At 33.8% G+C, this 57671-nt stretch carries 57 protein-coding genes (2 of these 57 running past the window's edge); 25 read left to right on the plus strand and 32 right to left on the minus strand.

What is annotated here, in order from left to right; all coding sequences use genetic code 11:
* From J3495_RS05420 to trmD, 6 genes are all read right to left on the minus strand, one after another.
* Positions 1–444, minus strand: partial view of a GyrI-like domain-containing protein gene (locus tag J3495_RS05420; protein ID WP_210665554.1) — the 5' portion only. The gene continues 39 nt to the left of window position 1, outside the view; only the first 444 of its 483 coding nucleotides appear in the window; it begins with the start codon at positions 442–444; its stop codon lies off the left edge, out of view.
* A gap of 10 nt (positions 445–454) precedes the next feature.
* A complete protein-coding gene (locus J3495_RS05425) occupies positions 455–1276 on the minus strand; it encodes a DUF4249 domain-containing protein (protein WP_210665555.1) in 822 nt (273 codons plus the stop codon).
* Positions 1277–1316: 40 nt separating this feature from the next.
* Positions 1317–3698, minus strand: a complete 2382-nt coding sequence (locus J3495_RS05430) for a TonB-dependent receptor (protein ID WP_210665556.1) — start codon at positions 3696–3698, stop codon at positions 1317–1319.
* Between the two features lie 139 nt (positions 3699–3837).
* Positions 3838–6060, minus strand: a complete 2223-nt coding sequence (locus J3495_RS05435) for an NADP-dependent isocitrate dehydrogenase (protein WP_210665557.1) — start codon at positions 6058–6060, stop codon at positions 3838–3840.
* 282 nt (positions 6061–6342) lie between these two features.
* Positions 6343–6693 (minus strand): 50S ribosomal protein L19, encoded by a 351-nt coding sequence (gene rplS / locus J3495_RS05440; RefSeq protein ID WP_055098496.1) that lies wholly within the window; start codon positions 6691–6693, stop codon positions 6343–6345.
* 145 nt (positions 6694–6838) lie between these two features.
* A complete protein-coding gene (gene trmD / locus J3495_RS05445; protein WP_210665558.1) occupies positions 6839–7519 on the minus strand; it encodes a tRNA (guanosine(37)-N1)-methyltransferase TrmD in 681 nt (226 codons plus the stop codon).
* A gap of 290 nt (positions 7520–7809) precedes the next feature.
* On the opposite strand from trmD, the gene J3495_RS05450 reads away from it, so the two are divergent.
* The 6 genes from J3495_RS05450 (at position 7810) to J3495_RS05475 (ending at position 12476) form a co-directional block, all read left to right on the plus strand.
* Positions 7810–8175 (plus strand): hypothetical protein, encoded by a 366-nt coding sequence (locus tag J3495_RS05450; protein WP_210665559.1) that lies wholly within the window; start codon positions 7810–7812, stop codon positions 8173–8175.
* A 358-nt stretch (positions 8176–8533) separates the two neighbouring features.
* Positions 8534–9406 (plus strand): sugar phosphate isomerase/epimerase family protein, encoded by an 873-nt coding sequence (locus tag J3495_RS05455; protein ID WP_210665560.1) that lies wholly within the window; start codon positions 8534–8536, stop codon positions 9404–9406.
* A gap of 56 nt (positions 9407–9462) precedes the next feature.
* Positions 9463–9822 (plus strand): cupin domain-containing protein, encoded by a 360-nt coding sequence (locus J3495_RS05460; protein WP_210665561.1) that lies wholly within the window; start codon positions 9463–9465, stop codon positions 9820–9822.
* A 112-nt stretch (positions 9823–9934) separates the two neighbouring features.
* Positions 9935–11086: an MFS transporter gene (locus J3495_RS05465; RefSeq protein WP_236025400.1), complete on the plus strand. Its 1152-nt coding sequence runs from the start codon at positions 9935–9937 to the stop codon at positions 11084–11086.
* Between the two features lie 48 nt (positions 11087–11134).
* The gene (locus J3495_RS05470) at positions 11135–12067 is read left to right on the plus strand and encodes a peptidylprolyl isomerase (RefSeq protein ID WP_210665563.1); all 933 of its coding nucleotides are present in this window, start codon (positions 11135–11137) and stop codon (positions 12065–12067) included.
* 103 nt (positions 12068–12170) lie between these two features.
* A complete protein-coding gene (locus tag J3495_RS05475; protein ID WP_210665564.1) occupies positions 12171–12476 on the plus strand; it encodes a cytochrome c in 306 nt (101 codons plus the stop codon).
* A gap of 38 nt (positions 12477–12514) precedes the next feature.
* On the opposite strand, the gene J3495_RS05480 is transcribed toward J3495_RS05475, so the two are convergent.
* The gene (locus tag J3495_RS05480) at positions 12515–13069 is read right to left on the minus strand and encodes a thioredoxin family protein (protein WP_210665565.1); all 555 of its coding nucleotides are present in this window, start codon (positions 13067–13069) and stop codon (positions 12515–12517) included.
* 133 nt (positions 13070–13202) lie between these two features.
* Positions 13203–14096 (minus strand): alpha/beta fold hydrolase, encoded by an 894-nt coding sequence (locus tag J3495_RS05485; protein WP_210665566.1) that lies wholly within the window; start codon positions 14094–14096, stop codon positions 13203–13205.
* A 136-nt stretch (positions 14097–14232) separates the two neighbouring features.
* On the opposite strand from J3495_RS05485, the gene J3495_RS05490 reads away from it, so the two are divergent.
* Positions 14233–14568, plus strand: coding sequence for a tRNA-binding protein (locus J3495_RS05490; protein WP_210665567.1), 336 nt, complete (start codon positions 14233–14235; stop codon positions 14566–14568).
* 37 nt (positions 14569–14605) lie between these two features.
* On the opposite strand, the gene J3495_RS05495 is transcribed toward J3495_RS05490, so the two are convergent.
* The 4 genes from J3495_RS05495 to J3495_RS05510 all read right to left on the minus strand — a co-directional run bounded on the left by J3495_RS05495 (position 14606) and on the right by J3495_RS05510 (position 18333).
* Entirely contained in the window at positions 14606–15163 is a 558-nt protein-coding gene (locus J3495_RS05495; RefSeq protein WP_210665568.1) for an RBBP9/YdeN family alpha/beta hydrolase, read from the minus strand.
* Positions 15164–15185: 22 nt separating this feature from the next.
* A complete protein-coding gene (locus J3495_RS05500) occupies positions 15186–16016 on the minus strand; it encodes an alpha/beta hydrolase (protein WP_210665569.1) in 831 nt (276 codons plus the stop codon).
* Positions 16017–16108: 92 nt separating this feature from the next.
* The gene (locus tag J3495_RS05505) at positions 16109–16486 is read right to left on the minus strand and encodes a PUR family DNA/RNA-binding protein (protein WP_210665614.1); all 378 of its coding nucleotides are present in this window, start codon (positions 16484–16486) and stop codon (positions 16109–16111) included.
* Positions 16487–16554: 68 nt separating this feature from the next.
* The gene (locus J3495_RS05510; protein ID WP_210665570.1) at positions 16555–18333 is read right to left on the minus strand and encodes an ABC transporter ATP-binding protein; all 1779 of its coding nucleotides are present in this window, start codon (positions 18331–18333) and stop codon (positions 16555–16557) included.
* Positions 18334–18536: 203 nt separating this feature from the next.
* Here J3495_RS05510 and J3495_RS05515 point away from each other — a divergent pair, with 203 nt between their 5' ends.
* From J3495_RS05515 to yajC, 3 genes are all read left to right on the plus strand, one after another.
* Complete coding sequence (locus tag J3495_RS05515) at positions 18537–19643, plus strand: Glu/Leu/Phe/Val family dehydrogenase (protein ID WP_317192629.1); 1107 nt, start codon at positions 18537–18539, stop codon at positions 19641–19643.
* A 213-nt stretch (positions 19644–19856) separates the two neighbouring features.
* Entirely contained in the window at positions 19857–20768 is a 912-nt protein-coding gene (nusB, locus tag J3495_RS05520) for a transcription antitermination factor NusB (protein WP_210665571.1), read from the plus strand.
* A 67-nt stretch (positions 20769–20835) separates the two neighbouring features.
* On the plus strand, positions 20836–21114 hold the full coding sequence (gene yajC, locus J3495_RS05525; RefSeq protein ID WP_210665572.1) for a preprotein translocase subunit YajC: 279 nt from the start codon (positions 20836–20838) through the stop codon (positions 21112–21114).
* 140 nt (positions 21115–21254) lie between these two features.
* Here the strand turns inward: yajC and pepT are convergent, their stop codons facing one another.
* On the minus strand, positions 21255–22532 hold the full coding sequence (pepT, locus tag J3495_RS05530) for a peptidase T (protein WP_210665573.1): 1278 nt from the start codon (positions 22530–22532) through the stop codon (positions 21255–21257).
* 317 nt (positions 22533–22849) lie between these two features.
* On the minus strand, positions 22850–23710 hold the full coding sequence (locus J3495_RS05535) for a DUF6515 family protein (protein WP_210665574.1): 861 nt from the start codon (positions 23708–23710) through the stop codon (positions 22850–22852).
* Between the two features lie 288 nt (positions 23711–23998).
* On the opposite strand from J3495_RS05535, the gene J3495_RS05540 reads away from it, so the two are divergent.
* The 5 genes from J3495_RS05540 to guaB all read left to right on the plus strand — a co-directional run bounded on the left by J3495_RS05540 (position 23999) and on the right by guaB (position 29784).
* Positions 23999–25033, plus strand: a complete 1035-nt coding sequence (locus tag J3495_RS05540; RefSeq protein ID WP_210665575.1) for a quinone-dependent dihydroorotate dehydrogenase — start codon at positions 23999–24001, stop codon at positions 25031–25033.
* Between the two features lie 121 nt (positions 25034–25154).
* Positions 25155–26021, plus strand: coding sequence for a hydroxymethylglutaryl-CoA lyase (locus J3495_RS05545; protein ID WP_210665576.1), 867 nt, complete (start codon positions 25155–25157; stop codon positions 26019–26021).
* Positions 26022–26100: 79 nt separating this feature from the next.
* Positions 26101–26652 carry a hypothetical protein gene (locus J3495_RS05550; protein WP_210665577.1) on the plus strand — a complete coding sequence of 184 codons (552 nt, stop codon included), beginning with the start codon at positions 26101–26103 and terminating at the stop codon, positions 26650–26652.
* Positions 26649–28049, plus strand: coding sequence for a DUF5723 family protein (locus J3495_RS05555; RefSeq protein ID WP_210665578.1), 1401 nt, complete (start codon positions 26649–26651; stop codon positions 28047–28049). Before J3495_RS05550 ends, J3495_RS05555 begins: the two co-directional genes overlap by 4 nt.
* 262 nt (positions 28050–28311) lie before the next feature.
* Complete coding sequence (gene guaB / locus J3495_RS05560) at positions 28312–29784, plus strand: IMP dehydrogenase (protein ID WP_210665579.1); 1473 nt, start codon at positions 28312–28314, stop codon at positions 29782–29784.
* 59 nt (positions 29785–29843) lie between these two features.
* Here guaB and J3495_RS05565 read toward each other — a convergent pair whose 3' ends face one another.
* From J3495_RS05565 to J3495_RS05635, 15 genes are all read right to left on the minus strand, one after another.
* Positions 29844–30674 carry a hypothetical protein gene (locus J3495_RS05565; RefSeq protein WP_210665580.1) on the minus strand — a complete coding sequence of 277 codons (831 nt, stop codon included), beginning with the start codon at positions 30672–30674 and terminating at the stop codon, positions 29844–29846.
* Positions 30675–30839: 165 nt separating this feature from the next.
* Entirely contained in the window at positions 30840–31721 is an 882-nt protein-coding gene (locus J3495_RS05570; RefSeq protein ID WP_210665581.1) for a L,D-transpeptidase, read from the minus strand.
* A gap of 324 nt (positions 31722–32045) precedes the next feature.
* On the minus strand, positions 32046–32627 hold the full coding sequence (locus tag J3495_RS05575) for an NUDIX domain-containing protein (RefSeq protein ID WP_210665582.1): 582 nt from the start codon (positions 32625–32627) through the stop codon (positions 32046–32048).
* Positions 32628–32682: 55 nt separating this feature from the next.
* The gene (locus J3495_RS05580; protein WP_210665583.1) at positions 32683–33954 is read right to left on the minus strand and encodes an adenylosuccinate synthase; all 1272 of its coding nucleotides are present in this window, start codon (positions 33952–33954) and stop codon (positions 32683–32685) included.
* A gap of 93 nt (positions 33955–34047) precedes the next feature.
* The gene (locus J3495_RS05585; protein WP_026981862.1) at positions 34048–34506 is read right to left on the minus strand and encodes a Fur family transcriptional regulator; all 459 of its coding nucleotides are present in this window, start codon (positions 34504–34506) and stop codon (positions 34048–34050) included.
* A gap of 88 nt (positions 34507–34594) precedes the next feature.
* Positions 34595–36814 (minus strand): RelA/SpoT family protein, encoded by a 2220-nt coding sequence (locus tag J3495_RS05590; RefSeq protein WP_210665584.1) that lies wholly within the window; start codon positions 36812–36814, stop codon positions 34595–34597.
* A 244-nt stretch (positions 36815–37058) separates the two neighbouring features.
* Positions 37059–37847, minus strand: a complete 789-nt coding sequence (locus J3495_RS05595; protein WP_210665585.1) for a TrmH family RNA methyltransferase — start codon at positions 37845–37847, stop codon at positions 37059–37061.
* Positions 37848–37987: 140 nt separating this feature from the next.
* Positions 37988–38914, minus strand: a complete 927-nt coding sequence (locus J3495_RS05600; protein ID WP_210665586.1) for a DUF2167 domain-containing protein — start codon at positions 38912–38914, stop codon at positions 37988–37990.
* A gap of 46 nt (positions 38915–38960) precedes the next feature.
* Complete coding sequence (locus tag J3495_RS05605; RefSeq protein WP_210665587.1) at positions 38961–39452, minus strand: hypothetical protein; 492 nt, start codon at positions 39450–39452, stop codon at positions 38961–38963.
* Between the two features lie 129 nt (positions 39453–39581).
* The gene (locus J3495_RS05610; protein WP_210665588.1) at positions 39582–40913 is read right to left on the minus strand and encodes a DUF58 domain-containing protein; all 1332 of its coding nucleotides are present in this window, start codon (positions 40911–40913) and stop codon (positions 39582–39584) included.
* An 81-nt stretch (positions 40914–40994) separates the two neighbouring features.
* Positions 40995–42005, minus strand: a complete 1011-nt coding sequence (locus tag J3495_RS05615; protein ID WP_210665589.1) for an AAA family ATPase — start codon at positions 42003–42005, stop codon at positions 40995–40997.
* A 28-nt stretch (positions 42006–42033) separates the two neighbouring features.
* Positions 42034–43242 carry a DUF4350 domain-containing protein gene (locus tag J3495_RS05620; protein ID WP_210665590.1) on the minus strand — a complete coding sequence of 403 codons (1209 nt, stop codon included), beginning with the start codon at positions 43240–43242 and terminating at the stop codon, positions 42034–42036.
* Positions 43235–44008 (minus strand): DUF4129 domain-containing protein, encoded by a 774-nt coding sequence (locus tag J3495_RS05625; protein ID WP_210665591.1) that lies wholly within the window; start codon positions 44006–44008, stop codon positions 43235–43237. The genes J3495_RS05620 and J3495_RS05625 overlap by 8 nt, the downstream gene beginning before the upstream one ends.
* Entirely contained in the window at positions 44001–44942 is a 942-nt protein-coding gene (locus tag J3495_RS05630; protein ID WP_210665592.1) for a hypothetical protein, read from the minus strand. The genes J3495_RS05625 and J3495_RS05630 overlap by 8 nt, the downstream gene beginning before the upstream one ends.
* A complete protein-coding gene (locus tag J3495_RS05635) occupies positions 44942–45907 on the minus strand; it encodes a stage II sporulation protein M (RefSeq protein ID WP_210665593.1) in 966 nt (321 codons plus the stop codon). Before J3495_RS05635 ends, J3495_RS05630 begins: the two co-directional genes overlap by 1 nt.
* Positions 45908–45927: 20 nt before the next feature.
* On the opposite strand from J3495_RS05635, the gene J3495_RS05640 reads away from it, so the two are divergent.
* The 6 genes from J3495_RS05640 (at position 45928) to J3495_RS05665 (ending at position 51718) form a co-directional block, all read left to right on the plus strand.
* On the plus strand, positions 45928–46671 hold the full coding sequence (locus tag J3495_RS05640) for an RDD family protein (protein ID WP_210665594.1): 744 nt from the start codon (positions 45928–45930) through the stop codon (positions 46669–46671).
* A 67-nt stretch (positions 46672–46738) separates the two neighbouring features.
* The gene (locus tag J3495_RS05645; protein WP_210665595.1) at positions 46739–47341 is read left to right on the plus strand and encodes a trimeric intracellular cation channel family protein; all 603 of its coding nucleotides are present in this window, start codon (positions 46739–46741) and stop codon (positions 47339–47341) included.
* A gap of 98 nt (positions 47342–47439) precedes the next feature.
* The gene (locus tag J3495_RS05650; protein WP_210665596.1) at positions 47440–48387 is read left to right on the plus strand and encodes a FemAB family protein; all 948 of its coding nucleotides are present in this window, start codon (positions 47440–47442) and stop codon (positions 48385–48387) included.
* The gene (locus tag J3495_RS05655; protein ID WP_210665597.1) at positions 48384–49484 is read left to right on the plus strand and encodes a DegT/DnrJ/EryC1/StrS family aminotransferase; all 1101 of its coding nucleotides are present in this window, start codon (positions 48384–48386) and stop codon (positions 49482–49484) included. The genes J3495_RS05650 and J3495_RS05655 overlap by 4 nt, the downstream gene beginning before the upstream one ends.
* A gap of 42 nt (positions 49485–49526) precedes the next feature.
* Positions 49527–50975 (plus strand): oligosaccharide flippase family protein, encoded by a 1449-nt coding sequence (locus J3495_RS05660; RefSeq protein ID WP_210665598.1) that lies wholly within the window; start codon positions 49527–49529, stop codon positions 50973–50975.
* 8 nt (positions 50976–50983) lie between these two features.
* Complete coding sequence (locus tag J3495_RS05665) at positions 50984–51718, plus strand: acyltransferase (protein ID WP_210665599.1); 735 nt, start codon at positions 50984–50986, stop codon at positions 51716–51718.
* A 1-nt stretch (position 51719) separates the two neighbouring features.
* On the opposite strand, the gene J3495_RS05670 is transcribed toward J3495_RS05665, so the two are convergent.
* Positions 51720–52619, minus strand: a complete 900-nt coding sequence (locus tag J3495_RS05670) for a glycosyltransferase family 2 protein (RefSeq protein WP_210665600.1) — start codon at positions 52617–52619, stop codon at positions 51720–51722.
* A 54-nt stretch (positions 52620–52673) separates the two neighbouring features.
* Between J3495_RS05670 and J3495_RS05675 the strand changes: the two genes are divergently transcribed.
* From J3495_RS05675 to J3495_RS05685, 3 genes are read left to right on the plus strand one after another with little or no spacing between them, the layout of a single operon-like run.
* Positions 52674–53765, plus strand: a complete 1092-nt coding sequence (locus J3495_RS05675; RefSeq protein WP_210665601.1) for a glycosyltransferase — start codon at positions 52674–52676, stop codon at positions 53763–53765.
* A gap of 6 nt (positions 53766–53771) precedes the next feature.
* Entirely contained in the window at positions 53772–54176 is a 405-nt protein-coding gene (locus J3495_RS05680; RefSeq protein ID WP_210665602.1) for a sugar 3,4-ketoisomerase, read from the plus strand.
* The gene (locus tag J3495_RS05685; protein ID WP_210665603.1) at positions 54173–55246 is read left to right on the plus strand and encodes a glycosyltransferase; all 1074 of its coding nucleotides are present in this window, start codon (positions 54173–54175) and stop codon (positions 55244–55246) included. Before J3495_RS05680 ends, J3495_RS05685 begins: the two co-directional genes overlap by 4 nt.
* Here the strand turns inward: J3495_RS05685 and J3495_RS05690 are convergent.
* Positions 55241–56143 (minus strand): glycosyltransferase family 2 protein, encoded by a 903-nt coding sequence (locus J3495_RS05690; protein WP_210665604.1) that lies wholly within the window; start codon positions 56141–56143, stop codon positions 55241–55243. The two genes, J3495_RS05685 and J3495_RS05690, sit on opposite strands and share 6 nt — an antisense overlap.
* A complete protein-coding gene (locus J3495_RS05695) occupies positions 56143–56826 on the minus strand; it encodes a cell division ATP-binding protein FtsE (RefSeq protein ID WP_210665605.1) in 684 nt (227 codons plus the stop codon). The genes J3495_RS05690 and J3495_RS05695 overlap by 1 nt, the downstream gene beginning before the upstream one ends.
* A 390-nt stretch (positions 56827–57216) precedes the next feature.
* Between J3495_RS05695 and J3495_RS05700 the strand changes: the two genes are divergently transcribed.
* A protein-coding gene (locus J3495_RS05700) for a tetratricopeptide repeat protein (protein ID WP_210665606.1) crosses the window boundary here: on the plus strand, positions 57217–57671 show its beginning. It continues 2560 nt past the right edge of the window; 455 of the gene's 3015 nt are visible here — the first part of the coding sequence; its start codon is at positions 57217–57219; its stop codon lies off the right edge, out of view.

Genomic DNA, 57671 nt, shown 5'->3' on the forward strand with positions numbered 1-57671 from the left:
GGCATTGGGGTCGTCTTTTTTGTATTTATCGGTCATCACAGCAAAATGAGGCCTTTCGTCAACAATATAGGCAGAATTGGGTAACCATTTTGTAAAAATAGCCTGGTAGGTTTTTTGAGCATCATTTGAAGAACCTTTGTGAGTAAAAACAGCGTAGTTGCCCTCTGGAATAACTAAAGTATGCATTTCTGAAGGAACTTCGTTAAAATATGAAACCGCAACTGCCGCCCATTTTTGGAAAGTATTGTTAGGATCAAAAGGATCAAAATGGCCAACGGGAAATACTTCAAGCGAATATAAATTGGAGTTGATGGTGTTTTTAATTTCTTTTCTTCTCGGCATAAAGCCTCTCCATAACTGAAAAGTTTTGTTTTCTATAAAATTCATTGAAATGTATTGCCCAATTAGCTTTTGTTCGGATAATTTTTCGATTCTGGCTTCCATTTTTCTTGTGTTATTCTATGATGTACTTTCTGGAATCGGTTTCGCTAAGCGAAAAATAACCCAACGGATAATTGGCAGAATCGGTTGTGTTGATGATATTTCCTCTCACCGTTGCTGGTGGCGACTGAAAAGGTCCTCCTGAACTATTACCCGCAATACTAACCAAAATACTGATGTAGTTGTAATATTGTTTAGAGATACCAATGTGTGTTATCTCAATCACATCGCCGGGCTTTAAGTCTTCGTCATCAGAAATACTAAAAAATTCGTTGCCTTCAAAAAACTTATCCTCATCTGCATAATAGTTCGATTTTACTTTGTTAGAATACAGATATTTATACAAATAATAGTTGTTTTCGTTGGCAGGATCATTGTAAAAAGTTTTTATCTCAATGTCTTGTCCAGTAAAACCACCTTCGTTATTTTGCTCAATTCGGGTAATAGGAGCAACTGCTTTAAATGTTTCAGAAGCATTGTAAGTATTGCCATTACTGATGACTGTCAGCGTATACGTCTGACCAATTACTGGTATGAAATTATTGCATACATATTGTCCTGTTTCGGGTATTTCTGTAAAGTTGAATTGTTGGTTGCTGCTGTTTCGGACAAAAACAGTCGCTCCCGAAACGGTTGGAACTTTGTTTTCAAAATAATCAGCTGTGGTCGTTAGTTTTATGGTTTGTTGAGTTCCTGTCGTTCCTTTTTCCCAGTTGATTGCTGCTTCTATAACCAATTTTGGTGGAGCAGCATCCAGATCAATATCTATTACTTCTTCGCAATTGGTAAAGAAAAGAGCCATAAAAAGCACAATTAATAAGTGTAATTTTTTCATAACAATATGATTTATTTTCTTTTGATAGAAAGTGTTTTTTTTAGAATTTAAAGTTATAACTCACGGCAGGAACTACACCGAAAATAGATGTTTTTACGGCTTCATTATCACCTGTGTCTACGTTCTGGCGAAAATTGATCGAAGCGGCATTTTGTCTATTATACAGGTTATAGATACTAAATACCCATTCGCCCTTCCAATTTCTGCCCTTATTTTTTCTGGGTGTCAAGGTAGCCGAAATGTCTAAATGATGATAGGCTGGCAAACGATTTTCGTTACGCAACCCATAACTCGGCACCGTAATTCCTAAATATTCATATTGGCCGTTCGGATAGGTTACAGGCTGTCCCGATTGCAAAGCAAAATTGGCTCCAAAAGACCATTTTTCGTTCAAATTATAAGAGGATGTTATAGCAAGGTTGTGGGTTTTGTCATAAGCAGAGTTGTACCATTGTCCGTTGTTGATACCGCTTTCCTGTGGAGTTCTTCCCGGTGTTTGCTGCTCAGATTTTGATAGTGTGTACGAAATCCATCCGTTTAATTTGCCTTCATTTTTCTTAAACATAATTTCTAAACCATAAGAACGCATTCTGCCGTTTAAAATTACTTGTTCGATAGCATCATTTGCAATCAAATCGGCTCCATCGATATAATCAAGTCGGTTTTGAATTTTTTTGTAATAGGTTTCAGCTTCGATAGAATAGGCTCCGTCACTGATGTTTCTAAAGTATCCAAATGCCACCTGATCTGCAATTTGTGGTTTGATATAATTATCACTTGGCATCCAGACATCAAGCGGAGTAGGCGATGAGGTATTCGAAATTAATTGAAGATATTGCGCCATTCTATTGTAACTGGCTTTTAAAGCCTGATCATCATTGAGCTGATATGAAACTGAAAATCGGGGTTCTAAGTTATTGTAACTTTTTATCGATTTGTTTTTACTAAAATATTGAGTAGAAGTAGGAATTCCTTTTTCGTAAATCTGAAGTTCAGGGTTGAAAGTCACCGGACTATCATTTTCATAATAATTAATTGTCGAAGCACCCAGACGATAAAATAAGCTGTAACGCAGTCCGTACGAAACGGTGATTTTTGTCGAAAGTTGATTTTCAGCTTCTATGTAAACCGCTGGTTCAAAAGCATATTTTTTATCTAATTGATCGGGGTTAATTCCCGACTCGTCATTGCTTGGCTTGATAGTTCCCGGGTTAAATTCATAATAAATACCATTTAGACCATAATTCAATTTGAATTTATCCGAAATATAGTTCTTAAAATCATATTTGATATTGTAGTTTTTAATGCCCGAATCCCATGTAAATCCGACAAAATCCAGATCAAGACCGTAATAATAATCACTGTAAATCAATGATAAATTCGAAAACAGCTTGTCTGAGTATAAGTGGTTCCAACGTAAATTTAGCGTTGAGTTTCCATAAATATTGGTAAAACTTTTGTTTAAACTAAAGACATCGCGACCAAAATAACCCGATAAGTACAAACTGTTATTGTCGTTTAATTTATAACTTAATTTAGTATTCAAATCATAAAAATAAGCCGAGTTGTCTTTTTGATCTTCAGAAAATTTCAAGAACAAATGAGCGTATGAAGCCCTTCCGCCAATTAAAAAAGAACCTTTGTCTTTTACCAAAGGACCTTCGGCAAGAATTCTGCTCGAAATCAATCCGATTCCACCATTTACATGGAATTCTTTGCTGTTTCCGTCTTTTTGGTAAATATCCAAAACAGAAGAAGCTCTTCCGCCATAGCGAGAAGGAATACCGCCTTTATATAATTTTAAATCTTTGATAGCATCTGGATTAAAAACTGAGAAAAAACCAAATACGTGAGAAGAATTAAAGATTGTAGCTTCGTCCAATAAAATTAAATTTTGGTCTGCACCACCACCACGAACATTAAAACCTGATGCACCTTCGCCAGCATTGGTAACGCCTGGAAGCAATAAAATTGATTTTAAAACATCAACTTCTCCCATCACTACGGGCATTTTTTTTATGGTCGAAATAGAGAGTTTGTTGATACTCATTTCGGGCGATTTGATATTGATTTTACCTTTATTATCAGTAATAACAACTTCCTCTAATTCTTCACCACCTTCGTTTAAAGCAAAATTATTCTTGGTGTTTTGATTTAAAATGATCGTTTTTTGAATGGTTTGATACCCTAAATAGCTAATTTCGATCTGGTATTCGCCAGCTGGAACAGTAAGCGAATAAAAACCGTATTCATTGGTTGTAGTACCGATTTTTAGAGATGGAATGTAAACATTTACACCAATTAAGGTTTCGTTGTTTTTAAAGTCTTGTATAGTGCCACTTAAAGTGAATTTTTCCTGAGAAAAGGAAGTCACAGTGGTGAAAATAATAATAAGAAATGCGGCAATTTTGTTTGTTATCATTGTCGTGGTTTTGATTGACATAGTTAAGAATTCTTACTAAATATTTCCGTAAATCAATTGTTAAACATTAGTTAAGATAAAAAAAGGCAACCATTGCGGGTTGCCTTTCTTAAAGTAGTATAATAACACGTGTTGATATTTATTTAATTTCAGCAAGAATTGCATTAAAAGTTGCACTAGGACGCATTGCCTTACTTACTAATTCAGGATTTGGCTGGTAATAACCACCCAGTTCCTGAGGTTTTCCTTGCGCGCCAATTAATTCAGCATCAATTTTAGCTTCGTTAGCTTCGAATTCAGCTGCAATTGGAGTAAAAATGGCTTTCAATTCAGCATCTTTGTTTTGAGCCGCCAAAGCTTGAGCCCAATAGAAAGCAAGGTAAAAATGAGAGCCACGGTTGTCAATCTGACCTATTTTACGTGCTGGAGATTTATCATTTGCAAGGAATTTATCGTTGGCTTCGTCTAAAGTTTCAGATAATACAATTGCTTTAGAATTGTTTAAACTTTGTCCTAAATGCTCTAATGAAGCACCAAGAGCTAAAAATTCTCCTAACGAATCCCAACGCAAATAACCTTCTTCTGTAAATTGCTCAACGTGTTTAGGGGCAGAACCTCCAGCACCCGTTTCAAACAATCCACCACCATTCATTAAAGGAACGATAGAAAGCATTTTTGCAGAAGTTCCTAATTCTAAAATAGGGAACAAATCGGTTAAATAATCACGCAGAACGTTTCCAGTTACAGAAATAGTGTCTAAACCTTTAATAATTCTGTCAAGAGTAAATTCTGTGGCAGCCACTGGGTTTAGGATACGTATGTCTAGGTTGGTTGTATTGTAGTCTTTTAGGTATTTCTGAACTTTGGTAATCAATTCTCTGTCGTGCGCTCTGTTTTCGTCAAGCCAGAAAACGGCAGGAGTATCAGACAAACGTGCTCTGTTTACGGCTAGTTTTACCCAATCCTGAATAGGAGCATCTTTAGCCTGGCACATTCTAAAAATATCATTAGTTTCAACATTTTGCTCCATTAAAACAGTTCCTTTGTTGTCTACTACACGCACAACGCCATCACCGATCATTTGGAAAGTTTTGTCGTGAGAACCATATTCTTCAGCTTTTTGGGCCATCAAACCTACGTTAGGAACACTTCCCATTGTTTTAGGATCAAAAGCACCGTGTTTTTTACAGAAGTCAATAGTAGCCGTGTAAATTCCAGCGTAAGAACGGTCTGGAATAACAGCGATTGTATCTTGTTGTTTTCCTTCTTTATTGTACATCTGTCCAGAAGTACGAATCATTGCTGGCATAGAAGCATCAACAATTACATCAGATGGAACGTGTAAGTTGGTAATTCCTTTATCAGAATTAACCATTGCAATAGCAGGTCCGTTTTCGATCGCTTTTGTAATGTCAGCTTCTACTTCAGCTTGTTCAGGTCTTCCAGCAATTTTTGCATAAATATCTCCTAAACCATTGCGAGTATCAATGTTTAATTCATTGAATAAAGCTTCGTATTTTTTGAAAAGATCAGCAAAATAAACTTCAACGATAGCGCCAAAGATAATTGGATCAGACACTTTCATCATCGTCGCTTTCAAATGGACAGAAAGTAAAACACCTTCTTTTTTAGCATCTGCAATTGCACCGGCAACAAAAGTTTTTAAAGCGTGTAAGTTTAATACAGAGCTATCAATAATTTCTCCTGCTTTAAGCGGCGTACTTGCTTTAAGAACAGTAGTTGTACCGTCTTTTGCAACAAATTCTATTTTTACATCATTCGCTTCTGCTACTGTTACCGATTTTTCACTCGCGTAAAAGTCACCGTTTGGCATCGAAGCTACTTTTGTTTTTGAGTCGGCAGACCATGCACCCATTGAGTGAGGATTTGCTTTTGCAAAGTTTTTTACTGCTCTTGGCGCTCTACGGTCAGAGTTTCCTTCACGTAAAACCGGATTTACAGCAGAACCTAAAACTTTAGCATATTTTGCCTTAATTTCCTTTTCGGCATCGTTTTGAGGCTCTTCAGGAAAATCAGGTATTTTATAACCATGAGACTGCAATTCTGCAATAGCGGCTTTTAGCTGCGGTACAGAAGCAGAAACATTAGGCAATTTGATAATATTGGCTTCAGGTTGTGTTGCCAATTGACCTAATTCTGCCAATGCATCTCCGGTTTTTTGCGAATCTGTAAGAAACTCAGGAAAATTGGATAAAATTCTACCCACTATCGAGATATCTCTGGTTTCGATTGCAATGCCAGCTGTAGCTGTAAAAGCTTGAACAATAGGTAAAAAAGAATAAGTCGCTAACAATGGCGCCTCATCAGTTAAGGTGTAATAAATTTTAGAATTCTGTGTCATTTTTTTTTTTTTTTTTATAATCGTATCGCCAAGGGTGAGCGATGTAAAAGGTATATTTGGCTCAGAATGAGCGCAGCAAATATAATAAAATCAGTCCGAAAACGGTGTAGTTTTCCGGATAAATACTCAAATTAGCAGATTGTTATTTCGGCGACTTAAAATTATCAAATCGGTGGTTTTGATATTAAAAAATTGCAGTTTTATTATTTTAAATTATAAGAATAAAAAAAAACTCGTTTCAAATTACTTGAAACGAGTTTTTTATAACAAAGAGATAATAAATTATCTTCTTTTATCCTTAATCTTAGCTTTTTTACCAGTAAGTTCTCTGAAGTAGAAAATTCTAGCTCTACGTACAGCTCCTTTTTTGTTGATTTCAATTTTTTGCAAAGCTGGCAAGTTTACTGGGAAGATACGCTCAACACCAATAGCTCCAGACATTTTACGAATAGTAAAAGTTTCTGTGTTACCAGAACCTCTTCTTTGAATAACAACTCCTTTAAAAAACTGAGTTCTTGTTTTTTCACCCTCTTTAATTTCGTAGTAAACTGTGATTGTATCTCCAGCTCCGAAAACAGGGAAATCTTTTTTAGCAACTAATTCGGTTTGAACGAATTTCATTAAATCTGCCATGATATCTTATAATTATGGTTTTTATATAGAGCAACATTCACGGATCTCGCCAGAGGTTAGTCTAATTTTGGTGCAAAAATACAAAAAAAGTCGAAAGTTACAAGTCGAAAGTTTAAAAATGTTTTTGTTTTACAATTTTAAGATTTTATGACTCATTTAGCAAATCCGGACGTCTGTTTTTGGTGTGTTCATACGCCATATCCTCGCGCCACTTGTCAATTTTGGCAAAATGACCGCTGGTTAAAACGTCTGGAACTTTCCATCCTTTATAATCTGCAGGTCTAGTATATATGGGTCCCGAAAGTAAATTATCCTGGAAACTATCTGTTAAAGCCGAAGTTTCGTCGCTTAAAACACCTGGAATTAAACGAATCAAAGCATCCGACAAAACCAACGCGCCCAATTCTCCTCCCGACAAAACATAATCGCCAATCGAAATTTCTCTCGTAATAAAATGATCTCGCACACGCTGATCTACTCCTTTATAATGTCCGCACAAAATGATAATATTCTCATACATCGACATTGTGTTGGCCATCTTCTGGTTCAGAGTTTCTCCGTCTGGCGACATATAAATTATTTCATCGTAAGTTCTTTCGCTCTTCAAATGCGTTATACAGGCATCAATTGGCTGCACCGTCATTACCATTCCGGCACCTCCGCCAAACGGATAATCGTCAACACTTTTTTGTTTGTTGGTGGTATAATCACGAAGATTATGAAAATGAACTTCTACCAAACCTTTATCGATAGCACGTTTCATAATCGAAGCCTCAAACGGACTTTTTAATAATTCGGGTAAAATGGTAATGATATCAATTCGCATTGTTTTTCTTAAAAATTTATGAGTGGCAAAGATACAAAGTAAATTTTTGAGAAATTTAAAAAACAAAGCCTTAAAAATTAAAGAATTTACTGATATACAGAGTTGTATGCCAAATAAGGTAATAAATATGAGTTTCTAAATTTAATTAATTGAATTTTAATTATTTAAGTGATAATTGTGTAAAATTACAGTATCTTTATGTAAGTTTTTTATATATTATAACACCTACTATTATAGTATTAATCTTTAATGATTGAAATTTGACTAAAAACATCTAAAATAGTAATCTTATGAAAAAAATTATTTTACTAACCGCGACATTAATAATCTGCGCATGCTCCAGTTCTAAAAATGATGGAGATAAATTAATCGGACAGACAAAAAATAAAGTTATGAAGAGTTTAGGTGCGCCTGTACGTACTTTGAATAATGATACCAAAGGCGAAATACTTATTTACGCTGATCAGATTTATACAAATTCTCATAGCCAGAATGGTTCTACAATGGTGGGCGCAAACTATTGGAAATATATGTTTGTTTACATCAATACGGAAGGAAAAGTTTCTTCATGGAGAAATGAAAAACAAGAATATCCGCCACAGCAAATTGATGCCGATAAATTAATTGGAGTTGATAATATGTTGAGTGTAAATTAAGTAAAGTGTTTTTTTTTAAATTGTTGTAAAAAAGTATCTTGTCAAATTAGATGTTTTTTTATTTGTAAAACTTTACTTAATATCTTAAACTCATCAAATGAATAATTTTGATATCATTTTTTAATTCAATTATCCATTCTCCTGCTTCTCTTCTTTTTCATAAATAGAGTTTAATAGCTTTAATGAATACAAATTATCGACAATTAAATATTTATTTTCGAGTTGGTAATTCAATTTAAAAGGAGAAATTTTTCCGTTTATTTTTGATTTTAGCTTTTTAAATAAGACAAATCGATTTTCAAATTGAGTTTATTCATTAGGGAAATAGTAACTTTACATTGAGAATATTATTTTGAAAATGGTAACACGACGTACTTTTATAATCAACAATAGTTTGGCTGCAACAGCTGTTCTGATTGCACCTTCATTAGCTTTTACAATGGATAAAAAGGAAATAGGTTTACAGCTTTATACTTTGCGAAAGGAACTCTCGAACAACGCAAAAGGAACTTTAGAAAAAGTAGCAAAAGCTGGGTATACAAACGTAGAAACCTATGGATTTTCTATTAAAGATCAATTTTGGGGATTGTCACCAATAGCATTAAAACAAATTCTGGATTCAAACGGATTGAAATCTGTAAGTGGACATTATAATTTGGGTAGCTTTTTGGTTGATGGAAATAAAACAGAACTCAAAGCAGCCATCGAAGCAGCGAAAATTTTAAAGAGTGAATACTTAACAATCCCGTGGGTTGATGAGCCTTACAGAAAAAATACAGACGATTATAAAAAAATATCTGCAGCTCTTAACGAAGCGGGAAAAATGTGTCAAAACGAAGGTTTAAAACTGGCTTACCATAATCATGATTTTGAATTTGAAAATCACAACGGTACTTCAGGCTACCAGATATTAATCCAAGAAACAGATAAACAGTTGGTTTATTTTGAAATGGATTTGTATTGGGTCGTTTTTTCAGGTTTAAATCCAGTTGATTTATTTCAGCAAAATCCCGGCCGATTCAGCATGTGGCATGTAAAAGATATGGATAAAGTAAATCGAAAATTAAATACTGAAATTGGTTCAGGTTCTATTGATTTTAAATCCATTTTCATGGAAGCAAAACAATCCGGAATGCACCATTTCTTTGTAGAGCAGGAAAATAATTACAACCCAAATCCCTTCGATTCAATAATAAAAAGTCATGATTTTATCTCAAAAAAATTGATTTAATCCTAAATATTGCCTGAAAAAAGTATTTTTGTAGCAATATCAATAAAATAGGTAATATGCAAAGTTTCGGTACCAGCAAAGAATTTATAAAAGGAGCAGAAATAGAGTGGGAAGTGGTTGGAGAAGGCGTTAAACGCAAAATTATGGCTTTTGATGATCGCGTAATGCTGGTTAGCGTACATTTTGAAAAAGGTGCTATTGGAGCTTTGCACGATCATTATCATACTCAGGTAACGTATATTTCTAGCGGAAAATTTGATGTAACTATTAATGGTGTTACTCAGACTTTAGAAGAAGGAGACAGTTTTTATATTCCGCCTCATGCAATTCATGGCGTTGTTTGTTTAGAAACTGGAATTCTAACGGATGTTTTTAGTCCTATTCGGGAGGATTTCATGCAGGGAAGAACATATTAAATTCAAAACAGGTGTGGTTTTTAGTTTTAAATTTTATATTTTTTTAAACTTTAGTTCTAAATTAGAATAGTATTTTTGCCTAATGAATTTATCCAAAACGAGTGTCTTATTTATGGCAGTTTGCACTGGACTTATAGTTGCAAATCTCTATTACTGTCAGCCTTTAATTGTTTTAATTGCCAACGAATTTAAAATTCCTGAAGCCAATGCGGGAACAATAACCTACCTGACTCAGGCGGGTTACGCAATAGGATTGTTTTTTATGGTGCCATTGGGCGATAAAATCGAAAGAAAAAAGCAAATTCTAATGACTACCTTAGCATCCGTAATCGCTCTAATTATTGCGGCTACGGCCAAAAGTTTCTTTATTTTGCAAATAGCATCTTTACTTATAGGAATCACCTCAATTGTTCCGCAGCTTATTTTGCCTTTGGCAGCGTCATTAACGAGTCAGGAACAAAGAGGCAAAGTCATCGGAACGATCATGAGCGGTCTGCTGGTTGGTATTTTGTTGTCGCGAACTCTAAGCGGGTTTATAGGTCAGGTTTTAGGCTGGAGATCCATGTTTTGGATCGCTGCTGGCATTTGTCTTTTGATATTTTTTGCTATCCAAAAGAAATTCCCAGTCAATAAACCACAGTTTTCGGGTACATACGGTCAATTAATACAATCACTTTTTACCTTAATAAAAACACAACCTGTTTTGCGCGAAGCGACCCTGATTAATGTCTTTTGCTTTGCTCAGTTTGGGGCTTTTTGGACTACTATGGTTTTATTACTTTCGGGTGCTCCATTTAATTTCAACAGTGCCACAATTGGTCTTTTCGGGATCGTAGGCGCTTCTGGAGCTTTGGCAGCTCCGCTGGTTGGTAAAATGGGTGACAAGGGAAATCCTCGTGTTGCTGTAGGTTATGGTTGTTTATTGATGCTGATCAGTTTTATTATTTTTTACTTTTCGATAGAAAGTGTTATCGGAGTGATTATCGGAATTGTTTTTATAGACATAGGCATTCAAGGCGTTCATATTTCGAACCAAACCAGAGTATATTCATTAGTTCCGGAAGCTAGAAACAGATTGAATACTGTATTTATGTCGTTTAGTTTTTTAGGAACGGCCGCTGGTTCTGCATACGGATTATTATTATGGAAAATAGGTCAATGGCATGCCGTAGCGATCGGTTGTGCTCTTTTGGCCATTTTGGCATTGATTGTTTATAGCGTTACATTTAAATCAAAATCTAAAACAATAGAAACCGCAAATTGATATAAAATTAATTCGTAAATTTGCATTCAAAATTAAAAAATAACAACAATGGAAAACGGAATATACGCTAAATTCAACACGAGCAAAGGTTCGATTTTAGTGAAACTAACTCATGACTTAACACCAGGAACCGTAGGGAATTTTGTAGCTCTTGCAGAAGGAAATATGGAGAATAAAGTAAAACCTCAGGGAACTAAATTTTACGACGGATTATCTTTTCACAGAGTAATTCCAGATTTTATGATTCAGGGAGGTTGTCCAAAAGGTACTGGAACTGGAGATCCAGGTTATAAATTTGATGATGAATTTCACCCAAGTTTGAAACACGATCGTCCGGGAGTTTTGGCAATGGCAAATTCAGGACCTGCTACCAATGGTTCTCAGTTTTACATTACGCATGTTCCAACTTCTTGGTTAGATGGTAAACATACTGTTTTTGGTCATGTTATCGAAGGTCAGGATGTTGTCGATGCTGTAGCTCAGGGAGACGCTCTTGAAACTTTAGAAATTATCAGAGTTGGAGAAGAAGCTCAAAAATTTAATGCTATTGAAGCTTTTATCGCTTTAAAAGGTGCTCGTCTAAAGCGTGATGCTGCTTTAAAAGCAGAATCTGAGGCTAAAATGGAGCAGCTTGCCGCTGGTTTTGATAAAACAGAAAGTGGTTTGCGTTACAAAATGATTCAAAAAGGAGATGGTAAAAAAGCAGAAGCAGGTAAAACAGTTGCTGTTCATTACGAAGGATCTTTAGAAACAGGAAAAGTGTTTGATTCATCTTATCCACGTAAAAAACCAATCGAATTTAGATTAGGTCAGGGTCAGGTTATTGAAGGTTGGGATGAAGGGATCGCTTTGCTACAAGTAGGAGACAAAGCTCGTTTTGTAATTCCATCTGATTTGGCTTACGGAGCTGCGGGTGCAGGAGGAGTAATTCCGCCAAACGCAACTTTAATTTTTGATGTTGAATTAATGGACGTTAAATAGTCTATAAAAATTTTAATTTTAATTAAAGTTTCACTTAAAATAATAATCCCGTCTGGTTGAATCCAGATGGGATTTTTTATATTTACTTCAAAATAAACTAAACATGAAATCAAGAATTTTAACTATTTCCATCGCACTCGTTTTATTTTCGTGCGCTACAAAAACACCATCAGTTCCAGCTGCAACTACTGAAAATGCGACTGCAGCAAAAACAGTTGAACTAACCCCTGAGTTGGTCGCAGGACAAAACTTGTATGATAATAATTGTGCAAAGTGTCACAAATTATACGAACCTAAGAAATTTAGTCAGGAACAATGGAAACCTATTTTGGTAAGAATGCAGAAAAAAGCACATTTAGACGATACGCAAATGGCTTCAATATCTAATTATATTACATCGCAATTGTAAAATTTAAAAAAAAGCATTTTCTTCGGCGAATGCTTTTTCTATTTCCATTTTATGCCACAACCCATATTTGGCTTTTGAGGATTTTTTAAACTTCTGTTGTAAATTAAGGCATCGATAGCACTTCGTAAATCACTTCCGCTTAACGGAATTTCATTTCCTGGTCTCGAATCATCCAGTTGTCCATGATAAAATAATTTATCCTGACTATCAAACAAGTAAATGTCTGGCGTGCAGGAAGCATCGTATGCTTTTGCAACTTCTTGACTTTCATCAAATAAATAAGGAAAATCGATTTTATGCTGAAAGGCAAATTCGGTCATCATCTCGGGTGAATTTTCGGGATTACTGATGCTGTCATTACTCGAAATAGCGAGTACACCAAGTCCTTGTACACGATAATCATTGGCTATCATGATGATTTCGGGAACAGCGTGAAGGACAAAAGGACAATTGTTGGCTATGAAAAGAACCAATGTTCCTTTTGATCCTTTTAAATCTTCAAATGAATAAGTGTCATTCGAGTTGGTATCTTTTAATTTGAAGTTGGGAGCAATAGTTCCAAGCGGAAACCTATTTGAAGCTGTCTGTGCCATTTTTTACAGAAAATTAGTTCTTCAAATTTAACTTTTAATTTTTGTAATAAAGCGGTAGTAAAGGTAAAAAATACCCAAAGAATAAGTTCTTGCTCAAAAAAAACAGTACATCCTTTGGGTATTGGTAAAAAAATTATGAATTCAGGAAGTGTAGTAAATCCTGATTTAATTTTTCTTTTTCGGTATAAAATAAACCGTGCGGAGCTCCTTCATAGACAATGTAAGTATTGTTTGTGATGGCTTTTGCAGCTTTTTCTGAGGTAAGTTCGATAGGAACAATTTTATCGTCATCTCCGTGAATGATCAAAGTTGGTACTTTAATGGTCTGTAATTCATCTCTAAAATCAGTATTCGAAAAAGACTCAGCACATTTTAAGGTAGCTCTTGGAGATCCGGCAGAACAAAGCGCTCGATAATATTCAAGCAGCGGATTACTCAAAGGTTTATTGATAATGTTAACACCAAAAAAAGTTTTGCCAAAATTATCTATAAAAGCAATTCTGTCATCTTTGATAGCCTCCGCAGTACCTTCACTTTTTTCCTTTGGATGCCCGTAAGGATTGTCTTCTGTCTGTAATAAAAAGGGTATAACAGATGATAGTAAAACCGCTTTTGTAACTCCTTTTCCGCCATGACGGCTAAAATAACGAACCACTTCGCCACCACCCATAGAAAAGCCTACAAGAGTTACGTTTTCTAACTCTAGCTGATCGATAATTTGTTTTAAATCATCTGTTAAAGTGTCGTAATCATAACCGTTCCAGGGTTGCGATGATTTGCCAAATCCTCTTCGATCATAGGCAATTACACGATAATTGTTCTGAACCAGAAAGTCGATTTGATATTCCCACATTTCATTAGAAAGTGGCCAGCCATGAATAAGAATTACGGGTTTTCCTTGCCCATAATCCTTTACATACAACTTAACATTTTGTTCCGTTTCTATAAATTTATCACTATTAGGATGTTGCACATCAAAGTGTGAATCTCTTAAAGTGGTGTCGTTTTGAATGAGAATATTTTCCATTTTATTATTTTAAAGGAGTTGTTTTACTTAATCGCTTTTGTAAAACTAATTCTTTATTAGAAAAATATCTTACAGAATTAAGGCTGTCAATTGCAAAATTAATACGTTTGTAAAATAATTATTTAACAAATAAAAAATGGATTTGACTTGGAGTGAATTTGAAAGGACAGATATGCGTATAGGTACAATAATCGAGGTAAATGATTTTCCAGAAGCGAGAAAACCAGCTTTTCAGCTGACCATTGATTTTGGTGCAGAGATTGGGATTAGGAAATCATCGGCTCAAATTACCAAACGCTACCAAAAAGAAGATTTGTTAAACCGACAAATCGTTTCGGTTGTTAATTTTCCTAAAAAACAAATAGGCAAATTTATGAGCGAGTGTCTGGTGCTTGGTGCAGTAGGCGAGGAGGGAGACGTGATCCTGCTAGCACCCGATTTTAGGATTGAAAATGGTTTGCGTATAGGTTAATTTGTTTTTTGATTGCAAATACGGATTTTGCCGAATGTTATTTGTAAAATGCTTTGATCTTTACTATCAATTGTTCTAATATTTCCTGACCTTCTTCCCAATATTTTAAATCAGAATCAGAGTTGATGTGTCCTTTTTGCCCCACATTTACAAAATCGCTTCCCCAGATTTTGGCAAAATATTCTTTTCTTTCAAAAGAGGCGTAAGGATCATTTTCACTTGCAACCAAAATAGAAGGAAACGGTAATTGAAAAAGAGGCATTGGAGAAAAATTACGAATGCATTCGGGCGTATGTTTTGGTGAATCTACATCGGCGGGAGCTACAAGTAAAGCGCCTACCACGTTTTTACTGCTAACATTTTGTGCCCAATGCAGCACTAATGAAACGGCCAGACTATGCGCTACCAAAATAGTTGGACTATCCAGTTTATCAATTTCTTCGTTCAGTCTTGACAGCCATTCTTCCAGAATAGGTTCGTCCCAATTGTCATGAATGATTCGGCTTGAGGTTTCGAATTTTTTATGCCAAAAGGTTTGCCAGTGTTTCTCACCAGAATTTCCAAGTCCCGGTAATATTAATAATTTTGTTTCCATTGCTGGGATTTTTATGCTTCAATTATTTTTGTGGTCGTTGTTCTTTAATAATTCGATTTACTTCATTGACAAGCAAAGGAAAGCCGGGTTCGGTCATTCCGTGGCCGTATCCGTCCAATTCAAAAAGTTTGGTTTTTTTGTGTCCCGCAATTTTCATCATTCTGGCCAGATAGGCATTCTCTTCGTATCGACCTAACATTTCTAATTCCCGATCACCGGTAATTAACAAAAGTGGTGGAGCATCTGCTCGAACATAAAATAATGGGGCAAAACGGTCAATTGTTGGCTGTGTTTCCGGAATTCCATTTTCTTTTCTAATCTCAAAATGAGTGATACATTGACCGCTAAAGGGTATGAGTCCGGCAATTTTATTAGCATCGATCGTTTCTTTTTGCAGCCATTTCTTATCCAAACCAATCATTGTGGTCAAATATCCGCCTGCAGAATGTCCCGAAACAAAAATTAGTGAAGTATCGCCTCCATATTCTGCAATATGGTTGAATGCCCAAGCGACTGCGGCTGCCGCATCTTCAATACATTTTTCGGCTTTTACTTTTGGTGATAATCTGTAATTAACACCAATAATGGCAAATCCTTTATCTTTTAGGACTTCCGGAATTTCTTTATTTCCGCCTGTTAATCCTCCTCCGTGAAACCAAACTATAGTAGCAAAACCTTTGACATTTTTAGGGTAATACAGGTCTAATGTACATCTTTCTTTGATGTAACTGTCAGATTTATTGGTTGTTGAGTTGTAATATTGAATGTTTGATTTTGTCTCGTATGCTAATTTTTGTCCAAATGAAACAATTCCGATAAGGAAAAAACCAAGCAAAATAAGAAGTTTTTTCATTTTATATTTTTTTAAAATAGAAATTTAAATGTATAAAAAAAGTCCAAAATGCAGGACATATTGGACTCGTACTTTCTAAAAATATTTTAGAATTAAATATCGTCAAAATCAATATCGGTAAAACTTGATATTTGTGAGGAGGTTTCTTCTGCTTTATCAGAACCGTATTCTTTCTTAAAATCTTTTTGATGTCTTTCAGATATTACTTCTTCGCCTTTGTGGTTCAAGACATACGAAGTCATTTCTTCTAGTATTTCGGCAAAAGCACTAAAATCTTCTTTGTATAAATAAATTTTGTGTTTTTTAAAATGAAAAGAACCATCTTCTTCAGTAAACTTTTTACTTTCTGTAATTGTAATGTAATAGTCATCAGCTTTGGTAGCTCTCACATCAAAGAAATAAGTTCTTCTTCCTGCTCGTAATACTTTAGAAAAAATCTCTTCTTTTTCTAACATGTCGTTTTCTCTCATAATACGTTCTATCATTTTTGGAATTAATAGTACTCAAAAATCATAAAAAATTATCGATTACACAACAATTAAAGTAATTCTTTTTCTGAAAGTTGTTTTAAATATAACGCTGAATAATAACCTTTTTGATTTATTAATTGATTATGAGAGCCTTGTTGTATTATACGTCCATCTTCGAGAATAATTATTTTATCGGCATTTTTTGCCGATGAAATGCGGTGACTTACAATTATAGTAGTCTTATTTTTACAAATTTCAAATAAATTATTCAAAATTGTTTCTTCTGTTTCAGTATCAACTGCAGACAAGCAATCATCAAACAACAAAATAGCCGGATTTTTAATAATGGCTCTAGCGATAGAAACACGTTGTTTTTGCCCACCCGAAAGTGTTATGCCTCGTTCTCCTAAAACAGTGTCGTATTGTTTGTTAAAGGTGATAATATTATCATGTACTACAGCATTCTTTGCTGCTTCGATTACTTCTTCATCAGTGGCATCTTGATTTCCAAATTTGATATTATTTTTAATGGTATCCGAAAACAAAAAAGCATCCTGAGGCACAATTCCGATATTGTTTCTTAAATCATTAAGATTCAAAGTGCTGATTTCGTTGTGATCAATTGTAATTTTTCCATCGGTTACATCATATAAACGTGAGATTAGAGATAATATTGTAGACTTTCCGGAACCTGTTTTTCCTAAAATTGCCAGCGTCTCTCCTTTTTTTACGGTAAAAGAAATATTCTTTAAAGCCTCTATTTCTGTATCTTCATACGTATAACTCACATTTTCAAAAGCAATAGAACCTTCAATATCAGATGAATTTGGATTGTTGTTTTTGATTTCGGGTTCGATTTTCAAAAACTCATTCAAACGTTTCTGTGATGCTTCTGCCTCCTGTACCATCGATGAAACCCATCCTAGAGAAGCTACCGGCCAGGTAAGCATATTTACATACAAAATAAACTCGGCGATTGTACCAAGACTTTTGATGGTTCCGTTGATGTACATTACACCTCCAAAATAAATTACAACAAGATTACTTATTCCGATTAAGGCAATCATTAAGGGGCCAAATAATGATTGTACTTTTGCCAGATTCAAACTTTTACTTTTGCTTTCGTCTGCAAGTGCTATCATATTATTTTGATGCTGATTTTCTAACGAATGTGCTTTTATAACACGAATTCCCGAAAATATTTCTTGAGAAAAACTGGATACTTTAGACAAATATTGCTGAAAAATGGTGCTTCGTTTATTGATTTCTGAACTTAGTTTGAAGATGCAATAGGACAGAATGGGCAATGGCAAAATAGTGTACAGGGTTAATCTGGGCGACACATTATACATATATAGGATCACGATCGCAAAGCGAATAAAAGTATTGATCGTGTACATCACGGCTGGCCCAACGTACATACGAACCTTTGAAACGTCTTCGCTGATACGGCTCATTAAATCCCCCGTACGGTTTTGTTTGTAAAAATTCTGTGATAAATTTTCGTATTGTTTAAATACTTCGTTTTTCAAATCAAATTCGATGTGACGTGACATTACGATCAAAGTCTGGCGCATCAAGAAAGTTAAAAAACCGGCAACGATCGTTGTGGCGATGATTAACAGTACATTATGAATTAAATCCTGACGATATGAATCAATAACAACCTGTGAAGTTTGCTGAGCAGCTGGTAATTTATCAAACTTTTCGATGGCATTCAAAGACTTACTAATAAGTTTTGGTGTAAATAAGGAAAATATTTGTGCGATTATAGTGATTAAAATACCGAGTGAAAAACTGTATTTGTATTTAATAAAATATTTATCTAAATAACGTAATTCTTTCATTTTTATAAGATATTCGATGTTTAAACCGATTGATTTTGTAAATTATTCTCAAAATATTACAATAGGAGCGTCAATATTCGCAACTCGTACTATTTATTGTATTGCTAATTTAAAACTAAAAAATTAGCACATGTGTATTTTTTATTTAAGTTTGAATAGTCTTTTTGATAAATTCATAATTTTAACAAATAAATCGTAACACTATGGATGCAACTTTTGCAACTGGAAAGGAACTTCAAAAAATGGATCCTGTTTTTGGTCAGTTATCTTTTGACGATCACGAACAAATTGTATTTTGCAATGACAAAGATACAGGTTTAAAAGCAATTATTGGTATTCATAATTCAGTTATGGGACCAGCTTTAGGAGGTACTAGAATGTTTAATTATACTTCTGAATGGGATGCTTTAAACGATGTTTTGCGTCTTTCTAGAGGTATGACCTATAAATCTGCTATCACTGGATTGAATATTGGTGGTGGTAAAGCTGTCATTATTGGAGATGCTAAAACGCAAAAAACGCCAGAACTGATGCGTAAGTTTGGTCAATTTGTACACTCTCTAGGTGGAAGATATATTACTGCCGAAGATGTCGGAATGGAAACAAAAGACATGGATACGGTAAGAGATGTAACGCCTTATGTTACGGGTATCTCTGAAGAAAGAGGTGGCTCAGGAAATCCTTCTCCCATAACAGCTTACGGAGTTTATTTGGGTATGAAAGCTGCCGCTAAAAGCCAATTTGGTTCGGATGTTTTAGAGGGTAAAAAAGTTTTGGTACAAGGAATTGGCCACGTTGGTGAAGCTTTGGTTGAATATTTAACTAAAGAAGGAGCAATCGTTACAATTGCGGATATCAACGAAGAAAAATTATACGAAGTAGCTCAAAAATACAACGCCACGATTTATTCAGGTGATGATTTGTACACTGCCGATGTAGATATTTATGCGCCATGTGCAATGGGAGCCACTATTAACGATAATACTGTTAATAAAATTAAAGCTAAAGTGATTGCCGGTGCTGCAAACAATCAGTTGGCAGATGAGAATATTCATGGAGCAAGATTGCAGGAAAGAGGCATTTTGTATGCACCTGATTTCTTAATCAATGCTGGTGGAATTATCAATGTGTATGCAGAGCTTGAGCATTATGGCAAAGCCGAAATCATGAGCAAAACCGAAAATATCTACAATACAACTTTAGAAATTATAGAGTATGCTGTGGCAAACGGTATGACTACACATAAAGCGGCATTGACAATTGCTCAAAATCGAATTGATTTGAGAAAAATAGAAAATAGCAAAAAATAAGAACAGTTTACTGTTTTTTGCAATGCTTATTTAAAGTCTAAAAAATCTTACAAACAGATTTTTTAGACTTTTTTTATTTTTAAAGTTCTTTGACTTCAATGCTTTTTTTATTGGTTTTAATTTTAATATCAATTGTTAAATACTTAATTTTGCAGACTAATTTTTAAATGTTCTTACAAGGTGGTAAATAGAAGACACATACGCGTCAAAGTAATGCAATCCATTTATGCAATGCATCAAAGTGGTTCTGATAATCTCGAAAAAGAAGAGAAATTTCTTTTTTACAGCATCGATAATATTCAGGATTTATACCTTATAATGCTTTCTTCGTTGATCGAAATTTGTAAAAAAGAGTCTGTTTTTTTGCATCTTTCAAGTAAAAAACATCTGGCAACTGCTGCAGAACGTAATCCGAATGAGAAATTTATCAAAAACAAAATTTTTCAACTTCTTGCCGAAAGTAACTCGTTAAGTATTGCTCTTGAAAATCGTAAGATCAACAATTGGTCCTTAAACGATGATTATATTTTATTGCTTTTGAATGATATAAAAGCAAGTGATCTGTATGTTAAGTACATGAGTAACACCACGAATACTTTTGAAGAAGACAGACAATTTGTAATCGATTTATTTGCTGAGGTTATTGTTCCTAACGAAAAATTATACGAGTATTTAGAAGACGATAAACTTACGTGGGTTGATGATATTCCTGTTGTAAACACACATATCATCAAACAATTGAAGGCAATAAAAACAGAAGATTCAGATGATTTTAGAGTGCCAAAATTGTACAAAGATGTAGAAGATAAAGATTTTGCCAAAGATTTGTTTAGAAGAACAGTTTTAAACGAATCGATTCTGGCAAAAGAATACGATGATAAAACACCAAATTGGGACAGCGACAGAATTGCCGAAATTGATACCATTATTTTGAAAATGGCGATTTGCGAATTTTTAAAATTCCCTTCAATCCCTGTAAAAGTAACACTTAACGAATATTTAGAAATCGCCAAAGAATATTCTACTCCAAAAAGTAGTATTTTTATCAACGGAATTTTAGATAATCTGGTAAAAGAATTACAAGCCAATAAAAAAATGGTAAAAGTGGGAAGAGGTTTGATGTAATAGAAAAACTCAAATTTGTAAACCCAAAAATTTTTAAAATTAATAATAACAAAAATAAAACTATATTATGTCAGATTTAATAAAATTTGCTCCTTATTTGCTAATGTTCGTTGTACTTTATTTCTTTATGATTATGCCTGCTCAGAAGAAAGCAAAAAGAGAAAAAGAATTTGCTCAAAGCCTAAAAGTGGGAGATAAAATCATCACTATTGGTGGAATTCACGGAAAAGTGGTTGAACTTTCTGAGGCAACATTGGTAATCGAAACCATGTCTGGAAAATTAAAAATTGACAGATCTGCTATTTCTGTAGAGAAAACAGCTTCTATTGCGGTTAAAAAAGCATAATTTCTAAAATTTCAATACAAAAAATCCCAAATTCTGGAGTCGATTAGCTCAAGAATTTGGGATTTTTTATGTTTGGTTTGTAAATTATAATTGCAATTATGATTACTTATTCAAAAAAATCGCATAGCATCAGCGAATTTTTATTTTCTGCTTTTGGTTGTTTCTTTTAAGTCAAAAATACCTGGAATAGCTGTTAATTCAGCAATTTTTACAATAACTTCAGTCGCTTTCTGAATGCTTTCTGCAGGAACATATTCGTATTTTCCATGAAAGTTATGACCACCGGCAAAAATGTTCGGGCAAGGCAATCCCATGTATGATAATTGCGAACCATCTGTTCCGCCACGAATAGGTTTGATGATGGGTTTGATGTTTAACTCGCGCATCGCTTTTTCGGCAATATCTACGATATATTTTACGGGAGTCACTTTTTCTTTCATATTGTAATACTGATCTTTTACTTCAGCAATTGCAATATCTTCTCCAAATTGTTTGGCGTATTTTTTATTGATTTTTTTGGTGATTTTCTCAATTAAATCTTTTCGCTTCTCAAATTTTGCCTTGTTGTGATCGCGAATAATAAGTTCTAAAACCGTTTCTTCGATGCTTCCTGTTACGTGATGAACGTGAAAAAAACCTTCATAACCTCTCGTTTCCTGAGGAGTTTCTCCTTTCGGAAGAGCATCAATAAAATCATTGGCAATCAACATAGAGTTGATCATTTTTCCCTTAGCATAACCCGGATGAACACTTTTTCCTTTGAAGGTAATTTTAGCCCCTGCGGCATTAAAATTTTCATATTCTAATTCCCCAATTTGGCTTCCATCCATTGTATAAGCCCATTGCGCGCCAAATTTGGCTACATCAAAATGATGCGCTCCACGGCCAATTTCTTCATCGGGCGTAAAACCAACCCTGATTTTCCCGTGTTTAATTTCAGGATGCTGTACTAAATATTCCATTGCCGAAACAATTTCAGTAATTCCTGCTTTATCGTCGGCACCTAACAGAGTTGTCCCATCCGTAGTGATAATGGTTTGACCTTTATATTGTAATAAATCTTTGAAATAATTAGGAGATAAAACAATGTTTTTTTCCGCATTCAAAACAATATCTTTTCCGTCGTAATTTTCAATAATTTGCGGTTTTACATTTGCTCCACTAAAATCTGGCGAAGTATCAAAGTGGGAGATAAATCCAATTGTAGGTACTTCATGCGCAACATTGCTTGGCAAAGTCGCCATGATATAGGCTTTGTCGTCTATGGTAACGTCCTCTAGGCCAATTGTTTTTAGCTCTTCTACTAATTTATGAGCAAGATTCCATTGTTTTTCAGAGCTTGGTGTAGTTTGAGAATTTGGATCTGATTCAGTATCAATAGTTACATAACTGATAAAACGATCTATAAGGTGTTGCATTTTTTAATTTTTTAGCAAATATAAACAATTATTGAGGCAAGTTAATCAATATAAAAGCGATTGATTTTTTTGTAAAAATGTAAATAGAGCTGAATTTTAGCACCAAGAATACTTCTTAATTAGAAGTCTAGCTGATATGTTTTGGTTTATTTGTTATTTTAAGTTTTTCATATTCAGTATTTTTTGAAGGATCATAAATAAAAATGACCTTATTAAATAAATGTTATTCAATAAGGTCAAAAAATATAATTTTTAAACATCCGTTTTGCGGAATCACAACTAATTAAAATTCTATATTTTATTCAAAATAAAACTTTTTAATTGTCTTCTTCAACAAGAACAACTTCATATTTATCTTTTCCATCATCTTGTATCGGCTGATAATACGTTTCTCCAAATTTGATGTATTTTAGATCTCCAATGGTAACTTCTTCACCGCCTTCAGGTAAGCTTTCTACAATAGTTCCAGCTGTCGGAGCAACCACTCTATACGAACTTCCTTCTTTTTCATAGTAAGTACCTCCGTAGTAGTAATTGTTTACGGTTCCTGTATTTACAGTCTGTACGCCACTTGGTATATAATTTACAGTTCCGCCAACGGGAGCAGGAATGGCTTCGTAACCGCCTGTCGCAGGAGAATACCAAACACCTTGATCGTAATGATATTGAGTGTTTTCAACGCGAACTACAACTGCTGTAACGGCCAATGTTCTAACAAAAAATCCCCAAGGATGCCATACTGGTCCCCAATAAAATGGTCTGTAAGGATGGTAATAATACGGGTGATAAGCATGATATCTATAACCGCCATATCTATAAGGTTGTCGGGCATACACAACAGTATTTCTTCTCACAACAGTGTTACGATTGTTGCGTACATTTACATTATTGTTTACGTTGACCGTCACATTATTTCGGCTTTTATTGACAGTGGTGTTTCTTACGGTGGTGTTTCTTCGAACCACTTTGTTGTTGCTTGCGTCAGAATTCCTTCTATCGTTAGTAATCTTTCGGTCTCTAATTTTTGAAGAAGAAGTTGACGGTCTTGCTGATTGAGTGCTACTAGCTCTGCGATCGCTAGTGTTGCGCTGTGCCCATCCGCTCATGGAAATTAAAAATAATGATCCCATAATCCCAATGAGAATCGGCATTTTAAGTGAATTTAATATATTTTTCATTTCTAAATTATTTTTGGTTTAATACTGATTAGACAAAAAATATTGCATTTGGTTTAAGATGTAAAGTAAAAATGATCTTTATACTATTAGAATTAAGCGTTTTATCTTTTTCTAATTGTCTGTTTAAAAATAAATTAACACTAAAGTACTAAAATTCGTAAATGATTTTAAAAATGGTGTTAGTTCTATTTTTGAGTCGGATAACAAAGATAAAAATTTGTTTGCTCTAAAAAAAGATGCATTTTAGCGTATAATAATTAAATTTGCACACTCAAAACAACAACTACTATGTACAAACTGATAATTCGACCGATACTTTTTTTATATGACCCAGAAGAGGTACATTATTTTACTTTTTCTTTTGTAAAATTCATTTCAAAAATACCGGGAGTTTCATCAATTATCAGGTCAATTTATGAAGTGAAAGATAGCCGTTTAGAGCGTGAAGTTTTTGGAATTAAATTTAAAAATCCTGTTGGGCTTGCAGCAGGATTTGATAAAGATGCTAAACTATATAAAGAGCTTTCAGATTTTGGTTTTGGATTTATCGAAATCGGAACGGTGACGCCTGTCGGGCAGGAGGGAAATCCTAAAAAACGATTGTTTCGCCTCAAAGAAGATCAGGCAATTATTAACAGAATGGGATTTAATAATGGAGGAGTTCTGGAAGCTGTGGCACGTTTAAAAAAGAATTCTGGAGTTTTAATTGGAGGAAATATTGGTAAAAACAAAGTGACTCCCAACGAAAATGCCGTTGACGATTACCTCATTTGCTTTGACGCTTTGTTTGATCATGTTGATTACTTTGTAGTCAATGTGAGTTCGCCTAATACCCCCAATTTACGAGCCTTGCAAGACAAAGAGCCCTTGACCGCTCTGTTGCAAACTTTGCAAAACAGAAATGTAGAGAAGCAAAAAACAAGTACACAAAAAATAAAACCGATTTTGCTAAAGATTGCCCCAGACCTTACAGACGAGCAATTATTAGACATTATAGATATTGTAAAAACGACTCAGATTGCGGGCGTGATTGCGACCAATACCACTATTTCACGTGAGGGTTTACAATCTGCCAATCAATCAGAAATGGGTGGTTTGTCAGGAAAACCATTAACCAAGCGTTCGACAGAAGTGATTCGTTTCCTTTCTGAAAACAGCAACAAAGCATTCCCGATTATCGGCGTGGGAGGTATTCATTCTGCCGATGATGCGATCGAAAAACTACAGGCAGGTGCTAGTTTGGTACAGCTTTATACAGGTTTTATTTATGAGGGTCCCGCTTTAATAAAATCGATAAACAAAAAGATTTTAAAACAATTATAGTACTTTTTTTAGCAATAAATCAAAAATAATAACATTTATTGATAATAATTTGACAGAAAGAGAATTATAACTTTTATTTCTTTAAAAAAGATAGTAACTTAGCCTTTATAAAAGAAGCGCTTTGAATACAGAAATCAAAATTATCGAATGTCCTCGTGATGCTATGCAGGGCATAAAAACTTTTATTCCAACCGAGAGAAAATTAGCTTACATTCAGGCGTTGCTCAGAGTAGGTTTTGATACAATAGATTTTGGAAGTTTTGTATCTTCCAAAGCGATTCCGCAAATGCAGGATACGGCAGCGGTTTTGGCACAACTGGATCTGTCGCAAACTACCAGTAAATTGCTGGCCATAATTGCCAATACTCAAGGGGCAACGTTGGCTTCCGAGCATCAGGAAATTCGTTATTTAGGTTTTCCTTTTTCCATCTCAGAGAATTTTCAGATGCGAAATACGCACAAGACGATTGCAGAATCTTTGGTCACCTTAAACGAAATTCTCGAAATAGCCTATAAAAATAATAAAGAAGTCGTAACGTATCTTTCAATGGGTTTTGGAAATCCTTATGGAGACCCATGGAATGTTGAAATTGTAGGCGAATGGACAGAAAAACTCTCTAAAATGGGCGTAAAAATCCTGTCGCTTTCTGATACTGTTGGAAGTTCGACGCCAGAAGTGATTACCTATCTTTTTTCTAATTTAATTCCGAAATATCCCGAGATCGAGTTTGGCGCTCATTTACATACGACTCCAGCCAGTTGGTTCGAAAAAATAGACGCTGCTTATAAAGCCGGCTGTACCAGATTTGACGGTGCAATTCAAGGTTTTGGAGGTTGTCCTATGGCTACTGATATCTTAACCGGAAACATGCCTACAGAGAAACTATTGTCGTATTTTACAGCAAATAAATCTCAGACAGGTTTAAACTCTTTGAGTTTTGAAAGTGCTTACAACGAAGCTTCAAAATTGTTTGGCGCTTATCATTAAAAAAGTTATATTTACTTACCCCAAGCAATAATAAGTGATGTCCTGAAAACGTGGTTATTCTAAATCTAAATGTTTAGTCATGAAATTGCACCTCAAAAATAAAATTTTTAGAATTTTATGTTTGCCGTTATTGTTTATTTCATGTAGTAGTGATTTAGACTTTAATCAAGTTGATGATTTTAAGCTCGAGCCCATATTTGTTGGTAATCTGGTTTATTTTGATGTCCCTGCCAATCAGTTTTTTGATGATGGTGCCGAGCAAGCCATTGCTTTTGATGCTCAGGAATTTGATGTTTTTAAAAATAAATTTTTTAAAGATAATTTGGTCAAAGCCGAATTTAATTTTGAAATCACCAACACCATCAATCGACCTTTTACGATCAGTTTAATACTTCTGGACAACAATGATCAGCAACTTCAGACTTTACGATACGAAGCGCCTGCTTACTCGGGAACGACAACCGTTTTACAATTTAATGAAATTTTCCAAAACGAGCGATTAGACCTTTTAAAACAAACCACTAAACTGGCTTTTTTAATCAACTTAAAAGCTGGACCTCCATTAAACGAAAATACGACAGGTACTTTAAAATTGCGTTCAAGTGCAACTGCTTACACTGAAATCAAATGAAAAGTATAGCGCTTATTCTGTCTTTATTAGCGGGGTTTTGCTGCTTTTCGCAAAATAAGCAGTTGTTGTATAATTTCACCGAAGTTCCACAATCTTTATTAGTAAATCCAGGTGCCGATGTGGCTTACAAATACTATTTTGGGATTCCTTTGCTCTCTGGAATTTCGGCCAACGTAGGCTCAAACAGCTTTTCTGCGTATGATTTATTTGCAAATAACGGAGTCGATTTTAATGATAAATTACGAAATGTCATAGAAAAATCTTCCAATAAGGATAAAACCTATATCAATCAGCAGCTTGAGTTGTTTTCGGGAGGTTTTCGGGTCGGCGGCGCAAACAGTCAGTCGTATGTTTCTTTTGGCGTCTATCAGGAATTCGATTTTTTAATGTATTTTCCAAAAGACGTTGCTATTTTGGCTATTGATGGGAATCAAAATTACATCGGAAAATCTTTCAATTTAGCCGATTTGAATCTAAAAGCCGAAGTGCTTTCTGTTTTTCATGTGGGTTTTCATAAAAAAATCAATAAAAAAGTAGTGCTTGGTGGTCGGGCAAAAATATATTCAAGCGGTGCTAATGCTACTTCTACAAAAAATTCTGGATTTATTTTTACGGGGCAAAGCAACACCAGCCCCAATATTTACAATCAGATTATCGACTCTAATCTTGAGCTAAGAACCTCAGGAATTTCAAAGTTCAACAAAGACGAGTACGACGGCAGTATTCCAAAAGATCTTTTGCACAACACCTTTTTTGCTGGGAGTTTAGGTCTCGGATTGGATGCTGGAATTACCTATTACATACAAGAGAATTGGCAATTTACCGCCAGTATTATCGATCTGGGATTCATAAAACAGTCCAAAGATATCGAGACTTTTACCTACAAAGGCAGGTACCAGTACGATGGTGTTCAGCCCAATTTTAGCAGTATAGACGAGCCGGAAAATATTTTCGATGAGTTCGAAAAAGCCATTCCACGCGACACTTTATACAACAAATATACGACTAACAGACCCACAAAATTCAATGCATCCATTCAGTATTCATTTAAAGAATATCGCTCCGATCAGGATTGCAATTGTAAATCACAGGAGACTCGAAAATACAGAAATGCAGTTGGCGCTCAGTTGTTTGCTATGACCACTCAAAAAGAGCCATTAGTAGCTTTTACAGCTTTCTATAAACGCAGTGTTTTTGAAAAGCTAGATTTTAAAACCACATATACTTTCGATACTTTTTCGAACACAAATATTGGTTTGGGACTTTCTGGCACCCTCGGAAAATTCAATATTTATGCGCTCGTCGATAATGTTTTAGAATTCAAAGATGTTTCAAAAGCCAATAGTATGGCATTCCAATTCGGCCTCAATTTTGTCTTTCAGGATCCAGAAGAGTAGTTTTTTTAGTAGCAATTCCAGCTGTACACTGCAAGCACTCGAGCAAAACAATTTTTTTCTAAGGCCTTAAAAGAGCTTCCGTTGGTCGCTTTTTATGTCCAAGAAAAAATGTTGTTTTACTTTTCGTGGCTTTCCGTTTCCATCAGGGCTAGAGCAGTTGGCAAACGATTTCGTTTTCGAGTCAAAAAAATCTGAAAGAGTTAATGTACAAGTTTCCAATTTATTCACTATATTTGCACGCAATTCAACAAGAAATTGCAACATGATAGCACACAACTCCAAGATTATCGGCGAAGGTTTAACTTACGATGATGTATTACTAGTACCTAACTACTCGAATGTGCTTCCACGCGAAGTGAGTATCAAATCAAAATTTTCAAGAAATATAACACTAAACGTTCCAATAGTATCTGCTGCTATGGACACCGTTACCGAAAGTGCAATGGCAATCGCTATGGCGCAAGAGGGCGGAATAGGTGTTTTACATAAAAACATGACCATCGAGCAACAAGCGGCGAAGGTTCGAAAAGTAAAGCGTGCAGAATCTGGAATGATCATCGATCCGGTTACTTTGCCAATGACTTCTACCATTGCAGACGCAAAAAACGCCATGAAAGAATTTGGAATTGGCGGAATCCCAATTGTTGACGAAAACAAAATCCTAAAAGGAATTGTTACCAATCGTGACTTACGTTTCGAGAAAAACGGTGCAAGACCTATCATAGAGGTAATGACAAGCCAAAATTTAGTGACTGTTTCTGAAGGAACTTCATTAGAGCAAGCAGAAGTAGTGTTACAAGGTCATAAAATCGAAAAATTACCTGTTGTAAATGACAAAAATGAGCTGGTAGGTTTGATCACTTTTAGAGATATTACCAAACTAACTCAAAAACCAATCGCCAACAAAGATGTTTTTGGTCGTTTGAGAGTCGCTGCTGCTATTGGAGTAACAGGTGATGCTGTAGAAAGAGCTGCTGCATTGGTAGCTGCTGGTGTTGATGCTATTATCATCGATACGGCTCACGGTCATACTGAAGGTGTTGTTAATACATTAAAAGAAGTAAAAACAAAATTCCCAAATATTGACGTAATTGTCGGAAACATTGCTACGCCAGAAGCGGCTAAATATTTAGTTGCAAACGGTGCTGATGGTGTAAAAGTAGGTATCGGACCGGGGTCTATTTGTACCACCCGTATCGTAGCAGGAGTTGGTTTTCCTCAGTTTTCTGCCGTTCTTGAAGTAGCTGCGGCTATAAAAGGTACTGGTGTTCCTGTTATTGCAGATGGTGGAATTCGTTATACTGGTGATATCCCAAAAGCAATCGCCGCTGGTGCTGATTGCGTAATGTTAGGATCTTTGTTAGCAGGTACCAAAGAATCTCCAGGTGAAACAATTATCTTTGAGGGAAGAAAATTCAAATCATACCGCGGAATGGGTTCTGTAGAAGCCATGCAAGGTGGTTCTAAAGACCGTTATTTTCAAGATGTTGAAGACGATGTAAAGAAATTAGTTCCAGAAGGAATCGTAGGTCGTGTGCCTTATAAAGGAGAACTAAACGAAAGTATGCTTCAATTTATTGGTGGTCTTCGCGCAGGAATGGGTTACTGTGGCTCAAAAGATATTCCGACTTTACAAGAAACGGGACGTTTTGTTAGAATCACGTCAAGCGGAATCACAGAAAGTCACCCGCATAACGTTACCATTACTAAAGAAGCTCCGAATTATTCAAGATAATTTTTAGTTTTCAATATAAAAAAAAGGCATAAGAGTTTAATTCTTATGCCTTTTTTAGTTTATTTTTTAGAAATTTTAACAACTTGACTATAAGCGCTTTTTGATATCAAATCGATATTAAAATCGGTGTGTTTTAGTTTAAGATTTAATTCCATGTCTAAAGTGTTTTCACTTATAAAATGATTAGGAATATCATAAACTAATTTTCCTGTTCCATTTCCAGAGCCACCAGTCTCAAAGCCAGTGTCAGAAATTTTCATTGAATATACCTGAACAATATCAAAAAAAGCAGATTTCGCAGTAATGTTTTTTAAATTGTAGGTAGTTGTGATGACCATTTCAAGGTTAATTCCAGCCAAAGGAATTGCTAGCGGACTTTCCTGAGAAAAAGATTCTCCTGCTTTTAATTTTTTTTCTGGCATGGCTAGCTGATTAAAGGTGCTTTGAACCATCTGAAAAATACTATTTTTTAAGTTTTCTTCCATTCCTTTGGCTACGATCGAATCCAATTTTGGCATGCTTGAAAGCGTAGCATTACCAAATAAAAGAGTTCCGTTTGGAATTATATTTTTTCCATTTATATCAGATGATTGCAAATATTCTATTGTAATAGGAAAATTTCCATCTTTACCCATTTTACCTGTTTTAGCAACAGTTTCTACATTAAATACATTTTTTACTTTGACTGGATTCTCGGTTCCATTTTTCTTGAGTACTTCTAGTAATTTTTCAGATCCTGAATATGTCATTTCATAATCTGAAGAATTAGTTACTGTTTGATTGTAAATAGTTTCAGGTGTATAACCAGGTTTGAAGTCTAAAATTTCATTCGATTGTCCGTAATTAAAAAACGGCATAATAATAAAAAGTAATAAAAATGATTTTTTCATGTGTGAAAATTAGAATAGATAATTATGGGTACTTTATTCAACGAAAGTATACAAATTATTATCAATGAAAATTTTATTTTGACTAAATTTTCACTTTTTGCTTAAAACAAAAAAAGCAGCTTATAGATGAATTATAAGCTGCTTTTACTGGAGAAAAAATATTTTTTAAAGAGTAGCAGTTTGTTTTTCTGTTTCTCTAACTTTTTGATTCTCTAAAATTTTATGAATAAAAGGTTTTACCTCTTTTTTAATTTCAGCTTCAGAAATATTTAACGCTTTCGGGTTTTTAGCCAGTTGCAGCCACGGTTTTGGAGTATCAAAATTATATTTTCCAAAAACAAGAACAGGAGTTCCTTTTACTTTTACATTTTCGCTGTCGGCCAGAACCCATTCATCTGCCCATTTATAAAGATATTTTGCATCCGCTTCCAACAGGCGTAAACACGAATGCGAAGCGGGATATCCTGGTAATTCATATTCGTGAAAACCAACGCCTAATTTATTTTCAATATTAAAATTCCATTTTAAGTCCCACTCATCGTTAAAGGTGCTGGTCGTTTTTTCGGCTTTCCAGTTGGTAAAAAACAATCCGGTTGGGGTTTGGTCTTTTTTTCTTCCCATGTTGGTTGGACCCTCATAAACGAGTTCGCCATTTTCGTAAGCGGCAAAAGTTTGGGTAGGGTAAGAGAAAATAAGTACTTTAGTAACGTTCTCTAAAGCAGCAACGTGGAATGGAAATGGCAAATAATAAACCAAATCGCCGCTGAAGTCAGTAGGTACGATAACCGAATCGAGTTTAGTAAAATTGCGCTCGTCTGTTCGGTTTACGGCATACGCAATCGCTAATTTTTTAGTATCTTTTTTATTTGCTTCGAGCCAAGTTTTAGTATTTACTAATGTATAAGTAATCGATTTGGGTTTTGTACGTTGGATCGTCTTATAAGGTTTCTTTTCTGGTGTTTTATTAGTTTCATTTTTTTTGCAGGAACCTAATAAAACTAAAACAAGCAAAAGGAGTATATTGCAAGTTAAGTATAACTTTTTCATAAATGGTATTTTTTATGTCTGTAAAGTTATTTATTGCCTTTTGAAACCGCTTACACAATTTTTTTATTTTTTTATTGGATTTTCATTCTATTGCTTTCATTTCATGTAAGTCATCTAAAATTATCTTAAAAAGTTTTAATATAGCTTTTAAAAGTTCCAAATCACGAACTTTTCTATTAAGAAAAAAAGACAATTCAAATTGGTCTTTCGGCAATCTTTCTCCCCATATTCCTTTCTGATCAGATATTTGCAAATTCTTACCAGATATTTTTTTTTCACTTTTTCAGACATACGCTTGTTTTATATCGTTGTTAAATTAAAAAACTAAACCAACCCTTTTATTCTCGCATGCTGCAATAGCATAATAGTTTTAGCATCTGTTATTTCCCCGGATTCAATCATGGCGTAGGCATCTTCAAAAGTATATTCCAGAACTTCAATGTTTTCTTGCTCGCTGTCAAGCCCACCGCCATTGCTGACTTTCATGCTTTGATCGTATTCACCCACAAACAGGTATAAAATCTCTGTAACTGCTCCGGGCGACATATACGTTTCAAATACTTTTTCTACTTTTTGCAGGCGATATCCGGTTTCTTCTTCTGTTTCCCGAATCACGGCTTGTTCAGGATTATCGTGATCCAAAAGCCCGGCGCAAACCTCAATCATCATTCCAGATTTATTTCCGTTAAGGAAAGTAGGTAAGCGAAATTGTCTCGTAAGAACAACCGTTTTTTTAATCGAATTATACAACAAAATTGCAGCACCGTTTCCACGGTCATACACTTCACGAAAATGTATCTGAGGCTTTTCATTTTCTTTTTGATAACTAAATTGTACGCGGTTCAAAATGTACCAATTGTCAGACAATAATTTAGTTTCGGTAATTTTAATTTCTGGATTAATCATAGAAAAATAATTTTGTATAAAAAAACGCTCTGGTTATCAGAGCGTTTAGTAGTTGTTATTTCATTATCGTTTGCTTTCTGTCTGGCCCAACCGATACAATTTTGATTGGTACTTCAACTTCTTTCTCAATAAATTCAATATATTCTTTTAGCTCAATTGGCAATTGCTCATAAGTGGTCATTCCAGTCAAATCTGCCTGCCATCCTTTAAACTCTTTATAAATAGGAGTTACATTCTCCGGTTCGATATTGTACGGAAAGTGAGCGATATTTTCTCCTTTATAATTGTATTCAGTACAAACTTTCAATGTTTCAAAACCTGAAAGAACATCGCCTTTCATCATCATTAATTGCGTCACTCCGTTTACCTGAATTGCATATTTTAAAGCAACTAAATCTAGCCATCCGCAACGTCTTTGTCTTCCTGTTACAGATCCAAATTCGTTTCCAACTCTTGCCATTGTAGCCCCATCTTCGTCAAAAAGTTCAGTAGGAAAAGGCCCGCTGCCCACACGAGTTACATAGGCTTTAAAAATTCCGTATACTTCTTTGATTTTGTTAGGAGCAATTCCCAAACCAGTACAGGCTCCTGCAGCAGTTGTGTTTGATGATGTTACAAAAGGATATGTTCCAAAATCAACATCCAGCAACGAACCTTGAGCACCCTCGCATAAAATAGATTTACCTGCTTTTTGAGCTTGGTACATGTATTCTTCACTGTCAATAAAATCTAATTTTTTTAATTCTTCGATAGCTTCAAAAAATTCTTTTTCAAGTTCTTCAAGATTATACTGAATAGCCACATCATAAAAAGCAATCATCGCTTCATGCTTGTCTGCCAATGCTCTGTAGCGTTCTTTAAAATCTTCCAATTCAATATCGCCAACACGCAAACCATTTCTACCCGTTTTGTCCATATAAGTTGGTCCAATGCCTTTAAGAGTAGAACCAATTTTTGCCTTTCCTTTTGATGCTTCAGAGGCAGCATCTAATAAACGGTGTGTTGGTAAAATTAAATGTGCTTTTCTCGAAATGATCAGTTTGCTTTTAATATCAAGGTTGAATTTCTCTAAACCTTCAATTTCTTTTTGAAAAACTACTGGATCTATTACAACTCCATTACCAATAATGTTGATTGATTTTTTATGAAAAATTCCAGAGGGAATGGTTCTTAGTACATGTTTTATTCCGTCAAATTCTAATGTATGTCCTGCGTTTGGTCCTCCCTGAAAACGGGCAATAATATCATAATTTGAGGTAAGAACGTCTACAATTTTTCCTTTACCTTCATCTCCCCATTGTAATCCTAGTAATAAATCTACGGTCATTCTGTTTTAATTTGCGTTAGGACAAGTTGAATGTCCTACTGATTAATGTAGTTAATTTTCTTTTTTTATTTTTGAATAATATCCTGTTGTGGATTATTGTTTTTGCTTTTTGTTGCCATAGAAATACAAGGAATGATTCGTTATTTCGATATCAAATATTTCTTCGATGGTTTTTTTGATGGTTTGAATTCTTGGGTCACAAAATTCGATTACTTCACCAGAATCTGTCATGATAATGTGATCATGCTGCTTATCAAAATATGATTTTTCGTAGTAAGCCTGATTTTGCCCAAATTGATGTTTTCTAACCAAAGCGCAGTCCAACAATAACTCGATCGTGTTATACAAAGTGGCTCTACTCACACGATAGTTCTTGTTTTTCATCTTGATGTAGAGGTTTTCTATATCAAAATGTTCTTCGCTATCGTAAATTTCCTGAAGTATAGCATAACGCTCAGGAGTTTTGCGATGCCCTTTTTGCTCAAGATACATTGTAAAAACATTTTTTACAATTTCTTGATTTTTAGTGTTGTCAGTTGAAATGAGTGTCATATCTGGCAAAGATAATTTTTTATTTTTAATGAATAAAAGTTTCGTGTTTAAAGTTTCGTTATAAAACCTTTCCTAAACAGTCAAAAAGTTAGGTTCTATACTCTCTTGTCACTTTATCAACTCCGTCAATTTTCTTTATCGCCGTGATCATCTTTTTCAAAATCGTATTGTTCTGAACAATCACAGCTACTTGACCGTGAAAAATTCCGGCATCGGTACTTAGCGAAATACTCTGTATATTGACGCTCATATTGTTCGAAATCACCTTGGTTAGCTGGTTGGTAAGTCCTAAAACATCCATTCCTGTAATGTTAATAATGGCTTTAAATTCTTCTTGAGACGAATCGATCCATTTGGCACTCATGATGCGATACGCATAATTCGACTGCATCCCGATAGCATTCGGACAGTCTTTTTTATGAACTTTAATCCCTTCATTTATAGTTACAAAACCAAAAACATCATCACCCGGAATTGGGTTACAGCATGGCGAAAGTTTATAATCGAGTTTGTCATGTTCAGTGCCAAAAACAAGCATATCATAGTTACTGCTGATTACTTGTTTGTGAATGTCATCATCCGCAGTATCCTTATTTCTTTTGATTTTATTTTTAAAGAAATTGATGATCGAATTGCTTTTCTGTGCCGCGTAATCTTTTAACTGCTGATTTTCGATAGCGCCAATTCCAACTCTGTAAAATAAATCTAAACTGGTTTTGAGTTTGAAAAAATTAACCAACTCATTGATAACTTGCTCGTTGATAGTGATTTTTAAGTGTTTTAGCTTACGCGTAAGCAACTCTTTTCCTTCTTCGGCAATTTTCTTGGTGTTTTCGTTAAGGACGTTTTTAATTTTAGTTTTCGCTCTGCCCGTGGTTACATATTCTAGCCAGTTGACTGTTGGTTTTTGGTTGGCCGAAGTAATCACTTCGACTTGATCACCACTTTTAAGTTCGTGATTTAGCGGTACCAAACGTCCATTAACGCGTGTTCCTCTTGTTTTGATTCCGATTTCGGAGTGAATACTAAAGGCAAAATCCAGCGAGGTGGCACCTTTTGGCAACGATTTAATTTCGCCTTTGGGTGTAAAAACAAAGATTTCTTTTGAATACAAATTCATTTTAAAATCTTCTACAAAATCAACCGCATTGGTTTCTTGATTTTCCAGAGCCTCACGAAGTAAATTCAGCCACACATCCAGGCCACTTTCTTCGTTTGCTCCATTTTTGTATTTATAATGCGCTGCATATCCTTTTTCTGCAATTTCGTCCATACGCTCGCTTCGCACCTGTACTTCGACCCAGCGACCTTTTGGTCCCATAACAGTAATGTGCAAAGCTTCGTAACCCGTTGATTTTGGAGATGAAATCCAGTCACGCAAACGACTTGGACTTGGCCTGTAATGATCAGTTACTATAGAGTAGATTTTCCAAGCCACAAATTTTTCGTCGTGTTGGTCGGATTTATACACAATTCGAAGCGCAAATTTGTCGTACACTTCATCAAAACTTACATTTTGGGCACGCATTTTTCGACGAATCGAATAAATAGATTTTGGGCGGCCCTTGATGATATAATCGATATTTTCATCATCTAAAGACTTTTTCAAAACATCCGAAATATCTTTGATGTATGCGTCTTGTTCTTCTTTTGTTTCCCTAATTTTACTAACAATGTCGTTGTAAACTGCTGGTTCAGTATATTTTAAACCTAAATCTTCTAGTTTGGTTTTAATGTTATAAAGACCTAAACGATGGGCGAGTGGTGCGTAAATATAAAGCGTTTCCGAGGCGATTTTGGTCTGTTTGTATTCTACCATCGACTCCATAGTTTGCATGTTGTGCAAACGATCGGCTAGTTTAATCAAAATAACACGAACATCATCATTCAGGGTCAGAATCATTTTTCTGAAATTTTCTGCCTGCATAGAAGCGTTCAGATCTTTTTGAACCATCGAAATTTTGGTAAGACCTTCAACCAATTGCGCTACTTTCGGATTAAATAAGCGCTCAATATCTTCCACTGTAACAGGAGTATCTTCGACCACATCGTGTAATAAAGCCGCAGCAATTGCCGTAGCTCCCAAACCAATTTCTGAGGCTACAATTTTTGCAACTGCAATAGGATGAAAGATATACGCCTCGCCAGATTTGCGTCGCTGTTCTTTATGAGCATCAACAGCTACATCAAAAGCTTTTCGAATAAGTTTTTTGTCGGTAACCGATAATGTTTGGTAACTAATTCGAAGTAATTCTTTGTATTCGTGTGCAATTGCTTTATTTTCTTTTTCAATATCTATTTCTATCATAACGGCAGGTTCAATCCTTAAAAATAAGCATTAGTTTGAATATACGCAAGGGAAACCATTGCTGATTTTGGAGTTTAAATTTTTGATTTTGAAAAACAAAATAAAGGCCAAAAACACAAATTTTGTTCCTCAGAAGAATAATTATCAAGCTTCAATTCACAATAATGAAACTTCAATTAAACCAAAAATATCGATCAGAAAGTCATTGACTATCAATTCATAATCATTAACTAAAAATCTAAATCTAAAATCCTCTCTGCCGTTTAGCCTCAAAGATTAAAATAGCTGCTGCCACCGAAACATTCATGCTGTCGATTTCGCCTTGCATAGGTATGATGATATTTTGAGTAGCGGCATCTCGCCAGTCCTGCGTTAGTCCCGTTGCTTCTGTACCCACAACCAAAGCAGTTGGAGTTGTAAAGTTCTGTGTATGATAAGAAGTCGAATTTTGTAAAGTAGCACAGTAAAAAGCAATTCTTTTTTTCTGCAGAAAAGCAATAATTTCGGACGTTGTTCCGGTGGCAATTTGATTGGTAAACAGACAACCTACGCTCGAGCGAACAATATTGGGGTTGTACAAATCACTTTTTGGATTGGCAATCAAAACCGCATCCAGATTTGCAGCATCCGCAGTACGCAAAAGGGCTCCAATGTTTCCTGGTTTTTCGGGTGCTTCGGCGACTAAAATTAATGGATTATCAGATAATTTTAAGTCAGATAATTGCATTGGTTTTGTTTTTGCAACTGCAAGTACGCCCTCTGTGGTGTCGCGATAGGCTAGCTTTTGATAGACTTCTTTGTTAATTTCGATCAATTGAACAGAAGAATTGACCAGTTTCGAAATCTCATGCTCCGTCACCAATTCTGGTAAAAACAAAATGGTTTCTAGTTCGTAACTGCCTTTTAGTGCTAGCGAAATTTCACGTAAACCTTCTATCAAAAATGTTCCTGTTTGTTTGCGGGCTTTTGCCTTTTCCTGCAATAAAACAAGCGATTTTATAAACGGATTTTGTACAGAAGTAATTTGTTTCATTTTTATAAGGGACTAAGTTTTTAAGGTGCTAAGGTACTGAGTTTTTTTTTAAAGAGGTAAAGGTTTTACAGCTACAAGGTTTTAAAGAAAGGCTAAAAAAGAAACGCTCCATAATTATTGAAGCGTTTCTTATCACTTAGTTATTCCTCAGAAGAAGTGGTTTCTTCTAATAATTCATCTTCTTTTGGTTTGGTCATCACCTGATCTTTTTTACCAAATAAAAATTTCTTTGCACCTGCAAATGCTGCTATAAGTCCAAAAAATATGATTTTCCCAAATTTTGCAATAATCGCAAAAAAACCAACTTTTGCTAGAACTTTCCCTGCTACAAGTCCACCAATTGTCCAAGCAGCAACTGTATCAGTATCTGCATCAAAATCTAAATATTTATTTCCTTTATCAAATTCAACACTTTTTAAAATTTCCGGAATACTTGCTTTTACTTCTTTAAGTTCGCTCATTGATGCAACGGCAGATATATTATACATTCCTTTACGTCCTAAAACTCGCAAATCATAATTTAAAGTGTTAAATTCATCGGTGCCAAATTTTAATTCTTTTGCCCAGTGAAGTACTTTTAAATTACTATCATAAAAGGGTTTTGATGCCCAGCCAATCAAATGCACCTCTGAATATCCTCCTTTTTTTCTCTCTTCATTTCCTGTTTTTGTATCCTCCTGCATGGTCTTCAATAAATCGTCGTAGTCAATGTCATTTGCATCATCATCTTTCACATAACCATCTCCTTGATAGCTTATTATGAACATCCAGCTACTTGTACCTGTTACTCCCTTTCCATCAGGAACCAAAGCGCCTAGTACACCTTCATCCTTGGGATTTCCCCATAAATCAGTCAAAACATGCTGGGTTTGTTCTGCGTTTAAAAATTTGAATCCTTTAGGGACATTTAATGCTCCATCTCCTTCAGCTAGTCTAATCCTGCCACTTTCGTACTTAATAGATTTCTCTATTTTATCATAATATGCCTGAGCGGTATCTTTTTCCTGTGCATTTATTTTTGAAATAAAAGCAGCGAGTAAAAAAACAATAAAGAACGATTTTTTCATTTGGTCTGGTTGATTTTAATTGGTTTTTATAAAATTTAGATTGGAATTATTTTGTTTTTATGGCTCTTTTCAAAATAGCTATGGTTTTTAAACTTGAAAAAATGAATGTCGCAACTACTATAATTTCTGCGATAACAAAAAAATAAAATAGCGTTTCAAATGCATTATCCCGATGTATCTGGGGTGGGGCAGAAAGTGGTGGATAAATAGTTATTCCAGCTTCTATCGTAAAGATTTTTATAATTTTTATGACTTGCGCTATTAAAACAATCATCAAAAGATTGGAGAGGAGAAATATAGAATTGATCGTAATAATTCTAAAACGAGTGATAATCATCCTAACTAAATAAGTAAAGAAGAAGACAAATAGAATTGTTAAAATTAAAATATTAGTTGATTCTATGACAAAATAGGTGTCATGAATATTGATGTCAACGGTGGTTTCTTTGTTTGGAAATACTAGATTAGGATTGTATGCCAGGTAACTGATTATGAGCAGTACAACCGACCAAATAATCTCTTTTGTTAATCTATTCATTGTGGCAACATTTCATAAATAAAGCGATAAAAGGTTTTATAGTAAGGTAATACATTTCTAATATTCTTCGATTTCGAGTTTTTTTAGCTGAAGCGATGATTTTTCAATTCACAAAACCCGTTTTGTATTTTACAAAATCCCTCTTGCCTTAATCTCCAAATATTTATTAATAGCATCCAAAGTCAGATTTTCGGGCTGGGTGAGAACAGTATGAATGCCGTATTTCTTGAGTTCGTTGGCGATGAGACGTTTTTCGAAGATGAATTTTTCGGCAATTACTTTGTCATACACTTCCTGAATCGTATCTGTTTTTTTGTTGATAATGGCGTTCAATTCGGTATTTTGAAAAAACACCACTACCAGTAAATGACTTTTGGCAATTCCTTTAAAATAAGGCAGTTGTCGATTTAAGCCATCCATAGTTTCAAAATTAGTATACAAAATAATCAAACTTCGCTGGTTGATGTTTTTCTTGATGTCAACATACAATCGGCTGTAATCACTCTCAAAAAAGTCAGTTTTGATGTTGTACAACGTTTCGAGTATTTTTTGCATCTGCGAACCTCTTTTTTCTGCAAAAACTCTGTTTTCAACTTTTTTAGAAAAAGCAAAAATCCCAGCTTTGTCTTGCTTTTTCAAAATCACATTGGATAAAACCAAGGTAGAATTGATTGCGTAATCCAGTAAACTCAAGCCGTTAAAAGGCATTTGCATCACACGTCCTTTGTCTATTGCCATGTAAACTGACTGGGATTTTTCGTCTTGAAATTGGTTGACCATCAACGCATTTTTCTTAGCAGTCGCTTTCCAGTTTAGTGTTCTTAAATCGTCACCTTGAACATATTCTTTTATTTGTTCGAATTCCATTGTATGGCCAATTCGGCGAATTTTCTTGATTCCGTACTGAAAAAGATTGTTCGAAAAAGCCAAGAGATCATATTTTCGCAGCTGAATGTAAGACGGATAAGTAGGGACCATTTTATTTTTATCGAAAGTAAATCTTCTCGAAATTAATTTCAAAGGTGAAGAAACATACACATTCAAACTGCCAAAATAATATTCTCCGCGCTCGGTTGGACGTAAATCGTACCCGATTTTATCTTCGGCAGCTGCTTTTATGGTTCTGAAAATTTTAAAATCACGTACTTGAAACTGAAACGGAATTTCATCAATTATTTTAATCGAAATAGCAAAAGTATACCGATTTCTGATCGAAATTGTCACTGGATTCAGATCTCCGTTCGACAGTTTTTCAGGAGTTTCACGTGTGGCTTCTATCCCAGTTTTAGTAAAGTACAAAAGCAGAATATCAAGCGCCAAAAAGGTGCCTAAAACCAGAATAATAAACCAAACGGCGTTGTATAAATTAGGAAAGATAAAAGCACAAACAAACAATCCGATAATGCCCAAAAGCACATAGAAGAAGAAGTTATTGAGGTAGAGACTTTTTATAAATTTCAAGTTTTTATGTTTTTTATGGTTGCAACTTTTTAAGTTTCACTTCTTACTTTTCCTGACAGCAAATCGTTATTTTGATAAAGATTATCTCGGAATTTCGACTGTTTCAATAATTTGTTTAATGATTTCAGGGCTTGCGATTCCTTCCATTTCTCGCTCTGGCGCCACAATAACTCTGTGTTGCAAAACGGGAACAGTTGCTTCTTTAATATCTTCCGGCGTTACAAAATCACGACCACGAATGGCGGCAAAACCTTTGGCAGCATTTAGAATAGCGATAGAGGCACGAGGTGAAGCTCCTAAGTACAAAAAGGCATTTTCGCGCGTGTTTACCACAATTCGTGCAATGTATTCCAGTAAATTCTGCTCGACTCTGATTTGCTTTATCAAGGCCTGATACGTTTTGATGTTTTCTGCAGAAAGAATAGTTTTTATAGCTTCTAATTTGCCCTGATTCTCCAACAAATGTTCTCTCTGAATGATGAGAATTTCTTCGTCTAATTTTGGATAATCAATAGTAATTTTGAATAAAAAACGGTCTAATTGTCCTTCCGGTAAACGATAGGTTCCTTCCTGCTCGATTGGGTTTTGGGTTGCAATGACCAAAAATGGCGTTTCAAGCTGATTCCTTGTTCCGTCAATCGTGATCTGGCGTTCTTCCATCACCTCAAAAAGTGCGGCTTGTGTTTTGGCAGGCGCACGATTGATTTCGTCAATTAAAATTAAATTAGAGAAAATAGGACCTTTTTTAAACTCAAATTCAGAAGTTTTTAAGTTAAAAATAGATGTTCCTAAAATATCAGAAGGCATCAAATCTGGCGTAAATTGAATTCGGCTAAAGCCAATATTCAATGTTTTTGCCAATAATTTTGCCGTAATTGTTTTGGCTACTCCTGGTACACCTTCTAACAAAACGTGTCCGTTTGATAAAATCGCTACAAGAAGCTGATCGATCATTTTTTCCTGACCCACAATCACCGTTCCCAGTTCTTTTTTAATGTCGTTGATGTGGTCTAAAAGTGGCGCTAAATTAAGTCTGGTTTCAAAATTCACATTTTCGTTGGTGAGTTCTGTTGTTGTATTGATTTCGTCCATGATTAGGTATGTTTCTTTTGAATAATTTTTAATTTAATATTTTCTCGATGGCATTATTAATTGTGATTAAATCTTCTTCGAGACTTCCGTGATAACTTTTTCGATGTTCATTGATTAGAAAGACTAGATTTCGAATATCTTCTTCCTCTTTGCCTGATTTATGATGTAATTTTTTGATGAAATCCTCATCCAGCTTGGTCGTTTCTATTAGATATTCATTTCTGATTCTTTCTAGGAAATAAATAATTTTTTTGTCGATAATATTGCCGTGATCGCCTTCCTGATAATACAAGTTTCCGATGGTTTTGGTAAAATCGACCGTTAAGTTAGGGAGCGGTTTTAATATCGGGACCACACGCTGTTTGCGTTTGGCATTAAAAAGCATAAAAATCAGCATTCCGATTAAAAATAGGTACCAAGCCCATTTTAAGGCCGGCTGACTTAAAATATAACGCATAGGTGATTCCGAAATTGTTTCGCTATTTTGTCCTTTCGTGTACCAAAAAACATCACCTTCAGGCAGATACGAAAGCACATTTTGGGCATATTGATGATGATTTCCTTTAAGCAAATGAAAATTGGTAAATGCAGCTGGTTGCGTGTGCAAATAAAAATACCCGTTTTTATACGGTATCTGGATAAAATTGATTCTCTTTTCTTTTACTTTATTGCCCTGATACCCCAGAACAGTGGTGTTTAGCGTATCAATTTTAGAAAAATAATAGTCACCCATTCCTTCTGTCATGTGGTATTTTTGCGAGCTCACGGTTTTATTGGCCATCCAGAAAGAGGTACTATCCGAAATCTGAAAATCGGCTCGATAATCTAGTTTTAGACTGTCTAACAAAGACTGCGGAAATGTTTTCATGCTCAAAAAAGCATTATTTCCGTGAGAAACAAAGTAAAAAATCTCTTGAATCGATTGGTCGTCAATACCTCCAAATTCTGAAATAGTTAAAAAAGTACCTTTTATTTTGTAGTCGTTAACCAACGTATCAGCATCGTATTTTGCATCTAAAAATTCGTAAGGTGTGATTGCCGAAACTCGTTCTATCTTCTGATTTTTTAGAAGCCCGTCAATTTCTTTATTAAAAACATATAACCCAAACGGAATTTTATCGTTTACAGAGTAAGTCGGACGCCAATCAATAGGTTTTGGACGGTTGCGATCTGCCACCAAAATAAGGGCAAAAACAAGGACCAAAATAGCAATGTATATTTTTAGTGTTTTATTCATTGCTAAACTTTTTTATAGAATTTTTAAAGCTAATTTGTGCTTTTTGGAACATGTTGTCATCAATTTCAAATTCGCCGTACCAAATATAGTTGTACAAGTATGACAAATAGGTAAACTCTTGTTTGTGAGTAGGACTCTGAATTTCGTACAAATAATCGGTATTGGTTTTTTCGATGTCCCATTCGATATAATGATTTTGCGCCATTACCTTCAATAACCAAAGATAATAGTAGCGGATACAAAGTCTTTTGTCTCCTTTTTCGAGGCTTTCTTCGATTAATTTTTTAAAATCCAGCAAATGAATATTCTTCTCTATATCCGAATAATAAATAGTTTTTCGATTAGAATCTTTTCCGAAAATCCATTGTCCTTCTTTGTTAATTAAGGCTTTTACAATCAGATAAATGACAGAAACTACAATTAAAACCGCTATGACTTTCAATAAAATCGAAACAAAATTCATAGAAGTCTCGTTACTGCTAAATCGAAATAAATCTTTAAAAACATTGGCTAACCATTCTTTAAATCTGTCCCAGGTATTTTTTTCAGGCGTTTTATATTCGTAAACAAATTCGGAATCTTTGTATTTTTTTTTGAAATTTTTCTCAAATGTTTTGGCTTCAAGGCTGTCAACATCTATGTAAATATCCTCTTCAGTAAATTTTACAGAGGCCATCTTTGGAGGTTCGGCTTTAGCCAAAGAATCCTGTGCATTCGAGATTGTGCAGAAAAATAAAAAAGAAAAAACGAGTAAAACTTTATTCATTATCGGTTCCGATTAGGTCAATTTGGCTGTTAGAAGTCAGGTTTTCGTTTTCTTCTCTTAAACTATAATAGATAATTCCTTGGTTGATAATGACTAAGTTGTTGAAAAAATAGCTTAATAACACCGCAAAAATAAAGATTATAGAGATAAAAATGCCTAATGAGGAATTATTGTCTGTGTTCCAACCGGCAGATCTATTAGACGTTAGAAACGCAACAATGCCAATTAAATAAGGTATCATAGTCAAAAAGCTTTGTATTATTTGTATGAGCATCAACACGACAAAAGTAGTGCCGACGATTGCCCAAAATTGCTGTTTGAGTAAAGAAAAACCAATTTTTATAGCTTGAAAGAAACTTGTTTTTTGTGTCAGGTATGTGTAAAAACTCAAATTGATCCAGGCAATAGTAGCTGGAGCGGCAATGAGAAGCAAAGGAAAGCCAATAAGTATAAAGCACAAAACGATCAGCAAGGCAAAAACCAATATGATAATTGGCATGATGATGAACAATAATCCCAAAAAGAATTTTAATAATCTTCCTGTGTTTTGTTTCAATCGCACTACGATTTCTGAAGTTGTAATTTCGGCACCTTCATTTTCGCCAACAAGTTGTAAATAAATAATTGGATAGGCCACATTTAGCAACGATAGAACAATTATTAAAATTCCGAAAAGGATAAATGAAGCAACAAAAAGAGCAAAGTTTTCATTAAAATATTGCAAAAAATAGCTTCCTTGTTCGGCTCCGGTATTGGCAAACAAAACTTCAAAATAGATTTTAAAAATAAAATACATCAGGACACATAAAATCAGTAGAAAACCACCGTTGATGATGGCGTAGTTCTTGAAAAAATGTTTTCCAAAAGTTTTAAAAAATGCAATAGTATCTGAAATGTAACTGCTAAAATCTCGTTTTTTAAAAAGTTCAAACATTATATAGAAGTTGTTTTTTTATGGACAATAAAAGGATAAATCAGGTAATAAAAAGAGATTATACTCAAGGTGAATAAAATAATGAAACTACTGAGCCAATTGGGCATCTGAATAGAATATCGTGTGATGAAACCTTCTAGAAATCCGGCACTTATCGTAAAAGGAAATGTACTCAGGAATATTTTGAAACTATTTTTGAAACCTATTTTGAATGAATTAATTCTCGAAAAAGTCTTTGGAAAAAGAATAGAAGCACCTAAAATAAAGCCAGCTGCTGTTTCGATAACAATAGCAAAAATTTCCATAGAACCGTGAATCCAAATCCCGCGAACACTTTTCCAAAACACATTTTGCTCATAAAAAAAGTACTGAAAAGACCCTAACATGATACAATTTTGCAAGAAAATGTAAAAAGTACCAATTCCAAAAAAGATACCATAAATGTAGCATCTTGCGCCCACGTATAGGTTATTCATGGTGATTCCGATAAAACTTCCCCAGTTGCTTCCTGATCCGTAAACCGCCATTGGATTTCCTTTTTTGATGTTTTCTAAGGTCATATTGACATAATAATCTCCCAGAATCAACCTAACGAAATTTTGATCGTAGATGGCAGAAACCACTCCAATCCCGACTGTTAGAAAAAACAACACAAAAGCATACAATAAATATCTTCTGTAGTCATAAAGCAGCAGTGGTACCTCGGTTTTGAAGAACTCTATCAATCTGTTTTTCTCTGTTCGTTTGGTTTTGTAAATCTTCTGATAAATCTGTGATGCAAGGTAATTTAAGTAAATTACAGTCTTACTTTTTGGGTAATATGTTTGTGCATACGACAAATCATTCATCATTTGAATGTACAAATTAGCTAACTCATCAGGATTTTTTTTAGCTTTACCAAAAATAGCGAGTTCAAACTCCAGCCATTTTTCTTTATTTTGTTTTATGAAGGCGACTTCTCTCATTGCATGCTAAAATATAAAATATGTCAGAATTATCTATAAATACAACACAAAATGTTAAAATAAATTTCATCTCTGCTTCTGTAGGCGAGCGAATGCTGGCCTATTTCGTGGATTTGCTTATAAAAATAGCTTACGGAATTGTGGTTTGGATGGTCTTTTTTTATCTATTAAACATAGATAGATTGTTTAAAAATCTTGATAATTGGTCCGTAATGGCGATAATTTTCTTCATGTATTTTCCAATTATGGTTTATTCGATCACTTTAGAGAGTATTTTTGAGGGTCAAACCATCGGAAAAAAGATCAGCAAAATAAAAGTTGTAAAGATTGATGGTTATCAGGCTGGATTTGGCGATTATTTGATGCGATGGTTCTTCAGATTAATTGACATTACGATTTTAAACGGAATCATTGCACTTATAACGGTTATTTCGAGCAAACAAGGCCAGAGATTAGGTGACATGGTAGCGGGTACGGCCGTGATTACTTTAAAAAATAAAATCAATATCAGCCATACAATTCTCGAGGAAATAGGAGAGGCTTATGTGCCAACATATCCTTTGGTGATCAAATTATCAGATAATGATATGCGTATCATCAAGGAAACGTTTCAAAAAGCTGATGTTAAAAACGATCACGAAACCATTCGCAAATTAGTTTCTAAAATAGAGAGTGTTACCGGAATCAAAAATCAATCAGGTAATGACAAAGATTTTCTTCGAATTGTATTGAAAGATTACAACTTTTATACACAGAATATGTAGTTGAAAATTTTGATTTTAAATTCAATCTCAACAACTCAGATACTTAGAATCTTAGCACCTAAAAAAAATGTTCCAATTATTAGATATTATCGGTACGATGGCCTTTGCAATGTCGGGCGCATTAACTGCGATGCATAAAAAGCTCGATCCTTTTGGGGTTTTTATTATCGCTTTTGTCACTGCTGTTGGTGGAGGAACGCTTCGAGATGTTTTAATTGGCAGAACTCCAGTAGGCTGGATGCTTGATTTGAAGTACGTTTATGTGATTATTTTAGGATTTATTCTGGCAATTTTGTTCCGAAAAAAGTTTGATAAATTACGAACCTCCTTGTTTTTATTTGACACTATCGGCTTGGGCGTTTTTACTTTAATCGGACTAGAAAAGGGAATTTCGATAGGATTACATCCTATAATTTGTATTGCTTTAGGTACAATGACCGCTTGTTTTGGAGGCGTAATTCGGGATATTTTGTGCAATGAGATTCCCACTATTTTTAGAAGAGAAATCTATGCTACCATTTGTATTTTTGGAGGTGCCGTTTTTTTTGCTTTGAAGAAATTAAATCTGGACGATGATATTTTATATTTATTAACTTCTGTAGTGATCATCACAGTTCGGTTAATGGCGGTAAAATTCAAATGGTATTTGCCGGCATTTGAGCATAAATAAAATTTAAAAATAAGTTGGTCGCAGATTTTAAAAATTCAAATGATTTGTCTGTTGGATTAAAAATTATTGAAATCGTATAAATCAGTGGCAAAAAAATAATGAAATACGAGGTAAAAAAATACGTTGAACAAGATTATAATATCTGGAATGATTTTATAGATCAGGCCAAAAATGCTACGTTTTTGTTCCATCGCGATTTTATGGAATATCATCAAGATCGGTTTGAAGATTTTTCGTTATTAGTTTATGAAAATCAGAAATTAGTGGCTGTTTTGCCCGCAAATATAAAGGATAAAGAATTGTATTCTCATCAAGGTTTGACGTATGGCGGACTGGTGTATTCTAAAAAAATAAAAACAGAAAAAGTAGAATTGATTTTAGACGCAATTTTAGTTTTTTTGAAAGAAAATAACGTCCAAGCATTTTATTATAAGCCAATTCCTGGTTTTTATTTTTCGCACGGAAATAATGAAATCGACTTTTTTTTATTCAAAAGAGGAGCTGTTTTAGATCATAAAGAAATGAATTTGGTAATTAACTTGAAAGAAGAATTACGTATTTCTAAAAGTAAATTAAAACATTTTCGAAGGATTGAAAATCTTCAGCTTGAAATTGTTGAAGAAGCAGATTTTGAGCCATTTTGGGAGCAGGTTTTACAGCCTAGATTACTTGCAAAGTATGATGCAAAACCTGTTCATACAAAAGAAGAAATATACTTTCTTAAGCAAAATTTTTGCAAAAATATCAAACAATTTTCTGTGTATCAAGAACATGAAATTATCGCAGGAATAACCATTTTTGAAGGAGAAAGAGTTGTGAAATCTCAGTATGGTGCCACTTCAAAAAAAGGAGAAAAAGTTAGAGCTCTCGATTTTTTGTTTATTAGTTTAATCGAAAAATACCAACGAGAAGGAAAATCTTTTTTTGATATGGGAATCGTAAATGAAGAAGATGAAAAAGGCTATAATCCGGGTCTTTTGACGCAAAAAGAAGAATTAGGGTGCTCTGTTTATAATCAGGATTTTTATAAAATCAATCTAAAATGATACCATTTCTAGACCTAAAAAAAATAAACGAACCTTACGAAGCAGACTTTCAATTGAAATTGAAATCGGTTTTGAATGGGGGTTGGTACATTCTAGGAAAAGAAGTGCAACTATTTGAAGAATCATTCGCCAGATATTGTAATGCAAATTATTGTATAGGTGTCGGGAATGGTTTTGATGCTTTGGTTTTGATTTTTAAAGGTTACATTCAGTTGGGGAAACTAGAGAAAGGCGATGAGGTTATCGTTCCTGCAAATACTTATATTGCTAGTATTTTGGCCATTTTACAAGCCGATTTAATTCCTGTTTTGGTAGAGCCAAAATTAGAAACGTACAACTTGGATCCAGAATTGATTGTAGAAAAAATTACCTCAAAAACAAAAGCAATTTTGGTGGTTCATTTATACGGACAACTGGCAGAAATGGTAATGATAAATGAAATTGCGGAGAAAAATAATTTGATTATTGTTGAAGATTCTGCTCAATCACATGGAGCGATCAGCAATCTAAAATCTAAAATAAACACTCAGCAATCAAGCGCAGCGTATAGTTTTTATCCCGGAAAAAATTTGGGAGCTTTAGGTGACGGTGGAGCGATTGTTACAGATGATTCAGAATTGGCAAAAATTCTTTATTCTCTTCGAAATTATGGATCAAAAGCAAAATATTATAACGACTATATTGGTGTCAATTCGAGACTAGATGAGTTACAGGCAGCTTTTTTAAATCTAAAGTTGCCTAACTTAGACAGTGATAATAATAAACGCAGAGCGATCGCAAAGCGTTATATAACTGAAATCAAAAACGACAAAATGAGCCTTCCCTTTTGGGATTTTTCGAATAATCATGTCTTTCATTTGTTCGTTATACGAACTCCAAAAAGAGCGGTATTGCAAGAATATTTAGTTCAAAATAATATTCAAACCATGATTCATTACCCAATTCCACCACATAAACAAAAGGCTTTCTCAGCTTGGAATGACTTATCATTTCCGATCACTGAAAAGATTCATAACGAGGTATTGAGTTTGCCGATTAGTCCCATTTTGACTGAAAGTGAAGTGGGTTTTATTATTGAAATTTTAAATCAGTATTAGTACGTGTCTGACAAAAAAGTTTCATATCAGCACATTCTAAAAATGACTTCGCTTTTTGGAGGGGTCCAGCTTTTTTCGATTATAATTTCTGTAATTAGAACTAAATTAATAGCCATTTTTATTGGTCCGGCAGGAATGGGTTTAATTACATTGCTAAATTCTACCCTAAATATTATTGGAGGAATTTCGGGTTTGGGAATTGAGACAAGTGCAATTAAGAATATTTCAGAAAAATATAAAGATGAAGATTTAAACAATATTTCGAAAACAGTTGCTCTAGTCAAAAAAATGATGCTAATATCGGGCATACTAGGAACGCTATTAACCATCATATTTTCAAAATGGCTCAGTATTTTCACTTTTGGAAATACAAATCAGGTTTATTCATTTATTTTTTTATCCATTACATTGTTATTTAAGCAAATAACATCAGGGCAATTAGTTGTTTTGCAGGGATTAAGAAAGTTAAGGCTCTTAGCGAAAGCAAATTTTTATGGAAATTTATTCGGTCTGTTATTTTCCATCCCTCTTTATTATTTTCTTAAAATTGATGCAATTGTACCAACAATTTTAGTAAGTTCTTTTTCAGCATTAGTATTTTCTTTTTATTTTTCAAATCAATTAAAAATTCAGCATAAAAAGGTTGAAAATAAGTATTTTAAGACTGAAGGTAAAGTTATTGTTAAACTCGGTATAATGCTGACAATAAGTAGTCTATTAACTTTGTTGTCCAGCTATCTTATCCAAATTTACATTAGTAATGTTGCTGATGTTGAGCAAGTAGGTTTTTACAATGCCGGTTTTACATTATTAAATTCTTATGTTGGAATTATTTTTACGGTTATGAGTATTGATTATTTCCCGAGATTAGCTGCTTTAAATGCTGACAATGAAAACATTAAGGTAAGTGTAACGCAACAATCATATATTTCAATTTTAATTATCACACCAATAATTGTGTTATTTTTAACGTTTATACCTTTGATAATTAGAGTTATATATACGCCAACGTTTATGATAATAATGCCAATGGTTTGTTTTGGTATTTTGGGAATGTTATTTAGAGCGGTTTCTTGGTCTATGGGATACATTTTAATTGCGAAAGGAGATTCGAAAATGTTTATAAAAACGGCAATTTTATTTAATACACTTTCTATTGTACTAAATGTTCTTGGATACTATTTTTATGGACTCGAAGGACTCGGAATTAGTTTTTTTGTGTACTATAGCTTTCATTTTTTTATTTTAAAAATAATTACAAAAAAGCGATATGGGTTTTATTTTGAAAAAGAATTCTACATTATTTATACAATTTGTTTTTTAATATGTTTCGCCACTTTTTTAATTAAGTCAATAGAATTTAAAGTTTTAAGATATTCTTTAATGAGTTTAATGTGTTTAATAGCATTGGCTTTTGCTTTATATCAAATAAATAAAGAAATGAATTTGAAAAATATATTAATTGCGACTTTTAGAAATACTACTAAATAATATTTAAAATGTACAATAAATTGAGATTTTGGTATCACAGATTTAAATTTTATTATTCAATAAACTGGACAAAAACATTGTACTTCAATTTAAAAAAATTCCCTTTTAACATTGCGATTAAATTACCTGTGTTTTTTTATGGCAAGGTTAAATTTACTTCTATCACTGGTAAAATTAAAATTGATGCTCCAATTCGTAAGGGAATGATAGGATTTGGTCAGTCCTATGAGATGAATACGATTCATAAAGGAATAGCAGAGGTAAACATAGCGGGAACATTAATTTTTAAGGGACAAGTACAGTTTGGGAAAGATTATTTTGTTTACATAAAGGCAAACGCATTTTGCGAATTTGGTCACATGTCTTCTTTAGCATCTAGTGTAAAATTAATCTGCACAAATCAAATAATTTTAGGGAATTATGCCAGATTTGGATCAGAATGCCAATTAATTGACACTAATTTTCATCAGATGATAAATACTAAAAGTGGCGAAATATATGAGATGACCTCACCGATACAGATAGGAAATTATAATTTTATTAGTAACAGAGTTTCAATTATGAAAGGAACAAAAACACCTGATTATTGCACTATTGCTTCTAATAGTTTATGTACTAAAGATTTTAATTCTTGGGGGAATAATATTTTAATTGGAGGTGTTCCTGCCAAATTACTTCGCAACAATATTTCAAGGGATTGGGAAGGGGAGTGCAAAGAATTAGATGCGTATCTGACGATTTAAATTAAGCAAGAGTGATACGGATTCTTTGTTTTATCTCTAGTAAAAAATACTTTAATAACAAACTATAATCTGCCGTTTTATAAGTTAAAATCATTTCAAAATGTATTCTTTTTAAAATAGCTTTATGTTCTGACTTTGATCGATTTAAAGGGATTGCTTTTTTTATAATAATGTATGTAGAATGATTTATTTTCTTTGATCTAGAATCTTTTTTAATAAAAAAATGAGTTCCTAATGAAGTTAAAGAAATCCTTTTTTTTACCAAGATGTTATCAATATAATCTATTTCATACTGGCGTGAAGTTCTAATCCAGAGATCTAAATCTTCATAAGCTAGATTTTCATCATAACCTTTTAAATCCTCCAAAACAGATTTTTTAACCATTGAAGAAATTGAGCAAATACTATTTCCGCCTGAAATAATACTCAAATAAACATCTCCAGTTTGTCTTTTTTCAATTGCTTTTTTATAATTGTCAACAGGGAAATAATAAGAGTCAAATATGCCATTTTCAGTAATTAATTCGGCATTTCCATAAACAATTCCGAGATTGTTATATTTACTTTCTTTAAATGCTTTTATTTGTAAAGAGACACAATTAGGTAATAAAATATCATCTGCAGCCAAATCAATAATAAAATCACCTTTGGCTAAGTTTAGCGCTTTATTAAAAGACTTTGTATTTCCTAAATTGGTTTGGTTCCTTATAAACTGAACTTCAGGAAAATCACTGCACCATTTCGAAATGATTTTTTCAGATTCATCGGTACTGCAATCATCAACAATAATTAACTCAATAAAAGGATATTCTTGATTAATCACCGAAAGTAAGCTCTCAACAACATAGTTTTGGTGATTATAACACAAACAAATAATTGTTACCAGTGAATTGTCTTGCATAATGTTTTTAAAGAGTTATATATTTGATACGAAAATAAGAATTCAGATATGATATTGTCTCAAAATGAAAGGAAAATTGCTTTAATTGGTTATCGCCTCAGCGGTGGCGGAAGTGATAAAGTGATGGCCAATTTATCTCTTTTCTTTGAAAAGCAAGGTTTTAAGGTTGATATTATCATAGTTCTGAATGAAGTTAGTTTTCCGTATGCTGGAAAATTGGTGAACTTAGGTTTGCTCAAAAATAAAAGCAACAGTTTATTTAATAAAGCAAAACGACTCATCACTTTATATAATTATTTACAAGACAATCAATTTGATTTTATAATCGATTTCCGTTTTCGGACAAAAGTTTTTCAAGAATTAATATTGTCAAGATTTATTTACAATACTAAAACTATTTTTACAGTTCATAGTTTTCTTATTGATCATTATATGCCCAATAATTCTTGGTTGACACGATTAATGTACAATCATTGTTTTGCTAATGTTGCCATTGTCCAGGAAATGAAAACATTGATAGAAAAAAAACATCAATTAAAAAATGTAGTTACAATCCCCAATCCACTTTATGTAGAGGAAATTTTTGAGAGACAAAATGAAAATATTGATTTTAATTTTAGCTACATTCTCGCAGTTGGGCAATATGAAAATGAAATTAAGCAATTTGATCATCTAATTTATAGTTATGCGAAGTCAGTTTTACCACAAAAAGAACTACATTTAATAATTATTGGAAATGGTGACCAATCAAAATTAAATATGGTCATTTTAGAAAATAATGTTTCCGATTTTGTTCATCTTTTAGGATATCAAAATAATCCTTTTAGGTTTATGAAAAGAGCTCATTTTGTAGTTTTATGTAGTAAAAATGAAGGTTTTCCTAACGTGATTTTAGAATCTTTAGCCTGCAAAACTCCAGTTGTATCTTTTGATTGTGATTTTGGACCACGAGACATTCTCGAAAATTTTAAAAACGGTATTTTAGTTGAAAATCAAAATTGGAAAAAACTTATTGAAGCAATGAATTTGTTAAGTTTAAATGAAGCTTTATATAATGAAATTAAAGAAAATACATTCCAAAGTGTTCAGCCATTTTTCTTAGAAAAAGTAGGGTTCTTATGGATGAATTTATTAGATAGTTATTAAAATTATATGTCAACAATTCAAGATATTTCAATACTAAAAATCCCTGTTATAGAAGATTTAAGCGGAAATTTGGCTTTTGTTCAAAACGAAATTCTTCCGTTTGAATTTAAGCGAGTTTATTATCTTTTTGATGTACCAAGTTCAGCTTTTCGAGGGGGGCATTCTCATATTGACCAACAAGAAGTTTTGATTGCTTTAAGTGGTAGTTTTGAAGTTACAGTTGATGATGGTATTAATAAAAAAAGCTTTTTATTAAACAAACCTAATGTGGGTTTGCATCTTCCAAAAGAAATTTGGAGAGAATTAGATAATTTTTCTTCGGGTGCAGTATGTTTGGTTTTTGCTTCGGATGTTTTTGAAGAAGCTGACTATATTAGAGATTATGATACTTTTTTGAATTCAAAAAAATGAAATTGCTTTACATTGTTCCTAAAATAAAGAATGTTGGCGGCGTTGCCAGAGTTTTAGCAATAAAGGCTAATTATTTTGTAGAGAATTTTGGTTACGAAGTTCATGTTTTATCTCAAAATGAAGAAAAAAATGAGCCATTCTACTCGTTTAATAAAAAAATCATTTTCCATAATGTGAATTTAAGCAGCAATATTTGTAGTATTTTGTGGTCACTAAGAAAAACAATAAATCAAAAGATAGATAATATCAAACCTGATATTATTGTCGTTGCCGATAATGGTCTAAAAGCCTTTATTTATCCATTTATTATTTCGGTAAAAACTCCACTAGTTTTTGAATGCCATGGTTCTAAATATGTCGAAGAAAAAGCTCAAAAAACTAGTTTTCTTTTAAAACTAAAATATAAGTTTAAAAATTTTGGAGCTAGTAGATTTACATATATGGTAGCTTTATCTACCGAAAGTTCAAAAGAATGGAATGTTAAAAATACCATTATAATTGCTAATCCCTCTTGGATAAAAACAGATAGTAAAGCTTCTTTAGAATCTAAAAAAGTAATTTCAATTGCCCGCAATTCTTACGAAAAAGGATTAGATCGATTGTTGTTAATCTGGAAAATAATTAGTCCAAAATATCCTGACTGGACTTTAGATATTTATACTGATGATATTGTTTCTTTAGAGAAGGAGGCTCGAAATATCGGGATTATTTCCACGATAAATTATTTTAATTTTTCAACAAACATCGAAGAAAAATATGTAGAATTCTCTATTTATTTAATGACTTCACGAAGTGAAGGTTTTCCGATGGTACTTCTGGAAGCCATGGCTTTTGGTTTACCATGCATTGCTTACGACTGCCGAATCGGACCTCGATCTATAATTAAAAAAGATAAAACTGGATTTTTAATTCCAGACGAAAATATTGAGCAATATGTAGAAAAACTTTCTTTATTAATTGAAAATAAGGAACAAAGGTTGGAGCTAGGTGCCAACGCTATAGAAAATATGAAGAATTTTTCTTTGCATAAAATAATGAGCCAATGGAGGGTATTTCTGGAAGGGTTATAAAATTATTTGATTTTTTAAACAACAGAAATATCCTAATTTATAGAAGTCAAATAGAAACAAAGAAGGCTTTTTTGAAAGTAAATTCTCTTCGATTATGATTCTACTTTTTTTAAAAATTAAAATTACGAAAAAGGTCAATTTTAACAGTTGCACTAAATGGAATGTCTTAATTATTTTACTCTCTTTCTCTGATAATTTCTTCGAATTATAAAGAAAACAAAGATTGTTTAATGCGATTTTTGTTTTGTTTAAAAACTCAATTGAAGTTTCTAAATTCAAGTGAAATACTCTGTTTTCTATATGTTTTACCTCAAAATGATTTATTCTTAAAATTGCAAAAAAATATAAATCTTCGTAACCATATTTTATAATTGATTCATCAAAACAATATTGATTAAAAATTTCTTTTTTTATCAAAAGATTAGAAGTTAAACCTGAAAAGTGAGAATTTTTATTTCTCTTACTTAAATCCAGAGATTCTCTCTTACAACCATATACCCAGCGCAAAAGTCTTTCTTTTTCAGGTTTTTGAGTCTCATAAACAATTCCTCCAAAAACAATTTTATGTTTTTGCCTTATTATCGAACTATAATACTTTTTAATAAAATTGTTTTCAGCAGGATAAGTATCACAATCTAAAATAAGAAGCCAATCATACTTGGCGTTTTTTGCCAGAGAATTAATATTTTTTCCTCTTCCTAAATTAGTTTTATTAACAAAAAAAGAACAATTTGTAATAGCATTAATTTCTTGATTCTTAATATTCTTTTGTGAGGGAGAAGCATCATCCAAACAAAGAATTTCAAATTCAATTTCTATTTCCAAGCATTGTTTATGAAGTGTTTCAACCAAAGCAAAAACATCATAATTATAAACCGGAATAAGTATCGAAAGCATTACACCGTTCTTTGCACCACTTCAAAAATGCGCTCATCTTCACATTTTAATGTTTTAGACGGGAATTTCATTAATAAGGCATAATCGTGAGTCGCCATGATAATGGTTTTACCGTTGGCGTTGATTTTTTTCAATACCTCTAGAACCTCCGAACTCGTTTGTGGATCAAGGTTTCCGGTAGGCTCATCGGCCAAGATAAATTCTGGGTCATTTAGCAAAGCGCGCGCAATTGCAACTCGTTGTTGCTCGCCACCAGAAAGTTGGTGTGGCATTTTATTCACAAATTCCTTCATGCCAACTTTGTCAAGAACTTCATCGATTTTGTGTTGCATGCCTTCTTTTTCTGTCCAACCAGTTGCTTTAAGAACAAACAGCATATTGTCTTTGACAGAGCGGTCTGGCAGCAATTTAAAATCCTGAAAAACAATTCCAATTTTACGTCGTAAAAACGGAATATCATTCTCTTTCAAACTAGCCAAATCAAACTCCACGATGTTTCCTTCGCCTTCCGTGAGTGGCAAATCACCATACAAAGTTTTCATGAAACTACTTTTTCCAGAACCTGTTTTTCCAATAATATAGATAAATTCTCCGTGTTGAACTTCTAAATTAATCTGAGATAAAATTTTTCTTCCTTCTTGGTATATAGTGACATCTTTAAGAGACAGTACGGTTCTTGACATAGTAAATTTGATTTGAATGGTAAAAGTACTAAGATAACGGTTGGATTCAAAATAAATTTCAATGATTTCGTAACAAAAGCATCACAAAATAGTGATTAGACAAAAATTAGTATCATTTTTTTTGCATTACCCGCTAGAAAAAAGCGGGTCAGGCTGTCCACTGTATCTTTTCCTGGCTAAAGAAGCCAGAAAAAGGATGCCGTTCCCATCCTTAATGCACACTCAGGCAGCGAGAAAATGATCGTTTCCAGAAACTTTGATAACCAGTATTTTGAGCGTTAGCAAGTTAAAAAAATAACAGCAGTTTCAAAATTTGTTCATAATAAATGCCCAAAACGTTTCGTTATAAAGGGTATTAAATGATACATTTGAATACTAAATAAAATAAAAATGCGTAAACTTTCCTGGTTCTTTTTAATCCAAATTCTCTTAATCTCTACCACGGTTTTAGCACAAAAATCAGCTATTTATACCTACGATTTAAAAGATTTTGACAAAGCGCTGGCTTTATATAACGACAAACAATATACTTCTGCCCAACTTATTTTTGAACATATAAAAAACAACGCAACCACAGAAGAGGTGCAGTCTGATTGTGCCTATTACATTGCCAATTGCGCCATAAGAACCAATCAGTCGAATGCAGATGCACTGATGGAAAAATTTGTGAATGATTATCCAACAAGTACCAAACAAAATCAGGCATACAAGGAAGTGGCTCAGTTTTTTTTCGAACAAGGCAATTATCCAAAAGCATTGCTGTGGTTTGATAAAGTAGACGAAAGCTACATGAGCAAATCTGATTTGGACAAGTATAATTTTCAAAAAGGATACGCTTATTTCAA

Origin of the sequence: Flavobacterium geliluteum, from assembly GCF_017948595.1 — a bacterium.
Taxonomy (GTDB): Bacteria; Bacteroidota; Bacteroidia; order Flavobacteriales; family Flavobacteriaceae; genus Flavobacterium; species Flavobacterium flavipigmentatum.

Excerpts from the sequence above, each read along its gene's own strand:
- J3495_RS05535 (WP_210665574.1), bottom strand. The coding sequence starts at position 23,710 with ATGAAAAATATATTAAATTCACTTAAAATGCCGATTCTCATTGGGATT.
- J3495_RS05580 (WP_210665583.1), bottom strand. The coding sequence starts at position 33,954 with ATGACCGTAGATTTATTACTAGGATTACAATGGGGAGATGAAGGTAAA.
- J3495_RS05690 (WP_210665604.1), bottom strand. The coding sequence starts at position 56,143 with ATGCTTTCGATACTTATTCCGGTTTATAATTATGATGTTTTTGCTTTG.
- J3495_RS05435 (WP_210665557.1), bottom strand. The coding sequence starts at position 6,060 with ATGACACAGAATTCTAAAATTTATTACACCTTAACTGATGAGGCGCCA.
- J3495_RS05575 (WP_210665582.1), bottom strand. The coding sequence starts at position 32,627 with ATGATTAATCCAGAAATTAAAATTACCGAAACTAAATTATTGTCTGAC.
- J3495_RS05645 (WP_210665595.1), top strand. The coding sequence starts at position 46,739 with ATGTTCCAATTATTAGATATTATCGGTACGATGGCCTTTGCAATGTCG.
- J3495_RS05595 (WP_210665585.1), bottom strand. The coding sequence starts at position 37,847 with ATGAAACAAATTACTTCTGTACAAAATCCGTTTATAAAATCGCTTGTT.
- J3495_RS05660 (WP_210665598.1), top strand. The coding sequence starts at position 49,527 with ATGACTTCGCTTTTTGGAGGGGTCCAGCTTTTTTCGATTATAATTTCT.
- J3495_RS05540 (WP_210665575.1), top strand. The coding sequence starts at position 23,999 with ATGTACAAACTGATAATTCGACCGATACTTTTTTTATATGACCCAGAA.
- J3495_RS05550 (WP_210665577.1), top strand. The coding sequence starts at position 26,101 with ATGAAATTGCACCTCAAAAATAAAATTTTTAGAATTTTATGTTTGCCG.
- J3495_RS05470 (WP_210665563.1), top strand. The coding sequence starts at position 11,135 with ATGGAAAACGGAATATACGCTAAATTCAACACGAGCAAAGGTTCGATT.
- J3495_RS05650 (WP_210665596.1), top strand. The coding sequence starts at position 47,440 with ATGAAATACGAGGTAAAAAAATACGTTGAACAAGATTATAATATCTGG.
- J3495_RS05665 (WP_210665599.1), top strand. The coding sequence starts at position 50,984 with ATGTACAATAAATTGAGATTTTGGTATCACAGATTTAAATTTTATTAT.
- J3495_RS05695 (WP_210665605.1), bottom strand. The coding sequence starts at position 56,826 with ATGTCAAGAACCGTACTGTCTCTTAAAGATGTCACTATATACCAAGAA.
- J3495_RS05480 (WP_210665565.1), bottom strand. The coding sequence starts at position 13,069 with ATGGCACAGACAGCTTCAAATAGGTTTCCGCTTGGAACTATTGCTCCC.
- yajC (WP_210665572.1), top strand. The coding sequence starts at position 20,836 with ATGTCAGATTTAATAAAATTTGCTCCTTATTTGCTAATGTTCGTTGTA.
- J3495_RS05670 (WP_210665600.1), bottom strand. The coding sequence starts at position 52,619 with ATGCAAGACAATTCACTGGTAACAATTATTTGTTTGTGTTATAATCAC.
- J3495_RS05555 (WP_210665578.1), top strand. The coding sequence starts at position 26,649 with ATGAAAAGTATAGCGCTTATTCTGTCTTTATTAGCGGGGTTTTGCTGC.
- J3495_RS05460 (WP_210665561.1), top strand. The coding sequence starts at position 9,463 with ATGCAAAGTTTCGGTACCAGCAAAGAATTTATAAAAGGAGCAGAAATA.
- J3495_RS05430 (WP_210665556.1), bottom strand. The coding sequence starts at position 3,698 with ATGATAACAAACAAAATTGCCGCATTTCTTATTATTATTTTCACCACT.
- rplS (WP_055098496.1), bottom strand. The coding sequence starts at position 6,693 with ATGGCAGATTTAATGAAATTCGTTCAAACCGAATTAGTTGCTAAAAAA.
- J3495_RS05510 (WP_210665570.1), bottom strand. The coding sequence starts at position 18,333 with ATGAAAGAATTACGTTATTTAGATAAATATTTTATTAAATACAAATAC.
- J3495_RS05505 (WP_210665614.1), bottom strand. The coding sequence starts at position 16,486 with ATGAGAGAAAACGACATGTTAGAAAAAGAAGAGATTTTTTCTAAAGTA.
- J3495_RS05490 (WP_210665567.1), top strand. The coding sequence starts at position 14,233 with ATGGATTTGACTTGGAGTGAATTTGAAAGGACAGATATGCGTATAGGT.
- pepT (WP_210665573.1), bottom strand. The coding sequence starts at position 22,532 with ATGCAACACCTTATAGATCGTTTTATCAGTTATGTAACTATTGATACT.
- J3495_RS05625 (WP_210665591.1), bottom strand. The coding sequence starts at position 44,008 with ATGAATAAAGTTTTACTCGTTTTTTCTTTTTTATTTTTCTGCACAATC.
- J3495_RS05475 (WP_210665564.1), top strand. The coding sequence starts at position 12,171 with ATGAAATCAAGAATTTTAACTATTTCCATCGCACTCGTTTTATTTTCG.
- J3495_RS05605 (WP_210665587.1), bottom strand. The coding sequence starts at position 39,452 with ATGAATAGATTAACAAAAGAGATTATTTGGTCGGTTGTACTGCTCATA.
- J3495_RS05565 (WP_210665580.1), bottom strand. The coding sequence starts at position 30,674 with ATGAAAAAATCATTTTTATTACTTTTTATTATTATGCCGTTTTTTAAT.
- J3495_RS05630 (WP_210665592.1), bottom strand. The coding sequence starts at position 44,942 with ATGTTTGAACTTTTTAAAAAACGAGATTTTAGCAGTTACATTTCAGAT.
- trmD (WP_210665558.1), bottom strand. The coding sequence starts at position 7,519 with ATGCGAATTGATATCATTACCATTTTACCCGAATTATTAAAAAGTCCG.
- J3495_RS05455 (WP_210665560.1), top strand. The coding sequence starts at position 8,534 with ATGGTAACACGACGTACTTTTATAATCAACAATAGTTTGGCTGCAACA.
- J3495_RS05500 (WP_210665569.1), bottom strand. The coding sequence starts at position 16,016 with ATGAAAAAACTTCTTATTTTGCTTGGTTTTTTCCTTATCGGAATTGTT.
- guaB (WP_210665579.1), top strand. The coding sequence starts at position 28,312 with ATGATAGCACACAACTCCAAGATTATCGGCGAAGGTTTAACTTACGAT.
- J3495_RS05485 (WP_210665566.1), bottom strand. The coding sequence starts at position 14,096 with ATGGAAAATATTCTCATTCAAAACGACACCACTTTAAGAGATTCACAC.
- J3495_RS05590 (WP_210665584.1), bottom strand. The coding sequence starts at position 36,814 with ATGATAGAAATAGATATTGAAAAAGAAAATAAAGCAATTGCACACGAA.
- J3495_RS05615 (WP_210665589.1), bottom strand. The coding sequence starts at position 42,005 with ATGGACGAAATCAATACAACAACAGAACTCACCAACGAAAATGTGAAT.
- J3495_RS05465 (WP_236025400.1), top strand. The coding sequence starts at position 9,935 with ATGGCAGTTTGCACTGGACTTATAGTTGCAAATCTCTATTACTGTCAG.
- J3495_RS05450 (WP_210665559.1), top strand. The coding sequence starts at position 7,810 with ATGAAAAAAATTATTTTACTAACCGCGACATTAATAATCTGCGCATGC.
- J3495_RS05640 (WP_210665594.1), top strand. The coding sequence starts at position 45,928 with ATGTCAGAATTATCTATAAATACAACACAAAATGTTAAAATAAATTTC.
- J3495_RS05515 (WP_317192629.1), top strand. The coding sequence starts at position 18,537 with ATGGATGCAACTTTTGCAACTGGAAAGGAACTTCAAAAAATGGATCCT.
- J3495_RS05495 (WP_210665568.1), bottom strand. The coding sequence starts at position 15,163 with ATGGAAACAAAATTATTAATATTACCGGGACTTGGAAATTCTGGTGAG.
- J3495_RS05635 (WP_210665593.1), bottom strand. The coding sequence starts at position 45,907 with ATGAGAGAAGTCGCCTTCATAAAACAAAATAAAGAAAAATGGCTGGAG.
- J3495_RS05655 (WP_210665597.1), top strand. The coding sequence starts at position 48,384 with ATGATACCATTTCTAGACCTAAAAAAAATAAACGAACCTTACGAAGCA.
- J3495_RS05620 (WP_210665590.1), bottom strand. The coding sequence starts at position 43,242 with ATGAATAAAACACTAAAAATATACATTGCTATTTTGGTCCTTGTTTTT.
- J3495_RS05585 (WP_026981862.1), bottom strand. The coding sequence starts at position 34,506 with ATGACACTCATTTCAACTGACAACACTAAAAATCAAGAAATTGTAAAA.
- J3495_RS05570 (WP_210665581.1), bottom strand. The coding sequence starts at position 31,721 with ATGAAAAAGTTATACTTAACTTGCAATATACTCCTTTTGCTTGTTTTA.
- J3495_RS05425 (WP_210665555.1), bottom strand. The coding sequence starts at position 1,276 with ATGAAAAAATTACACTTATTAATTGTGCTTTTTATGGCTCTTTTCTTT.
- J3495_RS05685 (WP_210665603.1), top strand. The coding sequence starts at position 54,173 with ATGAAATTGCTTTACATTGTTCCTAAAATAAAGAATGTTGGCGGCGTT.
- J3495_RS05680 (WP_210665602.1), top strand. The coding sequence starts at position 53,772 with ATGTCAACAATTCAAGATATTTCAATACTAAAAATCCCTGTTATAGAA.
- nusB (WP_210665571.1), top strand. The coding sequence starts at position 19,857 with ATGCAATCCATTTATGCAATGCATCAAAGTGGTTCTGATAATCTCGAA.
- J3495_RS05600 (WP_210665586.1), bottom strand. The coding sequence starts at position 38,914 with ATGAAAAAATCGTTCTTTATTGTTTTTTTACTCGCTGCTTTTATTTCA.